Consider the following 56,616-nt stretch of genomic DNA (forward strand, 5'->3'; position numbering starts at 1 on the left):
TCTCCGACTTTGACGAGAACGGCAACATCATCACCGATGTCGGCGTTACGCTGAAGGTCAAGCAGATCTCCTGCTACGGCAACGATTCGTACGGCGGCATGTCGGGCCGTGATATCATGGCGCTGGCGGTCGGCCTGTACGAGAGCTGCGACTTCAACTACCTGAACGAGCGCGTTGCACAGTGCAACTATCTGGCAGAGGGCTTCTACAAGGCGGGCGTCAAGGGCGTTGTGCTGCCGGCCGGCGGCCATGCGGTGTACATCAACATGGATGAGTTCTTCGACGGCAAGCGCGGCCACGATACCTTCGCGGGCGAGGGCTTCTCGCTGGAGCTGATCCGCCGCTACGGCATCCGTGTATCCGAGCTGGGCGACTACTCCATGGAATACGACCTGAAGACCCCTGAGCAGCAGGCTGAGCTGGCGAACGTGGTCCGCTTTGCGATCGACCGCAGCCGTCTGACCCAGGAGCATCTGGATTATGTCATCGCGGCGGTCAAGGCGCTGTATGAGGATCGCGAGTCCATCCCGAACATGCGCATCGTCTGGGGCCACAAGCTGCCGATGCGTCACTTCCATGCCTTCCTCGAGCCCTACCCCAACGAAGAAAAGTAACCATATCCGTGTGAAAATCTGGGCGTAACCTGCGCCGCGTGGAAAGCGCGCAGGGCAAGAAAGAAGTACCGCCCGCGGATAACTGAATAGTTTCCGCGGGCGTACTGGTTCATGTTTGGCTCATGTCATAAAGGGGTGTAAAGAATGGAGAATAACGGCAAGCTGCAGAATCAGGACGGCTTTCGGTCCCAGTGGGGCTTTATCATGGCTGCTGTTGGTTCCTGCGTCGGTATGGCGAACGTATGGCGCTTCCCGATGCTGGTGTCCAAGTACGGCGGTTTAACGTTCCTGATCCCTTATTTCATATTTGCATTTATCATCTGCCAGTCCGGCATGATGGAAGAATTTTCGCTTGGCCGCTGGGCGAAAAGCGGCCCGTCCGGCGCGTTCGGTAAGGCTATGGAAAACGGCGGCAAGCCGAAATCAGTCGGCGAATGGCTGGGCGCAATCCCGATTATCGGCGCTTTCTGCCTGGCTACCGGCTACGCGGTCATTATGGGCTGGGTGTTCTACTGGACCAAAATGGCGATCACTGGCGAGCTCACCGCGATGGGGCAGGATATGAGCGCTATCGGCGGCGCGTTCGGCGCAGTTGCTCCGGAAGCAGACAGCCTTGGCGAAGCAATCAAGATGACCTTTGCTACCGGCGGCGCAAATAACCTGTGGATCATCGTCGGCGTAATCGTTTCTCTGCTGATTATGGTCATGGGCGTTGCGGGCGGCATCGAAAAATCCTGCAAGATCATGATTCCTGCGCTGTATGTGCTGTTTATCGCACTGGCAGTCCTGATGATCTTCACCCCGGGTACCTCGGAAGGCTACAAGTATATCTTCACGCTGAATCCGGAAGGGCTCAAGAATCCGGAAGTATGGGTTTACGCATTTGGACAGTGCTTCTTCTCGCTGTCTGTTGCAGGCTCCGGCTCGGTCGTATACGGCTCTTATCTGGGCGATAATGTCAAGATCCGCCAGTCCGCTATCATCTGCGCGATCATGGACACCTCCGCGGCGCTGCTGGCGATGTTCGTCATCATCCCCGCCATGGCTTCCGCTGGCGGCGACCTTGGCAAGGGTGGCCCCGGCCTGATGTTCGTCTCCGTGCTGCCTGTATTTAACAGCATGGGCGGCGTCGCAAGACTGATCGTTATCTTCTTCTATGTGGCGATCCTGTTCGCAGGCGTTTCGTCGGTCATCAACCTGCTCGAGGTGCCGATCAACTTCCTGCAGGATCAGTTCAAGCTGAAACGCTGGATTCCGACGGTGATTGTACATGCGGTTTCCCTGGCCATCGCGTTGATGATCCAGCCCTGGACCTCTCAGTGGATGGATATGGTTTCGATCTACATCCTCCCACTTGGCGCAGTAACCGCTGGCATCATGTTCTTCTGGATTATGAAGAAAGATACGGCGATCGCCGCAGCGCAGCTTGGCTCGGAAAAACCGGTCATGAAGTGGTTTATCCCGTTTGGTAAATATGTGTTCGTCCCACTGTGTGTCCTCTGCTTCGTTTTGGGCATTGCATGGGGCGGCATCGGCTGATCCCCCATCGGTTATCCCCCGATTTTCCCTTTCAAACAGCAGAGGCTCACAGCATGATTCGCTGTGAGCCTCTGCTGTATTATCTGCCGGAGCGCGGCATGTCCGGTATGCAAAAATATTGTATCTGTCCCGGCTTTTTCAGATAAGCACGCATATGCAAGGTACAATAGAAGCACTACTCTTGCAGACGGAGGGAAATCAGGATGAACCAATACCAAGTAACAGAAAAACAGATCGCGGGCTACAGCCGCTATCTGCGCGCGGAGGAGCGCGGCGCCGGCACGGTCGAAAAATACCTGCGGGATGTGCGCGCCTTTGTCCGCTGGCTGGACGGAAGGCCGGTCTCCCGTGAGCGCGCGGCCGGCTGGAAAGCCCACCTGCTGGATACCGGCTATGCACCCGTTACCATCAATTCCATGCTCGCCGCCCTCAACGGCCTGTTCCGTTTCCTCGGCTGGGACGAATGCCGCGTGAAGTTCCTCAAAGTCCAGCGGCGGCTCTTTCGCGATACGTCCCGCGAGCTGACGCGGGCAGAGTACGCCCGCCTGCTGGACGCCGCCCGCACCCAGGGCCGAGAACGTCTCGCCCTGCTCATGGAAGCCATCTGCGCCACCGGCATCCGCGTTTCCGAGGTACAGTATATCACCGTCGAGGCCGCGCGGCATGGCCGCGCGGAAATCTCCCTCAAGGGGAAGATACGCACCATCCTGCTGCCCGCTAAGCTGTGCCGCAAGCTGCTGCAATACGCCAGAAAGCAAAAAACCGTCTCCGGCGAGATCTTTCTCACGGGAAACGGCAACAGCCTGTCGCGCAGGCAGATATGGGCGGAATTGAAACGGCTGTGCAAATATGCGGGGGTGGAAGCGTCCAAGGTATTCCCGCACAACCTGCGGCACCTGTTTGCCACCACGTTTTACAAAGCCTGTAAGGACATCGCGCGGCTGGCAGATGTGCTGGGGCATTCCAGCATCGAGACTACACGCATCTATTTGCTGACCTCTGGCGCGGAGCACGCCCGCCAGCTTAACCGGCTCGGGCTGATATCATAGACAAAATCAACATTTCGCCATAGCGGATATGGGGAAAATCATGCTTTCGTTATATATTGCATAGAGATTATACCAGTATTCGCCATAAAATGCAAGGCAATTCCATGTTCTGGATACACCAAACCAGACCGCAGACAAGACGCTCTTTTGCGGTCCGGTTTTTTGCACCCAAACAGCCCGAACCGGTGCAGGAAAGCCTTGTTTTTTGCCTCCACATCCTCGCCGACTCGTCTATTTGAGCGAAATACTATTCGAAATGTTGATTCTGTTGACTGGAGGTGATGAAGCGATGCGGACGAAGAAAAAGGACTCCCTGCTGGAGTTTATGGCGGTTCAGGCAGGGTGTGCTTATCTGTCCGACCTGCCACGCATCAGCGGCCGGCAGCTGGCAAAAGCCCGGCAAGCGCTGGAACAGCTCCCGCCGGAAGCGGCCACGCTTCAGGAGTGGAACGATGCGTTGGACTATCTGATTCATGCGCCACCGGAAGAGACAGCCCAGGCTGCAAGGGAGCGGCTGCTCTCTGCGCTCGCCCGCCCGTAGGCTTTGGGATTTCAAATACGCGCCCCGCAGGGATAATCCCTGCGGGGCGTTCCTGTTTCCGCCGCAGCACAGGGAAAACGCGCTTTCTTCCCTATCCGGCTGCATTCTCCACAAGCATTATGCTGGTCGGGCTGCATAGTCCAAAAGCACTTTTGCGGCAATTTCTTTTGCTTTTGTGCTGGAATACATTCTTTCCAAAAGCAACTTTCGGCCCCGATCTGCCGATCATGCCCTTTTTATCCGTTTCATGAATAGTCTCCTATTCGGGTCGCTTTATTGCAGTCGCACGTCCGCTCATAGGCGTTGAGAACGCCGATCGCCGTTCCTCCCGTTTTTTATCCTTTGACAAACCATGCTTTCATGGTATCCAGCACCTTGACAAGCGCTTCCTCCGTAATCACATAAGGCACCATCGCATACATATAATTCAGGAAAGGCCGGCTGAACACGCCCCGCTCAAAGGCAAACTGCTGGTATCCCGCAATCGTCTGGGGATCATATACCTCAACACACACGCAGGCGCCCATAATGCGGATCTCCTTGATCCGCGGATCGGAAAAGCCGTTCATTTCCCTGCGTGTGATCGCCTCTATCCTGCGTATTTTGGACATATAATCCTGTTTTTCAAACAACTCAATGGATTTCAGCGCCACACTGCAGGCCAAAGCATTCCCCATAAAGGTCGGCCCGTGCATCAGGGCATGGGCGGGATCGTCGTCATAAAAGCCTTCATACACCCTGCGACTTGTGACCGTGACGGCATGGCCGATATATCCGCCGGTCAACGCTTTTCCAAGTACAAGGATATCCGGCAGAACCAGATCCGCAACAAAACGGTTTCCGGTACGGCCGAAGCCCGTAGCGACCTCATCAAAAATCAGGAGCACGCCATAGCGGTCGCAAAGCTCCCTGGCACGCTTCAGGAAGGATACGTCATACATCCGCATGCCGCCCGCCCCCTGCAGCAGCGGTTCGACAATAAAGCAGTTCAGGCGCTCATGGTACGCCGCAAACGCTTTTTCCAGCGCTTCGATTTCCGTCGGGATATGGATGACATTTTTGCTTTTCCCGTAGGCCTTCAAAACAAAATGATAATCCTCGTCGTCGCCTACCTCCATGGCCTTGAACGTATCCCCGTGATAGGCGTGTTCCAGCGCCAGCACCATGGTCCGCTGCGTTTCGTCCCGATTGACGTAATACTGCAGGGCGATTTTCAGCGCGACCTCCACGGCGACACTGCCGGAATCCGAAAAGAAGCAACAGTCCAGATCGCCTGGGAGCCATTCCTGCAGCTTGTCCGACAGCTTCTGCGCCGGTTCATGGGTCAGCCCCCCCAGCATGACGTGGGCAAATTTCCCCAACTGCTCTGTGATCGCCTGGTTAAGCTCCGGATGCTTATACCCATGGATAACGCTCCACCAGGAAGATACGGAGTCGATCAGCTTCCGGTTTTCTGTGCAAAGGTAAACCCCTTTCGCATCTACAATCTGATAGGGCGGCTTCATGGTTTTCATCTGTTGATATGGATACCAGATCATTTTATTCCCTTCCTGTTTTATTCATATAAGGATTCCAGCGTTTCCAGTGGGATATCCAAATCCGTGTCCCCGTTTTTTACGCAGGCCAGCACCTTCAACCCTGTCATGTATTCACACATTGATCGATTATCCTGGTGCATCACACGCTCCGGCTCGTAGTGGTTAAAGATGATCCCTTTTACCGGAAGTTGATGCGCTTTCATATATTCCGCGGTCAGCACCACGGCATTGATCGTACCCAGCCCCGCATCCGCCACTATCAGGCTGCTCAGCTTCCGCGCCCTGATGAAATCCTCCAGCAGCAGCTCCTGTCCGTCGAAGCGGAGCGGGCAGACGATGCCGCCAGACCCCTCTGCCGTAACATATTCATGACGGCCGCACACTTTATCAAAATCATGGAGCACCCGCTGCAGCTCCACCGGATTGCCCTCCATGCGGGCCGCCAGATGCGGAGAAACCGCCGTTGCATAGAGATAGGGACACATCTCGTTTATCGGCTGTGCAATACCGGAAACCGTCTTTACATGCAGGGCGTCGCCTGCAAGCAGACTGCCGTCCACCCCGCGGTCATTCCCGCTCATCGCCGCCTTGTAATAGGCGGCGTTCCTTTTATTTTCCCAAAGCTTTTTGACGATCAAGCCCGTTACATAGGTCTTACCGACATCGGTTCCTGTGCCTGTGATAAATATCTTTTTACTCATTGCAAAGGCCCACCTCGTATCCCAGACCTTTCAGCAGCTCCATATCGGTTTGCGTGGTAATGCCGGCAGTTGTCAGCATATCGCCGGAAATCGCCGCGTTAGCGCCGGAGGTAAAGCAGCTCCTGCCCTTATCCGGCAGCAGCCCCCTGCCGCCTGCCAGTCGGATCGAAGCGTCCGGCAGAATAAAACGGTATACCGCAACGATCCGCCGCATGTCCTCCACGGTCAATCGAGGGTTATTTTCCATCGGTGTGCCGGGAATGGGGTTAAGCATATTGACCGGAACGCTTTTGATCTGCAGTCCGCGCAGCTCCATCGCCATGTCGATCCGGTCTTCAGCCGTTTCTCCAAGCCCCATGATCCCGCCGCTGCATACCGAAAGCCCCGCCGCCTGTGCCGCGCGAATCGCCTGCACCTTGTCGTCAAAGGTATGCGTCGTGCAAATATGCGGGAAATTTCTGCGGGAGGTTTCCAGATTGTTATGTACTCTCGTTACGCCCGCCTCTTTCAGCTTGCGGAATTGCCCCTCGTCCAACAGGCCAAAGGATACGCAAACCGAAATGCCGACCGTCCTTTTTATTTCCTGCACAACCCCGCACATCTGCTCCACTTCCCCATCAGACAGCCGTTTGCCCGATGTGACGATGGAATAACGGAGCACCCCCTGTTCCTGATTGCGCTTTGCCTGCGCAACGATCTCCTCTTCCGGCAGTAAAGGGTACTGTGCAGCGCCGGTATGGTTATGCGCGGACTGCGCGCAAAACCTGCAATTTTCCGAGCAGCGCCCGCTCTTCCCGTTGATGATCGTGCAGATGTCAAACCGGTGGCCGCAAAAATGCCGCCGGATGGCATCCGCGCTTTCACACAGTTCGTCCAGTGGCTGCTGGTAAAGGCACATCGCTTCCGCCTTTGTGATCTGTTCGCCGCTTATGACCTTTTCCGTCAACTGTTGCAACGTTTTCATCATCTCATCACATCCGATTCATAATGGGGATCAACCGTTTTCCCAGGATGGCGCCGAGAATGCACAGCACAATATCACCCGGCACGGCCAGAATAAAACAGTACAGGAACAGGGGCCATAAACCAATAGGGCTGCCCAAATAGAAGTTGCTCATCAGATAATAATATACCATTCCGCATAAGTACACGATTCCAAGCCCGATAAAATTGGCGGCAAGCAGCCGCTTATATCCCGGATTGGCGGTTTTGTTTGCAATGCGTCCCGTGACATAGGATGCGATGGCAAACCCGATAATATAGCCAAAGCTCGGTTTCAGCACATAAGCCAAGCCGCCGCCTTCCGCAAATACCGGCAGCCCCACAAGCCCAAGCACAATATAAATGCAGACCGAAGCAGCCCCCCATTTTCCTCCCAGCAGAAGCCCTGCCAGCATGGTGAATAAAAGCTGCAACGTAAACGGCACCACCGGAATGGGAATCCGAATAAACGCCCCTACAACAATCAGCGCGGTAAACAAGCCGCAAAGAATCAAATTTTTCGTTTTTGCCGTTTTCATTCTTTCTCTCCTGTGTACGCTTCCGATATATCGCACATTCTTCCGCAAGCGTCTTTTTCCAGTGGATGCATTTCCTGCCTTTTTATCGAAAATCAGTATAACATACCCGCGCCCTACCGTCAACTCATTTTATTTATTAGGTTTACATCGAGTCGTATTACTGTCATCCCCTGCGTTATCCTTCTTGCTCCATTGGGTGAAAATCCGCTTTTTCCACAGACGGCAAAAAGGCACCCTGCTCCGGCTTCTTTGGAAAAGCCGGAGCAGGGTGCCTTTGACCACTGCGTTGTCTACCTGTAAAAAGGGAGGTCGCCTGCCTGCGTAATCCCCTTTTCTTGGATAATGCAGCCGTCCCGTCCGATGATTCTACTCACAGGTCCAGCCGCCATCAATTACCATCGCCTGCCCCGTCATATAGGAAGAGGCGTCTGAGGCCAGAAAAACGCAGGCCTCTGTCATATTTTCCACCTCTCCGAACCGGCGCATCGGCACTTTCTTCAGAATATGGGCGGAAATCTTTTCATTTTGAAGATCTTCCCGGTTCATCGGCGTAATCACATATCCCGGACATAGCGCGTTTACCGTAATATTATATTTGGCCCATTCCAGCGCAAGGGCTTTCGTCATCTGTATCACGCCGCCCTTTGCCACGCAGTAAGGCAACACCTGTTTGTCCCCTACCAGTCCCAGGATAGACGCAATATTTACGATCTTGCCATATCCCTGCCCGATCATCTTCCTGCCGAACGCCTGCGCGCAGAAGAACACACCTTTCAGGTCAACATTAAGCACCCTATCCCAGTCCTGTTCGGTAATATCCTCGGCTTTTTTCGTGATCGCCGTTCCCGCATTATTGATCAGGATATCGATTTTCCCAAACCGTTCCGCCGCTTTTTCCACCAGCGCTTCGATCTGCGCCAACTGTGTAACATCCGCCGCAACCGGCATCGTTTCAACCCCACAGCTTTCCGCAATCTCTTCCGCAGTTTTTTGGCATTCGTCCAAATGTCTGCTTACCACAACGACATTTGCACCATGCCCCGCCAAGGCAAAGGCGATTCCCCTGCCGATTCCTTTTGTCGCGCCTGTCACGACTGCTGTTTTTCCCTGCAGCACTGCCATGTGTTCTCCTTTCTTCAGTGGAAGCTTTCCAGCGAGCGGCTAAGCATATCCATATACCGTTCAAAAGTCAGATCTGCCATCCCTGTCCCGATGTAAATTCCCTCTGGGTCGAGCTGGCGGATCATCCGCACCTCCTGCTCTGTCGGCGGCTCGGTGACCTCGATCTTCTCCGCCAGCTTGAGCTCCCAGGATATTTCTTTCTGTATCTCTTCTATCGTAACGCCGGGATGAACCTGGGTCAACATGATCTCCTTTGTTTCCGGATGAAAGCGGAATATGCATTTGTCCGTGATAATCGCTTCCGGCCCGCCGCGCAGACCTGCTTTCGCCCTCGCATCCCCGCCGCTCAGGTAGCCGGGAGAGGTGATATAATCCACCCGTTCGAGAAAGCGCCTGCGCTGCAGCGGAATGGAAATAATCGTTTTCTGCGCGCAACTGGCGATATCGTTCGCACCGCCGCTACCCGGCAGACGGGAAACCGGCCTTGCATAGCTGCCATCACCAAAAATTGCAGTACTGTTCAAATTGCCATACCGGTCGACCTGCGCACCGCCCACCATTCCGATATCAATATAACCGCGCTGTTGATCTGAAAACAGACGCCACAGCGAAGTGGAACAGATACAATTTTCTATTCCCGCGTTATCGCCTATTCCCAGCATGATCCGTTTCGGGCTGGGGCCAATGCTGCCGGATTCCGTCGCGATCAGCGCGTTGGGCGCATGGGTCATACGGGCCAGCAGGGCGCTGAGGGTGGGGTTCCCGACCCCTGCGAAGATCAGGTCGCCGTCCGATATCTCTCGTGCGGACGCAACAATCATCAGTTCCGTCATGGTATACGTTGTATTATTCACCGTGCCGCCCCCTTAAAACGCCGTTTTATTGAAGCGCTGTTCTATCTGCGCAAGTCGGAACAGACGGTCATACCCTACCTTTTCCAGATAGCCGTTCCAGTCCTTTACGCTCCAGCACCACTCGTCCAGCCATTCCAGAAATCCTTCCCGCGTCCTGAACGCTTTCATCTGGTCACAATGGAACGGCAGGTCATATGCGTAGGCATACGGATAGTTCCACGGATGACATGCAAACGGAACCTCCACGACCGCATCCACAGCATATCCCGGTATGATTGTCTGATTTGGCGTCTGCCGGATGATGTCCGTATCGACCAGCTTTTCACAGGTTACAATGGTATATTTAGCCGCCCGTGCCGCGTTCTCCTCGTTGGCAGAAAAGCCAAACGTCTGCGCGTTACCGTGCTTATCCGCCCGTGAGCAGTGTACCAGCGCCACATCAGGCGTAGCAGCCGGCACCAGTGCGACCGTTTCCCCTGTGTATGGGTCCTGCATTTGACGGATATTAGGGTTATAGGTCATCAGGTCGGAACCTAAAAAGGATTTGGTTGGCAGGAACGGCAGGCCCATCGCTCCCGCCAATAGCCGCAGCCCGATGCCGTAATTGGAATACTCCTCCAGCTCCACTTCCTGCGGGATGCCCTTTTCCACCGCACGCCGGAAATTGTATCCGAGACCTGCCACCGCATATCCGCACCAGGCAATTTCCGCTTTTTTGACTAACCCTGCGCCGATCAGCATATCGCCGGTCTCACAGGGGCTGTCACCGATTAGGGTGAGCCCGCCGATTTTTTGGCGGATGATTTCATGGGTATGCGCAACACACTGTGCGCCGCCCATCCCGCTGAACACAATGCTGGAGCCCGGCTGGACATAGGTTGCGACCGCTTCCGAAAGACTCATCCGCTTATCGGTTTTTTTCTTGTTATCAGGACATGCCATTTTTTCACCTCCGCACTACTGCCCGAGCGGTATACCGGCCAAAACCTTCGCCAGCTCCTTCTTTTTCTCCAGGTTTGCCTGACGCGTCAGCATCACTCTCTGCGCCTGCGGCGAACCTGCGCCATGCATGCTTTCGACCAGTGCTGTTCCGCCGGTCATGTTTTCCAAAAGCCTTGCTGCGCGGATACGGTATTCAGTCGGGACGGACTCCATTCCCGCAAAGTATTTTTTAATGTATGGACCTACCGTTTCATCCTCCATATCGCGGTCGGAGGGCAGCGTAGCGATAAAGCCGCCCGCTATATCCTGAGCAAGCCTGTCAATCTCGTAAATATGCCTTGTCACATTCTGCTTTGTCACATTGGCCAGAAGCGGGTCTACAAAATACGCGCCGGACGGTGTCGGCTTACCTTCATATGAACAGGCCAGGGAGCTGCTGTACAGCGTTTCGGTCAGCAGAATCATCTCTGTCAGCTTATCCTTGATATGGCTTGCTTTCTGCAGGCCGTTATAGTCAGCCAGCAACGCCGCAGCGCCGGTGACAACATCGCTCACGCCGCCCTTGCAGCCGCCGTAGTTCTGGCGGTGGTAGCTCGCAAAGCGTTCTACCAACAGGCCCGCAAAATCGGTTTCCCCGTACAGGAATACCCGATCCCACGGAACGAACACATCTTCCAGGATGGTCAGCGCTTCTCCGCCGACGATCCCATAGCGCGCATTGCCTTGGTCAATCGCGCCTCCGGTCAGGCGGCGCTCATCATTTGTCTGGCGTCCGAAAATGTGCAGCACGCCCGGCGCATCCACCGGTATCGCGCAGGAGACCGCATACTCCTTATCGTCCTCCCCCATTGCTACCGTCGGCATGATCAGCATTTCATGGGAGTTGACGATACCCGTCATATGTGCCTTGGCGCCCCGAATGACGATCCCGTTTTCATCCTGCCGCACCACATGCACATATAGGTCCTTGTCCGCCTGCTTGCTCGGCGACAGGCTCCTGTTGCCTTTGGGGTCGGTCATGGAGCCCGCTACCATCAAATCCTCATGCTGCACTCTTTTGATAAATTCGCAGATACGTTCATGGTAGTTGGTTCCATACTTCTGGTCCACCTCGAATGTGACCGTATAGAGCGCATTCATCGCGTCATAGCCGACACAGCGCTGAAAACAGCTTCCCGTCATCTGCGCAATCGTCCGCAGCATCTTCACCTTTTGGACCAGATCGTCCGCACTTTGGTGGATGCTTGTAAAACGGTTGATTTTTTCCCCTGTCAGGTGGGAGGTCGTCGTCATCAACCCCTCATACTGCGGGGACCAGGCCAGGTCAAACGTCAGTTTGGCGGAACGGACATGTGGCTGAATCATCGGGTGATCCACCGGCTGCTCCAAAAGTTCTCCAAACAGATATACCTTTGTTTTCATTTGACGCAGGCTTTCAACATACTCTTTACCGGTACGCATTGGTAACCTCCTCTTTTTCAAAACGCGGCCGTTTCTTTACAAAAGCGCTTTCATTTCCTCATAGAGTCCCGCCGCGTCATAATGGTTGAGATGATACAGGTAATCAGGCTTCGCAATCGGCACAAAATGATCCGGACAGCCCAGGATCTTGAATTTGCAGGCAAGCCCCGCCTCCGCAATCACTGCGGCCGCCGCATAGCCCAATCCGCCGATCACCGTATGGTCCTGCGCACAAATTACCCTGCCGGTTTTTGCCGCGCTGCATACCGCGTCCCTATCGATCGGCTTGATCGTATGGAGATCGACAACGCGGATCGCCGCGCCGCATTCTTCCTTCAGGCGCTTTGCCGCCTCCACCGCGTAATACACGGTTATGCCGGAGCATAGGAACGCACCGTCCCCGCCTTCTACCGGAAACAGCGCTTTCCCGATCTCAACAGACTGCTCGCTGTCATAGAGCGGTGGCAGCGTTTCCAGCCCCAACCGCATATACATCGGGCCTTGCCGCAGCACAGAAGCCTCCAACAGCTTACCTGCCAGGAAGGGGTCGGATGGCTCCAGCACCGTCATGTTGCCGAAGCTGGTGGTAATCGCGCAGTCCTCCAGCGCACAATGGGTGCAGCCGCTCAGTCCGCCGGAATATCCCGCATAGCTACCCAGCACCTTTACCGGCAGGTTGGGATAGCACACATCGGTCCGCAGCTGTTCGCAGGCCCGCATAGTCGCAAACGGAGCAAAGGTGAACGCAAACGGCACCGCGCCTTCCTGCGCCAGCCCCGCCGCAAAGCTCAGCAGGTTTTGCTCCGCGATCCCCATATTATAGGAACGCTCCGGATATTTTTCCAGAAAGCCATCAACTTTGGTATTAGAATTGACATCAGCGGTCAGGACGACAATATCTTTGTACTTTTCGCCAAGCCGCTCCATACTAATTCCCGCCATATCGCGCGGGGATGCTTTCCGCTCCGCATTCTGCTGCGTCATACGGCTTCACCCCATTTCTTTTGGTAGGCGCTGTACAACTCGTCCTTCGCCTGCTTTAGCTGCTCGTCGCTTAAAACTCCGGTATGCCATTTTTTCTGGTTTTCCATAAAGCTTACGCCTTTGCCCTTTACCGTATTGCAGATCAGCACGGTAGGACGGCCTTTCGCCGTTTCCTGTACGGATGCGGCCGCATCCAGCAATTGCGCCATGTCGTTTCCGTCAGGCACCTCGATAACATTCCAGCCGAACGCGCGCCATTTGTCCGCAAACGGCTCCAAAGGCATTAATTCCTCCGTACAGCCGTCAAACGACATGCGGTTGCGGTCGACAAAGGCGATCAGGTTATCCAGCTTATATTTGGAGGACGACATCGCCGCTTCCCAAACCGAACCTTCCTCGCACTCGCCGTCTCCCAGCACGCAATAGACCCTGCTGTCCAGCCCTTTAACCTTCAGTTGCCGCGCCACACCTCCCGCCACGGGGAAGCCGTGTCCCAGCGAGCCGGTCGATACATCCACATAGGGGTTGTGCAGGTTGCAGGAATGCATGCCAAACCGTCCAAAATTCGTCGCATACTCCGCAAAGATATCCTCTACCGCATAACAGCCGATTGCCGCCTGGCTGAAGGACGTAACGGCTGCCGCATGTCCTTTGCTCAGCACAAAACGGTCCCGCTCCTCCCATTTGGGGTTTGCGGTATCGTACCGCATCAGGTGCTGCCAGATAAGCGTCATCAGATCACAGCACGACATATCCCCTCCGATGTGGATCTTTCCCTTATGGCAAAGCTCCAGCAGCCAGATTCTCGTCTGCAGCGCTGCTTTTTCCAAACGCTTCACCGTCGTTCTGTCCGCCATAACAACTACTCCTTTTTATATCCGCTGCACTTTACCACAATCTTCGGATAGATAGACTGTCTGTAAAGCTCAAATGCCTCCTCTGCCTGATCAAGGTTCATCACAGGCCCTATGATCTTGTCTGTCTGCAGCGAGGGGATCAGATCCATGACACGGGGATAGTTGTACACCGTTGTATAAACCGTATGCAGGCTGACCTCTTTCATGTACATTTCATACAGGTTTACCGGAAGCTCGTAATCCATCGGGTATACCGCAAAATAAACGACTTTCCCCTTGTTCGCAACCATGCGCATCATCGGCGGTGCCGCCACAGGGACGCCCGAGGCTTCGATCACTACATCATACCCACGGTTTTGCGTGATCTCCATTCCCCGTGCCACGATATCTTCACTGCTCGGATCGATCACATATTTCGCCCCCATCTCCATGGCCCGCTCGCGCTTGCTCGCAACCGGATCAATGGCGGTGAGCTTGGTTACGCCCTGCTTGGTCAGCATATCCAGCAGGATCGCGCCGATCCCGCCCACGCCCGAAATGCAGACTGAATCGCCAATCTTGATATCCGCGATATCAATACCGCGCATCGCGGAAGCACAAGGCTCCGCAATACAGTATTTCATCGCATCCTCCCCATCCGGGATCTTGAAAAGCATGCTGAATGGAAGCACCGCGAATTCGGTCATCATCGGACGCGCAAAGATTTTATTCTGGCAGAACACGTCATGATTCCGTTTGCACTCATCGCAATAGCCGCAGTTCCCAAGGCTCGCAACCGCCACTCGGTCTCCCACTTTCCAGCCTGCCGATTCCGGTCCTTCGCCAATTTCAATAATCGTGCCGGACGCCTCATGGCCCAGGCCGACAAACTTATCTTTCGGATACCGGTACAGATTCTGCGTAACAATATGGATATCCGTAGCGCACAGCGCGCAGTAATCGATCCTGATTTTCGCCGTCCCCGGCCGGATCTGCGGCTCCGGTATATCGACGAGCTTTGCTTTTCCATCAATCTTTGCTAAACATTTCATGCTTCATTCTCCCTCTATGGTTCAGAGAGGCAGCTTGCCTCTGTTCAATTACACTGGATCAGCACCTTGAAGAACTGATCGCCCGCAAACATCATATCGAATGCCTCCCCAATATCCTCCAGGGGATAGGTATGGGAAACCAATTTCTTCAGCTCCTTATCCAACGCGCCGCTCTTCAGCGTATCGATCGCGCCGATAAAATCATACTGCGTATGGCTGCGCACACCGTACATATCCAGTTCTTTCATAAACACCTGCGCCAGGTTCACCGGATGCGGCTTTGCAGCCATACCCACAACCACGACCGCCGCCCTGCTCTTCGCATATTCCGACATGGCAATCGCACCGGCCGCGCTGCCCGAAACCTCATACACCACGTCAAAGCCAAGCCCATCCGTCAGTTCATACAGCTTATCGCCGTAATCGTCCGCCAGAGGATCGAGAACCGTGAAGCCCATATCGGCCGCCATATTCCGCCGGTATTCGCTGATCTCGGCAATCACGATCGTGCGCGCACCGGCCAGACGCGCCACAAGCGCAATCAGAAGGCCGATCGGGCCGCCGCCGATAACCAGCGCGGTTTGGCTCACTTTCAGCCCGCTGCGCCTTACATCATGTACCGCCACCGCCAACGGCTCCGTCAATGCGGCAAGCTTGGGGTCGATACCGTTTATCGGATAAATCTTGTAGATCGGCACCTTGACATACTGTGCAAAGCCTCCGTCCGTATGGGCGCCGAGGAACTGCAGATCTTTGCACACATTATCGTTGCCCTGCGCGCATGCCTCGCAACTCCGGCAGGAAAACAGAGGATGTGCCACCACCTGATCCCCGACCTTGCAGTTGAGCGATACGCCGTTTAGTTCTACCAGTTCTCCCACGAACTCATGCCCTGCGACAAGGGGGTATTTTGCCGTTGCATGCTCCCCTTTGAATACATGAAGGTCAGTGCCGCATACGCCGCAGTACTTCACCTTGATCAGCGCCTCCCCTGGGTTCAGGGCCGGCAGGGGAAGCTCTTTGACTTTCATATGACCGATGGATTCCATCTGGGCTGCAATCATTTGCATTACATCTCCTTACGATTCATTAAACAGCGTTTTCCTGTTCCTCTGCTTCTTCCGATCCGCTTTGCTCTACGCCGCCCGCCTGCACTAACAGCGGGGAATCGATCACTTCATGGCAGCGGATGCTGTTCAGCATTTCCTGTAGCACATCCCTGTTCTTTTCAAAATAGCCCTGCTCCGCTGTCACTGTACCCATGATGATCTGTCCGCTTTGGCCGCAGTGATACACGATCTGCAGGATTTCAAGGGAAATCGGCTTACCGAAGGGCCGGAGCACATGGGTGCTTGCCTGCATCAGCGCATGCACCTTTCCTGCGGGATGGCCGTTGCACACAATATGTTCCCTGCTCAGAACACGGCAGCGCTTTTTCATCTTTTTCTGATACTGCCGCTCCACATTATCCAGGTATTTCTGCACAAAATCATCCTGTACGCTGGCCGTTTCCCAGGAAAGCGTAACTGTGACGTTTCCTACATTCCCCGGCCGCATATCGTCGAACCTTACCACACCATTTTCATCGGAAAACGTTTTTGTTGGTACGATCTGAACGCGCCATCCCTCAGGATAGTCGCAGCCCACGCCAAATGCCCGAAATCGGTAAGCCATTTTATTCCCTTCTTCCTCAGAATAATTTCAAGGTATAACCGTTTATTTATCCGCCTTGAGCGCGCCCGCAACCGCGCTGCCGGAAATCTCCATCACTTCGGTATTGCCCGCCATGATTTTCGCAACACGGGTGATATACTTTTCCACAACTTCTTCCGGAACCTTGGTACACAGGCTTACTACAATATACAGGATCGTATTGATCAGCAGGCCCCAGACCAGCGCCGAAAAGCCCAGCGGAGGCGTCATAACGAAGGTAAAGATCGCGGTTACAATCGTTCCCGCTACGGTGCCGATAATCGCGCCTTCCTTGGTGCCGCGCCTCCAGAACAAGCCGCCGATGCTGCAGGGCAGAATCATGGTGAAGAACGGGGACGACAGACGGTACGCGTAGTCGGTTATGAGTTCGGACTTATTCATCGTTACAACAATACATACGACCATCAGAATCACCAGCACAATGCGGCCGAACTTGACCGCCTGCTTGCTGTCCGCCGTTTTGCCGGCGCGGTCGTACGCAAAATGAATATACACGTCGCGGGAAGCAATCGCGCTTGCCGAAAGCAGCATGGAGTCCGCCGTGGATACTGCAAAAGCAAACAAGCATAGGATGGAAATGAAAGAGATGATCGGCGGGCAGTATTGAGATACCAGCGTCGGCAGCAGATTGTCAACGTCCGCAAAGTCAGGACCGAGTACAGCCGGCGCTATGATAGCGCCAATCACTACCAGGCCAAACATGATGATGACATAGCCGAGCGGCATTGCCCAGGACATGATGCGGAAATTCTTCGTTCCCTTTGCAATATAGCAGCGCATGAAAATATGCGGCCAGATAACCGTGCCTACCGCCGCGGTCAAGCCCTGGTTCAGCAGGCCTTTCCAGGTGTAATAGCCCTTGGGGCCGGGTACGGACAAAATCGGCGCCGTTTCCGGATTACTCGCGACGATGTTTGCCGCTTCGACCAAGCCGCCCTCGGGGAAAAAGTGGTTGACCAGAAATGCCAGCACAAGATACACCGCGCAAAGGCCCAGGATCGTATGGAAAGTATCCAGCCAGGCGACAGATTTCATGCCGCCGCCGATAATATGGAGCGAAACACAGACCGTTCCCAACAGCACCGCCGGCAGATACGGCATCAGGCCGCCGGTCGCGATCTCGATGCCGCTGCCGATCGTCATCAGCTGAACCGCCACATACGGTATAATGAAGATAATCAGCAGCACGCCGACAAACAGACCAAACCCTTCCGAGTAATAGCGGGCGCGCAGATAATCGGACGGCGTCAGGAACCCATATTCCTTACCCAAAATCCATAGGCGGTAACCTATTACACAGAACAGCAGCGCGGTAATCGCACAGCCGCCCGAAACCAAATAACCGATGCCGTTGGAATAGCTTTGCGCCGGATAGCCATAATACGAAAGGCCGCTGTATGCCGAAATCAGCGTCGTACAAACCAGCATGAATGAATTGACACCGCGGTCCGCATTGAAGAAGCTCTCCGCAGATTTCGACGTACTCCGAAAGTTGGACATGCCGTGGCCGACCATAAATATCGCGTATGCAATAATGCCTACACAAATCCAAGCATAAGCGCTCATTCTGCCGTTCCTCCTTTATTTATCCTTATATTTCTCATCTACCATCTTTTGCGTGTCAAAAAACTTGTAAAAGTAAATTCCCCATACGATGCCGCACACAATCATGGAGCCTATGAAAAATGCGAATTGTCCGGGTAGCCATCCAAAGCACAGACCCGAGGGAATAAACCCGATAAAAAGGAAATTGATAGCGAACATCACAATGTTGAAGATCCAAAAAACAATTTTTATCGTTTTGCCCATTTTTCTTCCCCTTTCTTGTTTATTGCTTTTGATTATGATTTTTGGGGCTTTCTGCCGTCCTCCTTCCCGCCCTATTTTATATCTTATTTTTTCTTTTATGTTTGATATTATAGGTTATAACCTATAATAAGTCAATCTATATTATTCAATTTTCATATAATCTGCATTTTATATATATCAATATTTTATATTCTATATAAATTATATATTAATATTGTTTTATTATATAAGTTTTAACCTCGTTTTTAGTGACATTTTCCATACTCCCTCACTTCTCCATGTGATTTCCATTATCTGTTTTCCACAATTTGCTTGCTAACTGTTGGTAAAACAGCTATAATAGAAATAATTATAAGGAATAGAGGCGCTTTATGGCTGCAGACAATGTACGAGCAAAAATCCTGTCGGAATTTAACCGTCAGATGTATATATATGGTTACGAAAAAACAACCCTTAAAAATATTTGCCGGGAATTATCCATCTCCACTGGACATCTGTATCATTATTTCAAGCGTAAAGAGGATTTATATGAGGCACTGCAGTTGGATTTTTTCGCCAAGCTGCAGCATATCCTCAAAGATCATTTGAAGGCGATGCAGCCCAGCGAGCTGTTAATGCTCCTGCTGGTCAAGTACTATTACTATTGGATTTTCATTGACCAGCCGCCGCTCTACCGTGTTATGCTGGAAATGCAGCATCATACCGCCACTCTTATGTTCAGCATCGAGAGCCGGGCAAAGCAAATGCAGCGTGCCATGCAACTCGAGCAGATCGCATGCAGCTTTGCCACCGCCGTTATCGCGGAACAGACCTTTCTGCTGCAAACCTACTCCATATGCTATCTGCGTGAGGAAAACGTTTTGAAGGACTGCACATTTGATTCGATTTTCTGGAACGCTTTCAAAACCTGGTGCTTTAATATCGGCTTGTCCGACAATCAGGCACATGTGTATCAGGAAAGCCTTTCCGATGTTGTCTCTATTCTTGATAAGCAGGCAATTTACGATAAGATTTACGAAATGGACAGCTATGATTACGAATTTTCCTTAAACTACAACCAGCACTGAATATGCCGCGCAGGGCCGCACCAACGCGCATTATCAACAAAAAAACAGCCGAACGGCCGACCGTAAAACGGTCGGCCGTTCGGCTGTTCAGAAAAACTTTTTCGTCTGTTCACTTCTTTTCTACTCCGAGCGCCTGATAAATATCCTGCCCCATCGCTTTGTAATATTGGTTCAGCTTTTCCAGGTCATACTGCTCCGAATCGGCAGCCAGCCATCCGGTCAGGCCGGACAGAAGCGCTTCCCGCACCTCTTCATCGGCGGCGGTAAAATGCTTCTCCAAAAACGCCTGTACCGGCTGGATATCGGTCGACTGGTTGAGCAGCTCCAGATATTCCCGCTCGATCTGCGCGTTTTCATATGCCTTGCGCGAGTCGTAGCTTGCGGGCGCGTTGTTGCTCCACCGCTTTTCAACGATCAGGCTGTCCGCATTGCCCTGGCTGCCAAGGAAGCGTTCCGCCTCCGCCTGCGTGTCAAATTGCCGCAGTTCCACAAACGGCTTGCCCTGCTCGTCCAGCAGCACGCGCGCCGTTTCGTCATATCCGCTCTGCAGCTGCTCGAGCGCTCCGGTATCCTTTGCCGAAAGCGTACGCACCGAATAGATATCTCTGCCCTCAAATTCGCCGGGCGCGAGCTTCACCACAATCCGCCCCGGATTTTCATATTCCTCCACTCCGACGGCGGTATCCAGATCAAATTCGATCTGCAGCGACGCTGCCTGTCCCGTCTGCCAGAGGTGGACCGCTTTGATGTAGTCGCTTTTTTCGCGGAAGTCCTCCACCTCTCTTTTTACATCCTCCGCCTTGGTATCCGGCAGCGTAATCGTTACCGTTTCCGGAAAATGCGCAAGCACTGCTTCATAACGAGCGGCCTGCTCTCCGTCGAAGGTCAGCGTAAGCTGTTCGTTTGCCCCGTTCTTTTCCAGCGCAACCGAAGCCCTGCTGTTCTGCGACGCCTGACCGCCTTTAACCGACGTCTCGTTCCACTGGAACGCATGTACCAGCGTTCCCAGCACAGCAACATCCTCCAGCTTTGCCGCGAACGCGGGAGACGCGTTGATACTGCCGACAAAAATAGCGAAAGCGGCGGCGGCGCTGCCAACAGTCCTTACAATATATTTTTTCTGGTTCATTTTCTTTTTTCCTTTCCGGATTCCGGACAGAATCGCCCCATCCAGCAGTTCAGGAGGAACGTCCGCCTGTGGAAAGGCACCGTCAAATTGTCTGTCTTTCATAGGGCTCCATCCTTTCCTTAAGTCGTTTCAAACCTTGATAATAACTATATTTGATCGAATTTTCATTCTTCCCTGTCAGTTCCGCGATTTCGCGGAAGGTCAGACCGTCGTTGAATTTCAGAAGCAGTATTTCTCTCTGCTGCTGTTCCAGCCGCTCCAGCTCCATCCGCAGCGCGATGATATCCGCTACAGGCTCCGGCTCCGAGGCGGTTTCGGATATATCCTCGAGCGATACATGGTTTTTCCGCTTCCGCAGCAGGGACAGCGCCGTGTTGGACAGGATACGGTAAAACCACGGATAGAACGCACCAACATCCTCCAGCCGGTGCAGATGCGTATATGCCTTGCACACACTCTCCGAGACGACGTCGAGCGCATCCTCTCGGTTTCTGGTATAGCTGTAGGCCACGCGGTAAAACGAGTCTTTCCGCGCATCAATCAACTCCATGAATTTTTCTTCGTCGACATTTGATTTCTTTTTCAGCAGCTGCATATCCTGTGTCCTCCTTTCATATAGTTAGACGCCGGTCAGGCACCGTTCGTTGAAAGGAAATGCAAATTTTTTTCAAAAGGTCGGCTCCCGTCCGGAAAGCGCGCCCGCCTCCGGCATAGGGTAATCACACAAAAACGCTGCCGGAATCCGGCAGCGTTTTTTTCAACCAGCTCCGCGCGTCTTTCGTCAGGACGCACTCCCCGTCTTACGCACAGCATTGTCCTGAAAGCGGAAATACTGCGGGTGATGGCGGGACTGGGTATATTCAAACATGACGCCATCGCCGTTATAGGTTTGGCTGCTGACAACCGCCAGACAGTTGCAGTCCCCCAAATCCAGATACTCCTGGTCAAGCGGCGTCGCCTTTTCCACCGTTACCACCCGTTTGCTGTTGACAATTGAAACATGCAGCTCCTGTTCCAGATAACGGTAAATCGATCCGGAAGCAATCTCCTGTGTCAGGTCCCGTGCCACGTCCTGCCGGAAGTAGCTGTGGTTCAGGATCAACGGCCGCCCGTTCAGATAGTGCAGGCGCTGGACATAATACAGTTTTGTCCCCTCCGAAAAGCCGGTCTTTTCCGCCAGCGCCGGATTGGCCTCCACCTCGGAAAAGCGCAGCACCCCGCTCGTTCCTTTCCAGTGGTTGCGCGCGGCCGACTCGGCAAAGGTTTCGATCGTACCGAGGGTAAATGTGGCCTGCCGCGCAGGCTCAAAAATATTGCGCACACCTTTTCCCTGCATGGTCTGCACATAACCGGCCCGCACCAGCTCACCGACCGCACGGCGCAGCGTATTGCGCGAGCAGCCCAGCTCGGCGATCAGCGTGTGCTCGGATGGCAGCAGTTCCTGCGGCGGATACTGGCCGGATTCGATCTTCTCTTTAAGGAACTGATAAAGCTGTTCATATTTTGCCTTTGGCATGAGGACACCTCTTCGCTATGCGCTTTTATCCATCCCGCTTTCTGCGCGGCCGCACCATGACGGAAATGGGTATATTCTGGATGGCACCCATTATATCACACTGCCGCCGTGGCGAAAAGGCCTGTTCAAACAAGTTTTACAAATTCTTTTCCTCTTATATTTTCCCAATCAAAGGCTCAAGGCAAAATAAACAAAAGGATTCCTGTTTTTTTGTTTAACAATATCCTTGCTTTCACGCGTCAAACGCGGTATCCTATCTTCAGAAGGCAACTTGTTCAAACAAGTTTGTGCAAATACTGGATGCAGGAGGAAGATCCATGGCAAAATACCAGGAAGATGTCAAGGCTTTGCTGGAACTGATCGGCGGCAAGGCCAATATCCAAGCAGTATCGCACTGTATGACCCGTATGCGTTTCGTGTTGGTCGACCCCAAAAAGGCCGACGAAAAAGGGATTGAGGGCATTCCCTCCGTCAAGGGAACCTTTACGCAGGCCGGTCAGTACCAGGTCATCATCGGCAACGACGTGGCAAACTTCTATCAGGAATTTACCAAGTATGCCGGCATTGAGGGCGTGAGTAAGGACGCGGTCAAGAGCGCGGCCAAAACCAACCAGAACCCCCTGCAGCGCATTATGGGCGCGCTGGGCGAGATTTTCGCTCCGATCATCCCTGCGCTCATCTGCGGCGGCCTTGTGCTCGGCTTCCGCAACATCATCGGCGAGGTCGATTTGCTGAACGGCCGCACCCAGTCGCTGGCCGACGTCTCCCAGTTCTGGGCGGGCATGTACAGCTTCCTGTGGCTGATCGGCGAGGCGATCTTCCACTTCCTTCCGGTCGGTATCACCTGGTCGATCACCAAGAAGATGGGTACCACCCAGATTCTCGGTATTGTTCTGGGTCTGACGCTGATCTCCCCACAGCTGTTAAATGGTTTTTCGGTCGCAACCACCGCTGCGGCGGATATTCCGGTCTGGGATTTCGGCTTTGCCCAGGTGCAGATGATCGGTTACCAGGGTCAGGTCATCGCGGCGATCCTTGCCGGCTTTGTACTGGTATACTTAGAGAAGCTCTTTAAAAAGATTTGTCCGGAAGTCATCAGCATGGTGGTCGTGCCGGTATGCGCGCTCGTTCCGGCTGTGCTGATTGCCCATACGGTTGTCGGCCCCATCGGCTGGCAGATCGGCGACTTTATCGCGAATATCGTCAACATGGGCCTGAACTCTCATGTGAAGCTCCTGTTCGCCGCCCTGTTCGGCCTGCTTTACGCGCCGATCGTCATGACCGGCCTGCACCACATGACCAACGCGATCGACTCGCAGCTGGTCAACACCTACCACGGCACCAACCTCTGGCCCATGATCGCGCTGTCCAATATCGCGCAGGGCTCGGCGGTGCTGGCCATGTCCATGCTGCAGAAGCGCAACGAACGCGCGCAGCAGGTCAACATTCCGGCGTGTATCTCCTGCTATATGGGCGTTACCGAGCCGGCGCTGTTCGGCGTTAACATGAAATACGGCTTCCCGCTCGTCTGCGGCATGATCGGCTCGGCCTGTGCGGCCATGATCTCGATCGGCACGGGCGTTATGGCCACCTCGATCGGCTGCGGCGGTCTGCCGGGCATCCTGTCCATCTATCCGGAATACTGGACCAACTTCCTGCTTGCCATGGCGGCGGCGATCGTTATTCCGTTTGTCCTGACCTTTGCCATTGGCAGCCGCAAGCTGTCCCGCGAGGACCGCGTTATGGAACCCGCCGCGGCAGCCGCAGAAACGGCTCCTGCACCGGCGGCTGTGGAAGCGCCCGCCGCCCCGGCCGAGGAAAAAGCTGAAGCAGCCCCGGCAAAGATTGTCCTGAAGGCCATCTGCGACGGGCGCACCCTGCCGCTCAGCGAGGTGCCGGACGAGGTATTCTCACAGGGCGTCATGGGCGAAGGCATGGCTTTCGAACCGTCGGGCGATACGATTTATGCGCCGGCTGACGCGGAGGTATCGGTCGTTATGGAGGACAGCCGCCACGCATGCGGCCTCGCCCTTGCCGACGGCACCGAGCTGCTCATTCATATCGGCATCGATACCGTGGATATGAACGGCGACGGTTTCACCCTGTTCGTCCACGAAGGGGACCATGTCAAAGCGGGCGACAGGCTGATCGCTTTTTCGCCCGATAAAATCGCGGCGGCAGGGCATCCTAAGACGACGGTATTTATCGTTACCGAACCGGCCGGCCATGCCAGCATGGAGTTCTGCACCGATATCGACGTAACGCACGGAGAGACGGTTTCCGCCGTGCTGCAATAACCCAGGGAGGATACGCATTATGTTTGATTTTCACAAAAGCGTTGTTTATCAGTGCTATTTCAAGTCGTTTTACGACTCCAACGGCGACGGTGTAGGCGACCTGGGCGGCGTGACAGCCAAGCTGGACTATTTGCAGAAGCTGGGCGTGGACTATATCTGGCTTAACCCGTTTTTCCCCTCGCCGCAGCGGGATAACGGTTATGATGTGGCGGATTACTGCGCCGTCGATCCCCGCTTCGGCACCATGGAGGATTTTGAAATGCTCTCCCGCGAGGCCGCCAAGCGCGGGATCCGGCTGATGCTCGACATGGTGTTCAACCATACCTCGACCGAGCATGAATGGTTCCGGAAAGCGCTTTCCGGCGATCCGGATTACGAGGATTATTACATCTGGCGCGAAGGCGGTCCCGACGGCACGCCGCCAAACAACTGGGAAAGCAAATTCGGCGGCAACGCCTGGCAGTATGTTCCGGAAAAGGGCAAATGGTACCTGCACCTGTTTGATCCCACGCAGGCGGACCTCAACTGGGAAAACCCGCGCGTGCGCCGCGAACTGCAGGACGTTGTGCGGTTCTGGATGGGCAAAGGCGTCAAGGGCTTCCGCTTTGATGTGGTCAACCTGATCAGCAAGCGTTCGTATGAGTCAGACGACCTGGGCGATGGACGCCGTTTCTACACGGACGGTCCGCGCGTCCATGAATTCCTGCACGAGCTGAACCAGGCCACCTTCGGCACCGATGCGGAGATCATTACCGTCGGCGAGATGTCGAGCACTTCCATGCAGAACTGCTACCAATACGCGGGGGCGGATACCGGCGAGTTGAGCATGGTGTTCTCGTTCCATCACCTCAAGGTGGACTTTGTGGGCAATGAAAAATGGGTGCTTGTGCCATTTGATTTCCAAAAGCTCAAGGATATCCTGTTTTCGTGGCAGACCGGCATGAGCGAGCACAACGCCTGGAACGCGGTTTTCTGGTGCAACCACGACCAGCCGCGCGTGGTATCCCGCTTTGGCGACGAGGGTGAATACTGGAAACCATCGGCCAAGATGCTGGGTACGGTCATCCACTGTCTGCGCGGTACGCCCTATATCTATCAGGGCGAGGAGATCGGCATGACCAACCCGGGCTTTACCTCGCTTGACCAATACCGCGACGTGGAAAGCATCAACCATTTCCACATCCTGCGCGACCGTGGGCTGCATGAGGACAGCGCCTATGATATCCTCCGCGTACACTCGCGCGACAACAGCCGCACGCCGATGCAATGGGATGGCAGCGAAACCGGCGGCTTCTCCGCTGCCGTGCCGTGGATTGAAATGAATCCCAACCATACGGCGATCAATGCCGCCAGCCAGATAGACGACCCCGATTCCGTATTCGCCCACTACCAGAAGCTGATCGCGCTCCGGAAGCAGTATGATGTGATCGCCAACGGCGACTTTGCGCCGCTTGACAGCGGACATCCGTCCGTACTCGCCTATACCCGCCGCACTGCCGGCGAAACGCTGGTCGTGGTCAACAACTTTTACCGCAGGGAAACCGAGTGGGACTGTCCGGTCGACCTGACCGGCTTCCGCTGCCTGCTTTCCAACTATGAAGACGCAGCGGTACAGAAGCGTCTGCACCTGCGGCCGTACGAGTCCCTGGTGCTCTACCGCGCGGAATAAGCCACGCCGGACAAGCCTTTCCCTGTCAGCAAATATTTTCCACAAAAAAGGCCGCGGCAGACACAAAAAAGTGGTCTGCCGCGGCCTTTTTACATGGTTTCCTCCGAAAGCAGATAGGCGGCGGTCTTTTCCAGCATGCTCGATCCCTGATCGATACGAATATCCGGAATGGCGCGCCACAACCGGTCTACACGGGCCGTCCCCGCTCCGGTATCCGTATAAACAACCACCTGCTCCATCCCTACCCTTGTATTTTCAAACCGCAAATGAACGGCGTACCGCCTGCTATTGATCTTCATCGGCCGTGTGTATTGAAACCGGTCAAATTCGTTCGCATCCGTCCAGTGGTACAGCTCGCTCTCTGCTAGTTCGCGCACTGTGCCGTGCTCGCCCAAGCGGACCGCCGTACTGTTCAGCACCAGTCCTGCGCGGACCGAGGTGAGCTGATTGGCGCCGGCAAGCGGCATCTCACCGGTATCGAGCGCATACAGGACGACCGTTTCCCCTGTTATGAGCTGTACCTCCTGCGCAGCCGGCAGTTCTCTTCTCCCCGTTTCCGCGTTCTCCACCTGTTCCCTCTGCGCAAATATCGCTGCTTTCATGTATGGCGCCTCCCCATTTCTTACATTTGCCGTTTATGCGGGAAATGCCCTGTCAGCATGGCTTCCCCGCCCCGAACCGCGGATTATCATTGTATCACCCTCTCTGCGCATTTCCTGTCCGATCGCGCCGGCAGGAGATATTTTTTGATGCGGCAAGACAACGCCGTATCGGCTGCAGGCCGGACGAGTATCGTCTGCGCCCCTCTCCCTATATCAAATCAAAAAAGCCCGCGAAACCGTTAACGGTTTCGCGGGCTTTATGACGCAAAGGCACTGTTATTTTTCTGTGCCGCTCCACACCCATTCTCTCACTTCGGGCATATCGATGCCGTACTGGGTAATATACTGCTTGTGTTCGATCAGGCGGTTCTCCATCTTCTGCCAGAGGTGCGTCCCCCGATTGCCCAGCTGCGGCAGGCGCATCAGCACGTCCTGCACCAGATGGAACCGGTCGATATCATTCTGCACCCGCATATCAAACGGCGTCGTGATCGTCCCTTCCTCCTTGTAGCCGCGCACATGCAGGTGGCGGTTGTGCCGCCGGTAGGTCAGCTCATGCACCAGCGTCGGATAACCGTGGAACGCAAAGATGATCGGCTTGTCCTTCGTGAACAGCATATCGTATTCGTTGTCCGTCAACCCGTGCGGATGCTCGGTCGAAGGCTGCAGCTTCATCAGGTCCACCACGTTGATCACGCGCACCTTCAGCTCCGGCAGCTCCGCGCGCAGGATGGACACCGCCGCCAGCGTTTCCAGCGTCGGCGTTTCACCGCAGCACGCCATCACCACATCCGGCTCGCAGTCCTGGTCGTTCGATGCCCAGTCCCAGATGCCGATCCCCTTCGTGCAGTGCTGCACTGCCTGCTCCATGGTCAGCCATTGCGGACGCGGATGCTTGCTCGCCACAATCACGTTCACATAATTCCGGCTCCGGATGCAGTGGTCAAAGCAGCTGAGCAGGCAGTTCGCATCCGGCGGCAGGTACAGCCGCACCACGTCCGCTTTTTTGTTCGCGATATGGTCGAGGAAGCCCGGGTCCTGATGTGTAAAGCCGTTATGGTCCTGCTGCCACACGTTGGACGCCAAAATCAGGTTGAGCGACGCGATCTTCTGCCTCCACGGAAGCTGATTGCACACCTTCAGCCATTTCGCGTGCTGCGCCGCCATCGAATCTATGATCCGGATGAACGCCTCATAGCTCGCAAAGAAGCCGTGGCGGCCGGTCAGCAGGTAGCCCTCCAGCCAGCCCTCGCACAGATGCTCGGACAGCATCCCGTCCATCACACGCCCATCCGCGGACAGGAATTCGTCTGTTGCCTTCCATTCCGCATTCCAGCTCCGTCCGGTCTCCTCAAACACATGGGACAGGCGGTTGGACATGGTCTCGTCCGGTCCGAACGCACGGAAGTTCCGGCTTTCCCGATTCAGGCGGAACACATCGCGGATGTACGCGCCCAGCTCGATCATATCCTGCCCTTCCACCGCGCCCGGCGCAGGCACCGGAACGGCATAATTCCGGAAGTCCGGCAGGCGCAGGTCGCGCAGCAGCAGTCCGCCGTTCGCATGCGGGTTTGCGCCGATCCGGCGGTCCCCACGCGGCACAAGCTCCCGCAGCTCCGGCAGCAGCCGACCGTTTTCGTCGAACAGCTCCTCCGGATGGTAACTGTGCAGCCAATCGCTCAGGATCTGCAGATGCTCCGGCCGGTCCATCATCACCGGCACCTGATGCGCACGGAAGCTCCCTTCGATCTGCTTCCCGTCCACCTCGCGCGGCCCTGTCCACCCCTTCGGCGTGCGCAGCACGATCATCGGCCAGACCGGACGCGCGGTGTCTCCGCTCTCTCGCGCATGCTTCTGTATCCCCTTGATCTCCCCGATCACCTGGTCCAGCGTCTCCGCCATCTTCCGGTGCATCTCCATCGGCTCGTCTCCCTCGACGAAATACGGTTTCCACCCGCAGCCCTCAAAATACTTCCGCAGCTCGTCATGGCTGATGCGCGAAAACACCGTCGGGTTGGAGATCTTATACCCGTTCAGGTGCAGGATCGGCAGCACCGCGCCGTCCGTGACCGGATTCAGGAACTTGTTCGACTGCCACGAGGCGGCCAGCGGGCCGGTTTCCGCTTCCCCGTCTCCCACGGTCACCGCCGCGATCAGCTCCGGATTATCCAGCACCGCCCCGAACGCATGCGCGATGGAATACCCCAGCTCGCCGCCCTCATGGATCGAGCCGGGCGTTTCCGGCGCCACATGGCTGGCGACGCCGCCGGGGAACGAAAACTGCTTGAACAGGCGCTTCATACCCTCTGCGTCCTCGCTCACGTTCGGATAGACCTCGCTGTAGGTCCCTTCCAGATAGGTGTTTGCGACAAAGAAGTTCCCGCCATGCCCTGGGCCGGACAGCAGGATCATATCCAGGTCATACTGCTTGATCACGCGGTTGAGGTGTACATAGACAAAATTCTGCCCCGGCACCGTCCCCCAATGGCCGACGATCTTTTTCTTCACCTGCTCCATGGTCAGCGGCTCGCGCAGCAGCGGGTTATCCAGCAGGTACAGTTGCCCCACGGACAGATAATTCGCCGCACGCCAATACGCGTCCATCTTTTTCAGCAGTTCTTCTGTCTGTTCTTCCTTTTCACCCCTGCTCTGGATATCGTTCTCTTGCATTTTTTGGCTCCTTTCCTTTTTTCCTCTGTGCAAATCCATATGGTGTGACATCATACTATCCTGTTTTACCGGAGCAGCGCATAGCGCATGTCGCTTTTTCTCGTCTCGCCTTTCCGCTCCTCACTCATGTATGGTACTATGAAAAAGGGGAAGATTCAGTCATTTTACTATCAAAAATCACAACAATACTCCCACTATATCGGGAATATTGTAATAGTTTTATCGAATCCCCAAAATAGTGCTGCCCAATCTTGACAGGGCGCATATTTTACGTTACAATAAGTCTAATATTAGACAATCAAATATTTGCAAAAGAGGAAGTCATGGAACGAACTGAAGTAAATGCTTATGTCAATCAATATTGCAAGCTGCGGGATGTGCAGTTTGCGGCCTATGAGTTATATGCCAGGCGGCACAACCTGACTGCAAAGGAGCTGTTTGTGCTGGACATCCTGTGGTTTGCGCCGGAAGGCTGCCTGCAGGCCGACATCTGCGAGCGGCTGTCCGCAACCAAGCAGACCATCAGCGCCATCATCAAGAAGTTTTTGAAAAAGGGCTACGTCACGCTGACCGAGTCGGAAACCGACCGCCGCAATAAGATTATCCGCTTCACCGAGGCGGGCAGGGAGTATACCAGGGCAATTATACCGCCGGCGGCACAGGCGGAAAACGACGCCATGGCGGAGCTGCCGGACGCGGATATCGCTGAGATGGTGCGCATCACCACACAGTTTTCCCATGCGATGAAAGCAAAATTCGACGCGCTTGAAAGGGGGATGCAGACATGATTATCAATACAGGCGGACGGACAGACAGCGTCCAATACTACTCCGAATGGCTGCTCAACCGCTTTGCGGAGGGCTATGTGCTCGCCCGCAACCCGCTGTTCCCAAATAAAGTCAACCACTATGAGCTGACGCCGGACAAGGTGGACTGCGTGGTGTTCTGCTCGAAGGACTACCGGCCCATCCTGCCGCGGCTGCATGAAATCACCGACCGGTTCGCTACCTATTTCCACTATACGATCACGGCCTACGGCAAGGACGTCGAGCCGGGCGTGCCTTCCATTGAACAAAGCATGGACACGCTGCTCGAGCTTTCCGAGCAGGTGGGCAAGCAGCGCGTCGCGTGGCGCTACGACCCGGTCCTCCTAACCCGAGACTACACCATCGAGCGCCACTTGGAAACCTTTGAGCGCATGGCGGCTGTGCTGACCCCCTATGTGGACCGCTGCATTTTCAGCTTTGTGGAAATGTACAAAAAGCTGGAGACCAACATGCCCGAGCTTATCCCGCTCTCTGTGCAGGACATGGACGCGCTGGCGCAGGGCCTGGGCGCGATTGCGGCGAAATACGGCCTGCATCTTCAGACCTGCGGCACAAACGGCGACTATACCCGATACGGCATCCACGCCTCCGGCTGCATGACGCTGGACATCCTGGGGCGGGCCAATGGCATCGTATTCAAAGACCGCAAGCACAAGGGCATGCGGCAGGGCTGCCACTGCATCGAGAGCCGGGATATCGGCGCATACGACACCTGTCTCAACGGCTGCAAATACTGCTACGCCAACAAAAACGCGCACAAGGCGGTGGAGAATTTCAAGCGCCATGACCCCGCCTCGCCGCTGCTGTTGGGGCATGTCGGGCCGGAGGACACTATCATCCAGGGTGTGCAGAAGCCCTTCCGGAAAGGAGAAAAGCATGGCTGAACCTGTGATACAGACCGTGCAGGTGCGCAGCATCCTGTCCAAATCCAACCTGCCGGTGTGCGAGTACTCGGTCAACCCCTATGTGGGCTGTACCCACGGCTGCCGGTACTGCTACGCGTCCTTTATGAAGCGGTTCACCGGACATACCGAGCCCTGGGGGACGTTCCTGGACGTCAAGCAATGGCCACCGGTCACGAACCCGGGCAGGTACGCGGGCAAGGAGCTGTTTATCGGTTCGGTCACCGACCCCTATCTGCCGCAGGAAGAGCGGTACGAGCGCACCCGAGCGCTGCTTTTACAGCTCCAGGGCAGCGGCGCTAAAATCAGCATTGCCACCAAAAGCGATCTGGTGCTGCGCGACCTGGACCTCATCAAAACCTTTCCGGACGCCCGCGTCTCCTGGTCCATCAACACCCTGGACGAGGGCTTCCGGCAGGATATGGACAGCGCGGTCTCCATCGAACGGCGGCTGGCCGCGATGCAAGCCTTCCATCGCGCCGGGGTGCGCACCACCTGCTTTATCTCGCCCATTTTTCCAGGCATCACCGATGTACCGGCCATCGTCCGGCGGGCCAAGGGACAGTGCAACCTCATCTGGCTGGAAAACCTCAACCTGCGGGGCAGCTACAAGGCGGTAATATTGGACTATATCCGAGAAAAGCACCCGCACCTGCTGCCGCTGTATCAGGAAATTTATGTCCGAGGCGACCGCAGCTATTGGCGCATGCTGGACCAAGAGCTCAAGGCCGACGCCGCTACGCTCGGGCTGGACTATGTGACCAACGACGACAGCATGCAGCGGCCGTTCGACGCGCCGCCGGTTGTCGTCAACTATTTCTATCACGAGCAGATCAAACGCTCTGCCAGAAAGGACGGGAATCGCCATGCCGGAACTGCCGGAGGTTGAAACCATCAAGCGGGTCATCGGGCCGCAGATACAAGGGCTAACGATCGAGCGCGTCCAGGTACGACGGCCGGAGGTGGTCGCACACCCCGACGCGGACGCATTCTGCCAGGGACTGGCCGGGCAGACGGTATCCGGCGTGGAGCGCCGGGGGAAGTTCCTGCGTTTCCGTCTGGCGAACGGTAGCTGTGCGGTCCTCCACCTGCGGATGACCGGCTGCCTGCTGCTGGCTCCGGCCGAAATGCCGGAAGAGAAGCACACCCATCTGGTCTTGGAGCTCGGCGGCGGTAGGGAGCTGCGCTTTTCGGATACGCGCCGCTTCGGGCGCTTCTGGCTGCTCCAAGACGGGGAAGCCGATACTTACACCGGCATCGCAAAGCTGGGTAAGGAGCCGTTCGACGCGGACTTCTCCGCAGACTACCTGCGCGCCCGCCTGGGGAAGCGGAAAAAGACCGTCAAGGAATGCCTGATGGACCAGACGGTCGTCGCCGGCATCGGCAATATCTATGCGGACGAAATCCTATTCGCGGCGCGCATTGCGCCCATGCGCACCACGAGCAGCCTGACCGGCGGGGAATGGGCGCGGCTGGCGGCCGCCATTCCGGAACGGCTCGCCTATTTTATCGAAAAAAACGCGATTACGCCCGAGGAATACCTGAAAACCAAAGGGCAGGACTACCGCAACACACCGTTTTTGCAGGTCTACGGACAGGAGGGCGAGCCCTGCCCCATCTGCGGGACGCCGCTGCGCCGCGCCGTGCTCGGCGGGCGAAGCAGCACCTATTGTCCGGCCTGTCAGCATTAGCACAATGGAGGAACAGCAAGATGGATACAATCGATTCTCTTTTTCAGCAAATCGTTAAGGATAACGCGGAAAGGCCCGCGGTCATAGAGAACAACCGCACCCTGACTTTTGGGGAACTGTCCGAGCTGGCGGACCGAATCGCAGGCACCTTTCCGGCGGAGGTGCGCAGCGTCGGCATCGTGATGGAGCATCGCGCGGAGATGATCGCGGCCATACTGGCCGTGCTCAAATGCGGCGCAAGATACGTTCCGGCCGAGCCGTCTTTTCCCACCGGCCGGATCCGGTATATGATGCAGGAGGCGGCGGTCGATTTCATCCTGACCGAGCGCGAATGCGCGGACAAGCTGGACGGCTTTGCGCTGCGGCTGACCGACTGTGAAATCTGCGGGATGGAACAGGCGGACGAAATCAAGACCGCCGGGCCGGCACCGGACGCGCCAGCCTATGTGCTGTATACCTCGGGTACCACCGGACGGCCCAAGGGCGTTTGCGTGACCAACCGCAACGTGTGCCACTACGTCCGGGCGTTTGAACACGAGTTTCATGCGCGCCCGGGGGATGTGATGCTGCAATATTCGGTGTGCTCGTTCGATATTTTTGTGGAAGAGGTCTTTGCCAGCCTGTTGAACGGGGCGGCGATCGCCATCCCGTCCGAGGAGGACAGGGCGGATATTCGCGCGCTGATGCGGTTCGTGGACCGGCACGGGGTCACCATGCTCAGCGGTTTCCCCTACCTGCTCGCGGAGATGAACCACCTGCCCGCGATACCGGCGTCGCTCCGCCTGCTCATCAGCGGCGGGGACGTGCTGCGCGGCGTGTATGTGGACCGCCTGCTCGGGCAGGCCGATGTGTACAATACCTACGGCCCGTCCGAAACCACGGTGTGCGCGTCCTACTACCGCTGCAACGGCGGCACGGTGCTGGAGGACGGGACCTATCCCATCGGTAAGGCGGTGCGGGGAAGCCAAATCCGCATCCTGGACGCGGACGGAAACGAGGCGCCGGACGGCGAGACCGGGGAAATCTGCATCTACGGCGGCGGCGTGTCCCTGGGCTACATCGGCGACCATGCGGAGGAGAACCGAGCCTTTGTGCGCACGGCGGCGGACGGCGCGATGTACCGGAGCGGCGACCTCGGCTACCTCCTGCCGGACGGGAACATCGCTTTCCTGCACCGCAAGGACTCGCAGGTCATGATTTACGGCAAGCGGGTCGAGGTGTCCGAGGTCGAGTCCCGCCTGTACCAGTGCCGGAGCGTGCAGCAGGCGGTCGTCCGCGCCTTTACGGACGAAGACGGGCTTTCCTACATGATAGCCTATGTGGTCCCTGCGGAGCAGGATATCAAGGTATCGGCGGTAAAGCAGGAACTGGCGGAGAACCTGACCGCTTTTATGATCCCCGAGTTCTTTGTGAAAATGCCTTTCATTCCCCTCAACGCCAACGGCAAGCCGGATACGGCAAAATTACCCGTTGTGATGAAAGCAGGAACGTTCTGATGACAGTCGAAATACGGGAAGCTGCACTCGAAGATCTGGAAACACTGATGGAATGGCGGATGCGGGTGCTGCATGAGGTGTTCTCCCTCCCCTCTCACCAGCCTGCAGAAGCACTGGAACGGGAAAACCGCCGGTACTATCAGGATGCGCTCCCCACCGGAGCGCATATCGCCTGTTTTGCCCGCCTTGGGGATGCGATCGTCGGCTGCGGCGGGATCTGTTTTTACAACGAAATGCCCTCTCCGGATAATCCCACTGGGGCATGCGCTTATTTGATGAACATTTACACCTGCCCGCGCTTGCGCGGACAGGGTATCGGTAAAGCAATCGTCCTGTGGCTGATCCGCCAAGCAAAGCAGCGCCATATTACGAAAATCTATTTGGAATCTTCCAAGCCGGGCAAAGCGTTATACCAGGCGCTTGGCTTTACCGCTATGCCGGATATGATGCAGCTGCCAAGCGCGCCTTGCAGCGAAAAGGACGAATAGAAAGCGGGGAGAATATGTTATGTTAAACGCACAATCCCTGTATCAAATGCTGCTGGACGCATACGGCAGGCCCCGCTGGTGGTCGGACGATCCGTTTACCGTTATGTTCCAATCGGTATTGGTGCAGAACACAACATGGAACAGCGTAGAAAAGACCTGTGCAGCGATCGCGGACAAGTTAACGCCGGAATCTATTGAAGCGCTGTCTCCGGAGGAACTGGAGCAATGCATCCGCCCCTGCGGTTTCTACCGGTCAAAATCCAGAACCATACGCGCCCTGATTGCATGGTTCCGCGCCTATCAATTTGACCGTCAGGCTGTTCAGAGGATTCCTTTGCCGAAGCTGCGCGGGGAATTGCTTGCCCTTTCGGGCATTGGCGCGGAAACGGCGGATGTGATTTTGGTATACGCCTTTTACAGGCCATCTTTTATTATTGATGCCTATACCCGCCGTCTCCTTTTGCGGCTGGGATATGCGCTTCCCGACGATCCCGCCAGGAAAGACTTTTTTGAATCCGGTTTGCCGAACGACGCCCACATTTATGGCTGGTATCACTGGCTGATTTTGGAGCACTGTATTTCTGTTTGCAAAAAAAGACCGCAATGCCATATTTGCGCCCTTAAAACGGCCTGCCGGCAAATCATATGACCTGAGCGCAATTCAGGGAAGGCAGAATTCCCAGAGGGCTGTCCGTCTCCCCCTTCCGCCTTATTTGATTACAGCCCTCCGTACCTGGCAGCGCTTGCCGGTCACGCATTTGAGCAGGAGATACAGGAGATATATAATGCAAAAAGCACTCCAAATGGAGTGCTTTTTCACAACTGGTGGGAGGTGGTGGATTCGAACCACCGAAGTCATAGACGACAGATTTACAGTCTGTTCCCTTTGGCCACTCGGGAAACCTCCCATATTCGATTGCATGCCGCCTTAAAAAGGTGGAGCTGGTGGACGGACTTGAACCCCCGACCTGCTGATTACAAATCAGCTGCTCTACCAACTGAGCTACACCAGCGTTTTCGCAGGTTTTGTCTGTCTCGGCGACGTTATTTATATTATCACAATCCACCGCCATCTGTCAACAGTTTTTTTCATTTTTCTTATTTTATACTCACATTTTTTCCAAGCGCTTCAATTGAATCCGATACCTGCTGCAAAATCGTCAGGAAAGCCCCCGCCTGCTCCGGATAGCGTTTGCTGATCTCATTGGGCGACATCGGAAAACGATGCAGTTCCTCTGCCGAAAGGCCGAAGCCCGCCGTCCCCTGCGCTGCCGTGCGGATGCGCAGCTCATGCTGCTTCAGGCGCGCATCGCACAGGTACTCAAACTGCTCCCGCGACGCGCGGAACACAGCCTCTACGCCCGCCGGATCGGCCATATAGATATATCGGTATGCCTTATAAACGGCAACCGACAGGTACGCTTCCACTTCGCGCGGGAGCTGCATGCTTCCGGTCTGACCGGCCAGATCGAGCAGCAGCGCCGCCGCTTCCACGACGCGGTTCTTTTCCTGTTCCGCATCCTCCCTGCCATCCATCCTGCCGACAGGCACGGCCGAACCGTCTCTTGCCATCGAGCGTCCCAACAGGTAATCACAGGATACGCCATAGTAATCCGCCGCGCGCACCACAAAGGACAGCCCCGGTTCGCGCAGGCCATTTTCATAATGGCTGAGCAACGCCTGCGATACCCCCAGGTCGGCGGCAGCAGTACGCTGGCTTATTTTCTTTTCCCGCCGCAAAAGCGCGAGCGTGCGAGAGAAATCACTGGCCATATCTCTGTTACCCCATCATAAAACTATTGTTATTATACTCGCTGTATTAGCGTTTGTAAAGCACCGAAAAAACCTTTTTCGTCCTTTTCAGGTTTCATTTTGTCCTGTTTTTATCATTTTCACGTTATTTTGTTGCACTCTCGCACAGTGATAACTACATCTTGTATGCCGCTGTTTTTTCGCATCCCTTAACAATTCTTTTTTATTTTCGTAATGGAATCCACCGCCGCTTTGCTTGACGGCATCCCCCGCGGTCTATTATAATAAAAGTAATCCGACAATTCTTCCATGGTGCGGCTGCCTGCGCATTGCCGCACCATGTCCATGCAAAGGAGCCTTGCTTATGAAAACTGAAATCGAAAGAATCCTGAAACTGCGGCAGGAAGCAAACGGCCTGAACAAGCTGATGCATATGCGCGTCATCACCCTTGATGAGGACGGAGGCGCGACGGTGGAGCTTGACCTGACCGACGAGCTGCTCAATCCGCTCGGCATGGCGCACGGCGGCACGATTTTCACGCTCTGCGACATTGCCGCGGGCTCAGCTGCCGCTTCGCACGGCATCGTCGCCGTTACGCTGGACAGCAATATCCATTATTACCGGCCCGGGCATGCGGGTACAACGCTTACCGCGGTCGCCTATGAGCGCAAGCGCGGCAGCAAGACGGCCGTCTATATGGTAGAGGTGCATGACGAGGCGCGGCGCCATATCGCGGACGCCGTTTTCACCATGTTCTATACTGGGGAAACGCTGGGAGACAAGACAAGTTGAACGGTGTCTCCCCCGCTCTTGTTCCCCCGCTGCTCGGCTGGTACGACCAGGGACACCGCGACCTGCCGTGGCGCACGCTGCCCACGCCTTACCGTGTATGGATCAGCGAAATCATGCTTCAGCAGACGCGCGTCGAGGCTGTGCGCGGATACTTTGACCGCTGGATGGACGCACTGCCGGACATCCGCGCGCTGGCGGAAGCGGAGGAATCCGTTTACATGAAGCTGTGGGAGGGGCTCGGCTACTACAGTCGGGTGCGCAACCTGCACCGCGCCGCTGTCGTGCTCTGCCAGGAATACGGCGGCCAGCTGCCCGCGGATTATGACAAGCTGCTTTCGCTTCCCGGCATCGGCGAATACACGGCCGGCGCGATCGCGTCGATCGCCTATGGCATTCCCGTTCCCGCGGTGGATGGAAACGTGCTGCGCGTTGCCGCGCGGCTGGATAACGATTTCACGCCGATCACGGACGCCAAATATAAAAAGCAGACGCGCGAACGCTTTGCCGCATGGATGCCCGCGGACCGGCCGGGCGATCTCAATCAGGCGCTGATGGAACTTGGCGCAACCGTGTGCCTGCCCAACGGTACGCCGCGCTGCGGGGACTGCCCACTGCAGCACCTGTGCCTGGGGTATCACCACGGAAATGCGTCCTCCCTGCCGCTGCGTGCCGCTAAAAAGGCGCGGCGCATTGAAAACCGCACCGTACTGCTCGTGCGCTGCGGCACGCTCGTCGGCCTGCGGCAGCGCCCCTCCGCCGGCCTGCTCGCCGGCCTGTGGGAGCTTCCCTCGCTCGACGGGCATCTTTCGCCCGAGGAAACACGGCGCGCGCTTGCCGGACTCGGCTGGCAGCTCCGCCGGATGCTTTCCCTCCGTCCCGCCAGGCATATTTTCACCCATGTGGAGTGGCATATGAACGGCTATTACATCGAGCTGGATAATCAGCCGGAAGCGCTTACCTTTGTCAGCCCTCCGGCGCTGCGCGCCGCATACGCGCTGCCCAGCGCGTTCCGCGCCTTTCTCAACGTGATCGAGGAGGAACTATGAAAACCCAGACCGTTGTCCACAATTTCCCGCCGCTGTACGACAGTGAATCCCGCGTGTTGCTGCTCGGCTCAATGCCCAGCCCCAAATCTCGTGAGCTCGGTTTCTTTTACGGCCATCCGCAAAACCGCTTTTGGCGCGTGCTTTCCGCTGTATTGGGCGAGCAGCCTCCGCAGACCATCGAAGAAAAACGCGCCATGTGCCTGCGCCACCATATCGCGCTGTGGGATACCATCGCCCGATGCGATATCGCCGGCGCGTCGGATACCAGCATCAAAAACGCCGTGCCGAACGACATCGGCCGCCTGCTGCGGGAAAGCAAGATAGAGCGTATTTTCGCCACCGGCGGCAAATCTGCGGAGCTGTACCGCAAGCTTATCGAACCGCAGACCCATGTGCCGATCACACAGCTCCCCTCCACCAGTCCGGCCAACGCCACATGGTCGTTGGAGCGCCTGATTGAGGCATACCGCGTCATTTTATAGAAAGAAGGCGTATTGCAAACGAAAAAGGATCTGTTCTCAGCAAAAGCGCTGAAAAAGCTCATCTGGCCGCTGATTTTGGAGCAAATCCTGTCCATCACCATCGGCCTGGCCGACACCATCATGGTATCCTCGGTTGGGGAAGCCGCTGTTTCCGGTGTTTCCCTGGTCGATATGCTCAACGTGCTGATTATCAATATCTTTGCCGCCCTGGCAACAGGCGGCGCGGTCGTAGTGGCGCAGCTGCTCGGCTCCAAGGAGCGCGAACGCGCGTGCGACGCGGCCAAGCAGCTTTATTTCGTCGTCACGCTGATCTCGATCGGCATCGCCGCGATCGTCATGCTCCTGCGCGAGCCGCTGCTCCGCCTGCTGTTCGGTTCGATCGAGCCGGACGTTATGCAAAGCGCGCTGACCTATCTGACCATCAGCATATTCTCCTATCCGGTCCTGGCGATCTACAATGCCGGCGCGGCGCTGTTCCGCGCGCAGGGCAATTCCAACGTTTCCATGATGATCGCGGGACTGATTAATATTGTCAATATAGTTGGCAATGCAACAATGATCTACGGCTTTCACACAGGCGTCGCGGGCGCGGCGCTCGCCTCGATGTTCGCGCGCATTGTCGCGGCGGTGGTGATCACCATCCTGCTGTTCAATCCCGCGCACACCGTGTCCCTGCGGCGCGGCACGACATTCCGGCCGGATAACCGGCTGATCCGCCGCATCCTGCAGATCGGCATCCCCAACGGCCTGGAAAACAGCCTGTTCCAGCTGGGGCGCGTGCTGGTTGTCAGCATTATTGCGCTGTTCGGAACAACGCAGATCGCCGCAAACGCGGTCGCAAACAACCTGGATTCGATCGGCATCATTCCTGGCCAGGCGATCAACCTCGCTATGATCACGGTCGTCGGCCAATGCATCGGCGCGGGAGACGCGGAACAGGCGCGCCGCATGGCGAAAAAGCTGGTCAAGATTACATATCTCATTTTGGGCAGCACCTGCCTGCTGTGCATGCTGTTCAGCCCGCTCGTCCTGCGGATCTACAGCCTCTCTCCCGAAGCGCTTTCCCTCGCGCGCATCCTGGTGCTCATCCATAACGGCTCCGCCATCCTGTTCTGGCCGATCTCCTTTACCCTGACCAACGCGCTGCGCGCGGCCAACGACGTGCGCTATCCCATGGTCTGCGCGATCGCCTCCATGATGCTGCTGCGTCTGGGCGGCGGCTACATCCTTGCCGTGCAGTTCGGCCTCGGCGCGATCGGCATCTGGATCGCCATGGTCGCGGACTGGATCTGCCGCGCGATCTGCTTTACAACGCGTTTCCGCGGCACCAAATGGCTGACCTTCGCCCCCGGCCTTCGGCAGGCGGCGCAGAGCGACAGCCTATAAACAGAAAAACACCCCGAACCCTTTCCGGTTCGGGGTGTGCTTTTTATCTTGTCGTATCCGCTTTGACCGCACACGCATCGCCTGCCGTACCCGGCAGCGCCATGTAAATCTTCAGGATCATTTTCATGCCGAAGTAAAGCAACACGACCTCCAGCGGCAGCACCAGCAGGTTTTTGGGGATACGGAGCGCGAGCAGGACATTCATCGCTTCGCCGCCTGTCATGGAAAGCCAGAGGGAGTTCAGGCCGATATTACAGAACAGGTTGATGCATGCCTTGGCTCCGATCGCGCGGCCGACTGTCAGCCGGCGGGGATACAGCCACAGCCCCCAGAACAGACCGCCCATGATCGCGGTAACGGTAAAGCCCGGGAAATATGCGCCCATCGTCAGGTTGCCGGCAAAATAACCCAGCACATCGGTACCTATGCCCGCCATCATAGCGACCACTGGGCCGAACAGCATGCCGATCGCCGCGTTGCACAGGAAGCCGAAGCCGATGCGCAGGTTCGGCGGCAGCTTGATGGTCAGTCCGAGCAGATCCAGCGTGATGTTGACCGCGATCAACAGCGCGGTAAGCGCCAGACAGCGCGTACTTTTCAGCTCTCGGAGCGACTGGACGAAAATATTCTGCTTTTTTTGCATAGAAAAAGACACCTCCTGTAAAAAATTCATCTGTTGCCACAGCGATTTAGGAGATGCCTAAACAGTTGCAGCAGCGGGATGCGGCCACAATACCGCAGGGGGATTTTCGTCCCTTTCGTCCGCTGAACAACTCCCCGTCTCAGCGGCACTTAACGCATTGTGACCTACTCTGCTTTTTCCTGTTCTATTGTATCACGCTTTTACGTCTTGTCAATACCAAGCGTCCGCCGGATCGTGCGGCAGACCCCGTCGTCATCGTTAGAGGGGCAGATATGCTTTGCCGCGGACCGAAGGGCTTCGTGTCCGTTCGCCATGGCGTAGGACTCCCCGACCGCCTGCAGCAGCTCCAGATCATTGAGGTAGTCTCCGAACGCCATGCACTCGTCCGGCGCGATGCCCAAGCGGCCGCAGATTGTCCGGACCGCAAGCCCCTTGTTCATCCCCGGGCGCATCAGGTCGATCCAATCCGCGCCGGAAAGCGCGACCTGGCTGGTCTGCGCAAACGGCCGGAACGCCGGCATCAGCACCCGTTCCGCGCTGCGCGAGCAGAACAACGCGACCTTGCACACGGGCTGGCTGCGCGCGACCGCGAGCAGATCGTCCGTATAGTGCCGGCGCGCATAGTAATACGACATATTTTCCAGAAACACGGTATCCGTCCGGTTCTCATAATAGCCGCCCTCCCGACAGGCCAGGATCGCGTGGGTTTTGGGAATCGATCGGGCCGCCTCCACCGCGCGGACGACCTCGTCCGGCGGCATGGCCTCGAACGAGAGGATCTCCGCCCCGTCGCAGACCATCGCGCCGTTTTCACTGATATACAGCAGCTCGTCCGCGATCGGCGCGAATAGCTCGCGCAGGTTGTAATACTGCCGTCCCGACGCCGGAGCAAACCGGACGCCGCGCCCGCGCAGCTCCCCGATCAGGGGGAACAGGTCGGGCGAAAGCTTCCGCTCGCTTGTCAGCAGCGTTCCGTCCAGGTCTGCGGCAATCAGTTTGATGGACATGACAGGCCTCCTCCTCTTTCTCCATACAGACAGATTTCCTTTCCAGTATAACACAGGGGCCGCGCTTTGAACAGCGCAGCCCCCTATTTTCCGTCCTTATATCAACAGGCTGCCGATCTGGTAAACCGCCAACGCGGCCAAATACGCCAGCCCCGTCTGGAACGCGGCGGCGCCGAACGCCCAGCGCCAGCCGCCCATCTCGCGCTTGATCGTAGCAAAAGCGGACATGCAGGGCATATACAGCAGCGTAAATACCAGGAACGAGTAGCCCGTAAGCGGGGTGAACACCGAACCGAGCAGACCGGACAGTACCGCGCTGTCCCCGCCCGCGCCGTACAGCACACTCATTGTGGAAACTACCGCCTCCTTGGCGACCAGGCCGGTCAGCAGCGCCACCGATTCCTGCCAGTTTCCAAAACCCAGCGGGCCAAACACCGGCGCGATCGCCGTGCCGAACACGCCGAGGATGCTTTCCCCCGCGTCCTGCGCGACCGCAAGCGCCGGCGTAAAGTTCTGCAGCAGCCAGATGACCACGCTCATCAAAAAGATGACCGTGCCGGCGCGGGTGATGAAATCTTTCGCCTTCTGCCACATGTTGAGCACCGTACCCTTAAAGCTCGGCATGCGGTAGGTCGGCAGTTCCAGCACAAAGCCCGAGGATACGCCCTTGAACACCGTTTTTTTGAGAATGAAGCCCGCGGCAATCCCCATCAGGATACCCAGCACATACAGGCTGATTACGACCAGCCCCTGATTCTCCCCAAACAGCGCACCCGCGACCAGCGCATAAACCGGCAGCTTGGCGCCGCACGACATAAACGGGGTGAGCATGATGGTCATGCGGCGGTCGTCGTCGTTTTCCATCGTGCGCGCCGCCATGACCGCGGGCGTGGTGCAGCCAAAGCCCATCAGCATGGGTACGAACGACTTGCCGGACAGCCCGATGCGCCGCAGCAGCGTATCCATGATGAACGCCACGCGCGCCAGATAGCCGGTGTCCTCCAGAACGGAGAGGAAGAAAAACAGAATCACGATCTGCGGCAAAAAGCTCAGCACGCCGCCCACGCCGCCGATCACACCGTCGCACACCAGCCCGATCATCCACGGCGCGGCCTGCACTGTTGTAAGCAGTTCGCGTATGGCAGGCGAGAGCACTCCCTGAATCAGGTATTCCATCCCGTCGCCCAGCCAGGACCCGAACGGGCCGAACGTACACCAGAACATCAGGAACATGAAAAACGCGAAAATCGGCAGCGCCCAGACACGGTGCAGCACAATGCGGTCGATGCGCTCGGTCACGGTCGCCTTATGTACCGCCGGCCGCCGGTAGCTGGCGCGCACCAGCTCCTCTATATAGTCGTACAGCGCGTCCGCCAGCACCATTTCCTTATCCGTCTGGTTGGCGTGGCTCTGCATGCCGGCCGCGATCGTGTTCAGTTCCTCCCGTATCTTCTGCGGCATGCCGCGGCGGTCCATCTGCTCCCACATCGCCTTATCGCCCTCGAGCAGCTTGGCCGCGTAAAACGGCAGGCTGCACGCGCGCAGCGGCAGCGGACGCAGCAGGCCGGACGCGCGCCGGATTGCTGCCCCCACGCCATGCAGATAGGCCGGCTGCTGTGCCGGCGCGCGCATCCCGTGCGCCAGCGCGTCCAAAAGATCATGCATATTCTCGCCCTTTTTGGCCGATATCGGCACGACCGGCACGCCCAGCCGCGCGCTCATCTCCTCGCAGTCGATCTCGATGCCCTGCGCGCGCACGTCGTCCATAAAGCCGAGGGCGACCACCATCGGCAGCCCCAGCGCGACAAGCTGCAGCGTCAGATACAGGTTGCGCTCGATATTGGCCGCATCCACAATATTGAGGATGCCGTCCAGCTCGTCCGACAGCACGAACTCGCGCGCGATGATTTCCTCCTGCGTATAGGGCGAAAGCGAATAGATGCCCGGCAGGTCCACGATGTCGATGCCCGCCCCATCGTGGCAGATATGGCCGGTCTTGCGGTCGACTGTCACGCCGGGCCAGTTCCCGACATGCTGGTTCGAGCCGGTCAGTCGGTTGAACAGCGTCGTCTTGCCGCTGTTCGGATTGCCGATAATCGCAATGGTTTTTTTATCCCCGTTCATCCGCCCGCCTCCAGCACAATCTTTTTCGCTTCTTCGCGCCGAAGCGACAGGCTGTATCCCCGCAGGCGCACGGCGACCGGATCGCCAAAGGGCGCGATCCGCTCCATAGTCACGACCACGCCTTTCGTGATGCCCATATCGAGAAAATGGCGCTTGAGCGCGCCATCCGCCGTGATGTAGTCCACCACGCCGCTCTCGCCGGTTTTCAAATGGTTAAGTGTCTTCATTTTATCCCCCTGCTGCGGCCAAGTCTTCGGCTGCATACCTTATTATTATAAAATGTCCGTTTCCGCTTGTCAATGCGGCAGAAGGGCTTCCGCCCAACAGCGGAAGCCCTTCCCTTTGCTTTTCAGTTGTCCGGTACGCCGCGTTCATAGTCAAAGCCCGCCCAGCAGAAGCAGGTCGGAAGCCGTGGCCAACACGATCACCGCCAGCCAGCACGCAAGCGGATACGCCCACTCGGCGCGCCCCTGCCGCGCCGGCGCAAGGCGCGGACACGCGCACAGCAGCAGCTTTGCCAAAGCAAATCCGGCCGCCGCGCCCAACGTGTTCAGGATCAGGTCGTCCACCGAGGTCACGCCGCCCGCAACAAGCTGAATCAGCTCAATGCTGAGCGATACGCCGAAGCCGAACAGAATCGTGCGCCTCGCGCGCCCAAAATACCGCCAGAACAGCGGCAGCAGGAACCCCAGCGGCGCAAGCAGCGCCGCGTTGCCTGCGATGTTGGCGAACACCCCCAGGCCGGGCGAAGCAGGATCGTTCAGCACCGCTGCGATATCGGCAAACGGGATCAGCTCGAACCGCGGCTCCGGCAGGCTGCCCGCCAGCAGCTGGTACAGCGACGGCCCTGTTACCAGACCGACACACAGCAGGTACAGCAGGAGTACCGCAGCGCCGCAGAAATCCCGCCGTCTCATCCGACCGACGGCATGATCTCAGCCGTTGCCGCCGCGTCGATGACTGCCGCGGCTTCATCCGCCGCCCCGTCGGGCCGGTACTTTTCGATCACGTCCGTGGGCAGCGTGCCGAGCAGGTAGCGCAGCTCTGTCGTGCGATCGCCGTCTTTTAACGTTGCATATACATTGACCGTATCGGCGCTTTCCATCAGAGGCGCTCCGCTGCCGAGATAAAACACACTGTTGTATATATTCATTGCGTCGGCATAAACCGCATCTTCCAGCAGCTTCTCAATATCCCCGGCATCGGTCACGGTCACGTTGCGCCAGGCCGTGCCTTCTTCATCCCTCTGCACCACATAGCCGATTTCTACCATGCTGATCTGATCCGCGGTCAGCGCCTGCGGCTGCGGCTCATAGCCGGTCAGCTGCTTGATGAGCGCCAGCGTTCTGGTATCCGCCTCGCACACATAAATTTTGCTCCAGCTTGCGGACCAACTGCCGTCCCGCCTGTTTTCGTACGCCAGTTCCAGACGGAACACCGGCATACTGCTTTCCTGCCGCGCCAGCTCTTCTTCGCGCAGCGTTTCCAGTATCTGACTGATCTTCTCCGGCTCGTCATACAGGTTGCCCAGATAGGCGCCGGCGTTATCCGTAAACATAAGCACCGCGACCTCGTCCTCAGTCATATCATCGAGGCAGAACAGATCCCATTTTTTCTGTTTGTACTCCGCGGAGGTTTGGAGCTGCACCAGCAGCGCCTCTACCTCCTCGGTCTGCGGCAGCCTGTAGTAACGCGCCGCCATGCGCCCGCCGTTGAGGCGGAACTTGAGTGTAATGCCGAAAGAGTCGTCAAACGGACCGAACTGCGCCTGCAGCTCGCCCTCCGGCGCGGCGTCGTCCGCCGCCGTCATGGCAACGCCGATCTCCGCCAGCCGGCGCACCGCCGCGATATTCTCCGGCTCGCTCAGCATCTCCCTGCTGCTGTATGCGGCAACGTCCACCGCCTCCAGCTCGCCCTCGTCCGGCAGCCAGGCGTCATAGCCGGTCACATCCGCTTTCATCAGCAGCATCCCCCCGACCAGAACGACCAGCATCACCGCAAGGTGCAGCGGTTTGGCAAAGATCGCGCGGAAATCAAAGGCATAGATGATCTCAACGATCCAATGGAACAGCACCGCGCCGATCACCAGGCCGGGCCAGAACCAGAAATCGCCCGCAATCAGATTGAACAGCGCGCCGAACGCAACGCCCATAATCAGGCAGATATATACCTTAACGGGCAGCTTTGACCGGTCGAACGCAAGCGCCGTACCCGCCCGCTCGCTGCGGCGGTGTCGGAACAGGAATGCCGCCAGCGCGGTCACTACCGCCGCAGCGGCCAGATACCCCGCCAGCAGGCCGGCCGCCGAGCCGGTCTGCCCGAGTGTGGCAACGCCGCCGTACCGGATACCGTCCACCGTGAAGTACTCCATCACCGGGCAAAGCCGTAACGCCGCTATCGTACCATCCAGTTCGCCTGCCGACGCATAAGTCTCATAAAATTTGCCGAGCAGCGCGATCTGCAGCATGCGCACCAGCAGGGGCGAAAAGTAAACCCAGGCGAGCAGCAGCAGGGTCACGACCGTATTTCCGCAGACGATCGTTGTCAGCACGGCCAGCGCATAAATGAGCAGGAAGAAAATCAGGTTGCACAGCACCGTGCCGCCGATCGCCCCCCAATCGGCCGCTTCGCCAAAGCCCATCGCATAAACGCAGGCCAGCGTGATGGCGAGCATGACAAAATAGGTGGAAAGCGTACACAGCGCGCCGGTCAGGAAGTTGTTGGCGAACAGGCGTGTGCGCGAAAGCGGGAGCGAGTGGTAAAAATCCACCTTCTGCCGGTTGTGCAGGTAGGCGAACAGCGCGACGCCGCACACGACCGCCATGATGACAAAGGTTGCCTTGACAAAAGGATTGTAGCCGAGCAGCTCGGCCACCAGGTCGAGCGCGCCCTGCCAGGCGTCCTCCATATGCTGCGGGAAATTTTTCAAATTATCCGCTTTCTGCTCCAGCGCCCGCTGCATCGACATCAGCACGGGCAGCAGCAGGGACAGGAAAAAGCCCACGCCGGAAAGGACGAGCGCCCACAGGCTGCGGCGCATGCTGTCCCCCAGCAAGCCCTTAGAAGAGAAGCTTTTTGACGTCATAACCGGCCACCTCCGTTTCATTGATGAATATTTCTTCCAGCGTCAGCGGAAGCATTTCGCAGAAGCTGGGGTTCATGGCGTTGATCCGCGCCAGCAGCTCCTCGCGGCTGCCGCGCGCGGTCAGCGTATACAGAGAGCCGCGCTGCTCCAGGCGCAGCAGGTCAAACTCCTGCCATGCGTTTTCCGGAAGCGTGCCGGTAAAAATACACTGCAGCTTGAACATGCCGAGCTTCATCTCATCCAGGTCGCGCGAGAACAGGATGCCGCCGCGGTGCAATAGGCCGACATGGTCGCAGATATCCTCCAGTTCGCGCAGGTTGTGGGAGGCGATAACCGGCGTCATGCCGCGGCTTTCCACATCCTCCGCAAACAGGCTTTTGACCGTCTGCCGCACGACCGGATCCAGCCCGTCGAACGTTTCGTCGCAGAACAGGTAATCCGTTCCCGCGCAGATGCCGCAGATCACGGAAACCTGCTTTTTCATACCCTTGGAGAACGTGCGTATCTTGCGGTTCTCATCCAGGCCGAAGCCGTCCATCAGCTTGTGATAGCGCGCCTCGTCAAAATAGCGGTAAAAGCGCTTGTAATAGTTCTTCATCTCCGCAGGCGTGCTGTTCGGGAAAAAGAACTGTTCGTCGGAAATAAAGAAAAACCGTTCCTTGAGCGCTACATTTTCAAAAATATCCGCCCCATCGATGCGTACCGCACCCTCGTCCGGCGACAGGATGCCCGCCAGCATGCGCAGGAACGTCGATTTGCCCGCGCCGTTCGAACCGATCAGCCCATACACCGAGCCGTCCCGCACCTCTGCGCATACATGGTCGACCGCCGTGATGCTTCCAAAGCGTTTGGTCGCGTTTTCAGCCGTAATCATGCCCTATCCACTCCTTTCTTCTGCAGCCAGCCGCGCAGCCGGTCCTCGTCCGCGCCAAGCGTGCGCGCCTGCGCCGCCAGCGCGCCGATCTGCGCGCCGATCTCTTCCAGGCGCCGCTCGCGCAGCACCGTCATGTTATCCGAAATAAAATTCCCCCGTCCCTTGGCCGCGTAGATCACGCCGCGCCGCTCCAACTCTCCATACGCGCGCTGAATCGTGTTCGGGTTGATCGAAAGCTCCATCGCAAGCTGGCGTACGCTGGGGATCTGCGTATCCGCAGGCAGCGCCCCGCGCAGCGCAAGCTCCTCAATACCGTCCACCACCTGTTCATAGATGGGCCGCGGGTCCCGATAATCGATTTTTATCACATTGCGCGCCTCCTTTCCAGTCGTGTTCCATATGTTCTATCTGTATTATTCGTTCTAATACACTTGAAGTATAGCAAATCTTTTTCTCCCTGTCAATCGCTTTTTTGCGCGATGTATGCTATACTGGTTGCAAACACTGTTCAGGAGGCCGCACATGGTACATTTGGGAAACGACTGGGATACGCTGCTCACCGGCGAATTCCAGCAGGAATATTATAAGAAAATACGCTACTGGCTCAAGAAAGAATATGCCGAGCAGACGGTTTACCCCCCTATGGAGGATATTTTTAACGCCCTGCGCTACACGCCCTATCACGAGGTAAAGGCCGTTATTCTGGGGCAGGACCCTTACCACGGCCCCGGGCAGGCGCACGGCCTCTGTTTTTCCGTCCAGCCGGGCATACAGCCGCCGCCGAGCCTGCTGAACATTTTTCAGGAGCTGCAGAGCGATCTCGGCATCACGCCTCCGGCGGGCGGCACGCTGACCAAATGGGCCGAGCGCGGCGTGCTGCTGCTCAACACCACCCTGACCGTACGGCGCGGACAGGCCAACAGCCATAAGAACATCGGCTGGACAACCTTTACCGATCACGTCATCCAGAAGCTCAACGAGCATGAACGGCCGGTTGTGTTCCTGCTCTGGGGCGGCAACGCGCGCAGCAAAAAGAGCCTGATTACCGCGCCGCAGCATCTGGTGCTCGAATGCGCGCACCCGTCGCCGCTGTCGGCGTTTAACGGTTTTTTTGGCTGCCGGCATTTTTCCAAATGCAATGCCTTCCTGGAAAGGAACGGCGTCGAGCCGATCGACTGGGATCTGAACCACGATTGACAGGGCAAAAAAAGAGCCTGCTCCGCCGAGCAGGCTCTTTTTTCACCCCTTACCGATGCAGGGAGGAAGCAAACAGGCCGCGCATCACCGCCATCAGTCCCTGCGCCATCAAAACAACCGCTACCACTGCGGATATCGCGATTGCAGCAATATCCGGCTTGAAAAAGGTCGCCAGGCCGAAAACCAGTATGACCAGACCGATCGCCAGCGGCGCGCCCCAGAACAACATGCCCGCCCGGCGATAGATCGCCGCGCCGACGCATTTGATCACGCCGGACAGAATTGCCCATCCGGCCAACGCATAGGGCAGCAGCTCCGCCGCCAACCAGCTGTTGCACACGAACAGGAGGCCGAGCAGCAGATCGATGATCCCGTCCGCCAAAAACCATCCCGAAGCGATATACGCCCGATGCCGCGCCAGATACACCACCAGGTCGGACACGCCCGACACCAGCATGGCCGCCCCCAGCAGCCACGCGATCGAAACCAGCGTCGCGTCCGGATGGATCAGGAAATACAGCCCCATAATCACCAGAAACATGCCCACCAGAAACCAGATACCGCGTCCAAACCAATCTTTCATTGCAGCCCCTCCTCAGTCATTCATTCCTGTGTCTTTTCCAGCATCCCCATAAATTCCTCTCCTGTGATGGTTTCCTTTTCCAGCAGGAAATGCGCCAGCCGGTGTAGCGACTCCATATTTTCCTGCAAAATGCCGATCGCTTTCTCATGCGCCGCCTTAACGGTCGCCACGACCTCCTGATCGATCTGCGCCGCAGTTTCCGCCGAGCAGGCCAGCGAAGCGTCGCCCGACAAATACTGGTTCGTCACGGTTTCTAACGCAACCATATCGAATTTGCGGCTCATGCCGTACCGGGCGATCATCGCGCGCGTCAGTTTGGTCGCCTGCTCGATATCATTGGAGGCGCCTGTCGTAACCGAACCGAAGACCAGCTCCTCGGCCGAACGGCCGCCGGTAAGTGTCGTCACCTTGTTCAGCAGCTCCTCCCTGCTCATCAGATAATGCTCGCCCTCGTCCACCTGCATGGTATAACCCAGCGCGCCCGAGGTGCGCGGCACGATCGTGATTTTGGTAACCGGCGCCGAATTGCTCTGCTTGGCCGCGACCAGCGCGTGACCGATCTCGTGGTATGCAACGATCTCTTTTTCCTTGGGGCTGAGCACCGCGTTTTTGCGCTGTGCGCCCGCGATAACCGTCTCCACGCTTTCCTCCAGGTCGGACTGCTCGACCGCGTTCCGTCCCAGCCGGACCGCCCGCAGCGCCGCCTCGTTGATGATGTTTGCCAGATCCGCGCCGGACGCGCCCGAGGTTGCCCGCGCGATCGCATTGAAATCGATATGACCGGACATATGCACGTCCTTGGCGTGGACCTTCAAAATCGCAATACGTCCCTGCAGGTCGGGCAGTTCGACAGGGATGCGGCGGTCGAAGCGGCCCGGGCGCAGCAGCGCGGGGTCGAGCGATTCCGGCCGGTTGGTCGCGGCCAGGATCACAACGCCCTTGGTCCCGTCAAAACCGTCCATTTCGGTCAAAAGCTGGTTGAGCGTCTGCTCGCGCTCGTCGTTGCCGCCAAAGCCCGCGCCATCGCGCTTTTTGCCGATGGTATCGATCTCGTCAATGAATACGATGCAGGGCGCCTTCTCGCCCGCCTGCTTGAACAGGTCGCGCACCTTGGCCGCGCCCATGCCGACAAACATCTCCACAAACTCCGAGCCGGAGATTGAGAAGAACGGCACATGCGCCTCGCCCGCGACCGCCTTGGCCAGCAGCGTTTTGCCGGTACCCGGCGGGCCGACGAGCAGCGCGCCCTTGGGCAGCTTGGCGCCGATCGACGCATACTTTCCCGGGTTGTGGAGGAAGTCTACAATCTCCCGCAGGGCCTCCTTCGCCTCGTCCTGTCCGGCGACGTCCGCAAAGGTCTTGCCGGTTTCGGTTTCGGCATAGATCTTGGCGTTGGATTTGCCGAAGCTCATGGCGTTCCCGCCCATACTCTTCATCATTTTTTTGCTGAGCCACTGGCCGACCACCAGGATAATGACGATCGGGATCGCATAGCCAAGCAGCAGGCTCAGCAGCGGCGAGGCCTGTGTCGGGATCTCGGAAGCAAACTTTACGCTGTCCACATCCAGCAGGCGCTCGACCAAATCCTGATCCGGAAAGATGCCGGTCTTATAGACCGCAACCTTTCCGTCCTCGTTTTTACCCTCAAATACGATCTGCTCCTCCTGCTTGTCGTAGGCGACCGTTTCCACCCGTCCCTCGTCCACCATGGACAGGAATTCATCATAGCCGACTTCGGTCACCTGCCGCTGCGCCAGCATTGGGAACAGCAGCCAATTGAGCAGCATAAGCACGACCAATGTGACCGCATAATAAAAAATAAGCGGTTTTTTCGGCGTTTTGGAACCATTTGCAGGTCCAACCATATCATTTCACCTTTCTTTCCCGTTGTTCCAGCAGCGCGTCCAGATTGCGCTGCATCTTGTCCATAATCCGATGCACGGTCAGCAATTCCTCATCCGAGATGCCCTGCCGCAGCTGCCGCGCAACCTCCCGACAGCTTTTCTGCAGCTGCGCCGCCGCTGCGACACCCTCCCCGCACAGGCGGAGATGCACGACGCGGCGGTCGCTTGCATCCCGCTCGCAGGCAAGGAAGCCGCGCCGGTGCAGCCCATCCACGCTGCGCGCGACCAACGCCTTGGAAATGCCGCGGGACTGCGCGATATCGGTTGCAGTATCCTGCTCCGGCGCATGGCTACACAGGAACAGCAGCACCGCGGTTTCGTTCGGCGAGAGCTGGTATCCGGCGGCCGCATCCTGAAAACAGCTTCGGTACAGCTTTTCCAGTTTGACCGTGTCCTTCAAAAAATCGTCTTCCCAGTGGATCATTCCGCGTCCTCCTTTCTGAATGCTTCCGTTATTTTTATGGTACTTCAATTTGTTAACAGTGTCAACCATTTATTTGTGAACAATTTGCAAAATCAAAACGGCCGCTCCCACAGCACAGGGAGCGGCCGTTCCGCACACTGAAAAGCCTTATTTCATGCTGCCCAGCGTACCCCAGTTGGCAAATTCCCCATAGGAGAGGTAAATGCCATCCTGCGGCAGGCCGGTCGTCTGCTGCACCGCGGTGAACGCGGCCTCGGTAAAGGCTTTCTTGTTTTCAAACTCGGTAGAGCCATAGCAGCGCACATCCAGGAACGCCAGCTCCCGTTTTTCCCCTGCAAAATACATGCTGTGTCCATCCGAAATATCAACCATCAGCTTTGCCTCGGTCTTGCCTGGGATCACGCTGATTTTGCGGCCCAGTTCGCTTTTGAGCGCGTCTTTTTGCTCTTCGGAAAGGATTTTGGACGTAGAAATACCAATATAAGGCATAATAAGCACCCCGTTTTCAACTGTTTCTTTTATTATAGCATCCTGCCGCCCCGGTGACAAGCAAACAAATTTATAAACGCTTTGTTAATTTTGCTCAAATTCTATGCACACACGGCCTGTTTTGTGGTATGATATTGGCAGTAAATCTACCCGCCGAACGGATGTGTGCTATATGAATATCAAGTGTACCCAAAATATTTATAAAAGCGCGAACGGTGTGTCCAATGTCACATACTATATCCTGACGCCGGAACAGTCCGAGCTGCGCGGCATCGTGCAGTTGTCCCACGGCATGTGCGAATATTTTTCGCGTTATACCGCTTTTGCAAAATATCTGTGCGGTCTCGGCTTTATCGTCTGCGGGAACGACCATATCGGCCACGGCGCTTCGGTCTCCCGCGATGCCGACCTCGGCTTTTTTTCCGCGCGGGACGGCTGGAAGTACCTTGTTGAAGACGTCAAGCAGCTCACCGACCTGATGCAGCGCCGCTACCCGAACCTGCCCTACTTTATCCTGGGGCATTCCATGGGTTCTTTGATCGTCCGCCTGTACCTGACCGAGTACGGCGACCGTTTATCCGGCTGTATCCTGACCGGCACGGCCGGCCCGCAGCCGGCGGCGATCAGCGCCGCGCACCTTGCCGACTCGATCGCGCGCAGCCGCGGCGTGACCTACCGCAGCGGCTTCCTATCCACCATCACGTTTCGGGGCTATAACCGCCGGATTAAAAACCCGCACTCGATCTTCGACTGGATCAGCCGTGACAGGGATGTGGTTTCCCTTTACCAGTCGGATGAAAAATGCAATTTTATCTTCACCGCGACCGGCTTCCGCGACCTGTACACCCTGGTCATCAAGGCCAACGCGAACAGCACGTTCCGCCGGACGCCAAACACGCTTCCGCTCCTGTTCCTGTCCGGAGATAAGGACCCTGTCGGAAAATACGGAGAGGGTGTGCGGCGGGTCGTCAACCTGTACCGCGGCGCGGGGCTGAAAAACATCGAGGTGATTTTTTACAAGGACGCGCGGCACGATATCTTCAACGAGCTTGACCGGCTGCAGGCGTTCGGCGATATCTCCCGCTGGCTGGAGGCGCAGCTCAGCGCGCAGGCTGAAGCGAGGGACGAACAGGCCGTCAACTGACAAAGCAAAACACCGGCAAAAAGCCGGTGTTTTTTTGTTACAGCAGGAGGAGTTCAGACGGATGCGCCAGCCGCATATCAGCCTGTAACGCATCCGGCGTTTCGCTGCCCCACAGCGCCAGGGCGCTTTTCACCCCCGCCGCCGCGGCACACTGCATATCGTAGGCACTGTCCCCAATGTAAACGGCCTGCTCCGCCGAACCGCCCAGGCGGCGGATGCATTCCACCAGCCCGTCCGGCGCGGGCTTCGGATGCTCGACATCGTCCGCGCAGACGATCGCGTCAAAATAGTGGTTCAGCCCCAAAGGGGTAAACCCGTACCCCAACTGCAGCCTGGTGCGCGAGGTCACGATCCCGCACCGCTTCCCCGCGGCGTGCAGCGCCTCGAGCAAGGGGATGATCCCCTCGTAAACCTCCACCTCATGCAGACGGTCGCGCGACAACGTCTCCCAGCGCGCCATGACCGGCTCTATCCTTTCCGGCGGGATAGCCAGCTTTTCCAGGGACTTTCGTCCCGGCATGCCGAACGAAAAGCGCAGCTCCTCCAACGAGTAATGGTATCCGAACTCCCGCAGCGCCTGTTGAAAGGATTGCTGGTCCACCGCCGCCGTATCGATCAGTGTCCCGTCAATATCAAAAACAAAACAGTTCATAGGCGTTCCTCCACCAATCCGAGCGCAAGCGCGCACAGTCCGGCCTCATAATCCTGCGTGAATTCCCGCGAAAGCTCGATTACCGGCAGCGCCTGCGGCGGCAGCGTCTGCGCACAGGCGTTGCGGATACGCTCCACCTTGCCGAAAATCAGCGGGTCGTCGTACAGCACCACGCGGTCCGGATTGAGCAGCGCGGCATACGCCCGAATCACCTGCATATAGTACGCCACCATATCCGCTCCCGCGAAATGGCTTTTGGCATATTCCAAATTGTTTTTGATCGGCAGATAATGCAGCTCCCCGGCAAATCCATTCGCGCCATGAAACGCCTTTCCGCCGATCGCGGCGCCTGCGCCGATGCCCGACCGCCCCAGATAAACGCACACCAATGCTTTGGGAGCCTGCTTTCTCCGGCAGCAGCAGCCGACCGACACCAGATACATATCCCGTTCGACCGCCACGGGCAGGCCGAAGCTATGTTCCAGATGCGCCTGCAAGCTCACGCCCCGCAGCTCCGGATGACTGACCGAACCGGCCGCCACGCCATTCTGCAGCGGGCCGTCATAGCCCATTGCAGCAGCCGCAAGCTGCGGGTAACGCGCTTTCACACGCATCGCCAGCGTGTCTATATCGTGCAGGATACCGTTTGTGCTTTCGGTTTCCTCCTGCTCCAGACGTGTTCCATTCAAATCGCACACAAACCAGCTGAGCCGCCGCCCCTCCAGCCGCAGGCACAGGAACAGGCGGTATGCCGGATCCAGCGCATACTGCTTCGCGCACCGCCCGCCGGTGGAGGCCGCCGTTCCGGTTTCCTTCGCCTCTCCCGCTTCCACCAGGTCGTCTACGATGCGGCTGACTGTAGGAAAGCTGAGGCCGGTCCGGCGCGCCAGTTCGTTCTTGCTGTGCTCGCCGCCCCCGCGCATGGCTTCGCGGATCAACGTCATATTGACCTGCTTGAGACGTCCGGCGTCCGCCATCCAATCCTCTCCTTTTTATCTCACTTTTTAATACTATTTTAATTTCTATTTTGAGTATACTCCGATCCGTCCTTTTTGTCAACAAAAAAAATACGGGCGGAGTAAAATCCGCCCGCATATTCCGGCCCCGCCGGATTATTTCGTCCAGGCCGCTTTGGCCGCCCCCTCCGCAAAGACCTGATGGAAGCCCTTGACGTTTGCCGCGATATCGCCGCCGAACACGGCCGAGCCGGCAACGATCACATCCGCGCCCGCTGCCACGATATCCGCGGTATTGTTTAACTTCGCGCCGCCGTCGATCTCCAGCTCACAGGAATAGCCGTGCTTCTGGATTTCCGCGCGCACCGCACGGATCTTGTCCATGCATTCCGGAATGAAGCCCTGGCCGCCGAAGCCCGGCTCCACCGTCATAATCAGCACCATATCGCAGTATGGCAGCAGCGGGAACAACACGTCCGCCGGCGTACCCGGCTTGATCGTGCAGGAAGCCTTGACGCCCGCCGCCTTGATTTTTTTGAGCTGCTCCCGCGTATCCCCGTTGGATTCGTAATGTACGGTGATGATATCCGAACCGGCCTTGATAAAATCATCCAGATACCGGTCCGGATCGCTGATCATCAGATGTACGTCGAGCACCTTGTCGGTGGCCTTGCGCAGCGCCTTGACTACAGGCGCGCCGATCGTGATGTTTGGAACAAAATGCCCGTCCATGACATCGACATGCACATATTCCGCGCCCGCGTCGGTGGCAATTTTGATATCGCGTGCAAGATTTGCGAAATCAGCGGACAAAATAGACGGTGAGAGCTTGATTTCCATTGGTTTTTCCTCCTGTAACCGCGCGGGAAGGCGCGGCATAATTTGATACCAGGCGCGGCCGCGCCTCCCCTTTTCAGCGCTGCGGCCCGTCTTTTTGAATACGGGAGCGGCGGGATTCCGCCGCTCCCCCTTTGATTTTATTATACCGCATCCGGCCGGTTTTACAAGACCTGATACGCACGAGTTTCAAAGAAAACCGAAAAGCAAATTCACCGCTATTGGACTGGTTGGGATTTGTCCGCGCAGCAAGGATATACAGAGAAAACCCTGAATTCCTCCGGAATTTGTCGCCCTCACCGATTGATTTATACGGGTAAAACAGGTAAAATAGATAGTATCTTGTTAAGAATAAAAAGAGAGGACACGATACCATGAGCGTCAATCGTTGTTATTCCGAAAAAAAGCCCGGCTTCGACGTTGAGGCGCGCAGCCTGTTCGCCAGCCTGCGCGACCTGCTGGAGATCAAAGGGCTGACCCACGTCCGTTATCTCTGCCGCTACGATACCGAGGGCCTCGCCCCCGAAGCCTATGAAAAAGCCAAGGGCATCGTCTTTTCCGAGCCGATGGCGGACGTGTGCTACGACGAGGACTTCCCCCGTCCGGCGG

General features: G+C 56.8%; 56 protein-coding genes, 2 tRNA genes and 1 riboswitch (1 of these 59 only partly in view). Of the genes, 21 read left to right on the plus strand and 37 right to left on the minus strand.

The window, feature by feature from the left end:
• The 4 genes from ACYQ3S_RS02175 to ACYQ3S_RS02190 form a co-directional block, all read left to right on the plus strand.
• The coding region (locus tag ACYQ3S_RS02175; protein ID WP_459687115.1) for a beta-eliminating lyase-related protein at nt 1-614 on the plus strand (614 nt) is incomplete at its 5' end.
• A gap of 144 nt (nt 615-758) precedes the next feature.
• The gene (locus tag ACYQ3S_RS02180; RefSeq protein WP_459687116.1) at nt 759-2,153 is read left to right on the plus strand and encodes a sodium-dependent transporter; all 1,395 of its coding nucleotides are present in this window, start codon (nt 759-761) and stop codon (nt 2,151-2,153) included.
• A 203-nt stretch (nt 2,154-2,356) separates the two neighbouring features.
• Entirely contained in the window at nt 2,357-3,202 is an 846-nt protein-coding gene (locus ACYQ3S_RS02185; protein ID WP_459687117.1) for a tyrosine-type recombinase/integrase, read from the plus strand.
• A gap of 289 nt (nt 3,203-3,491) precedes the next feature.
• Nucleotides 3,492-3,743 (plus strand): hypothetical protein, encoded by a 252-nt coding sequence (locus ACYQ3S_RS02190; protein ID WP_459687118.1) that lies wholly within the window; start codon nt 3,492-3,494, stop codon nt 3,741-3,743.
• A 335-nt stretch (nt 3,744-4,078) separates the two neighbouring features.
• On the opposite strand, the gene bioA is transcribed toward ACYQ3S_RS02190, so the two are convergent.
• The 14 genes from bioA to ACYQ3S_RS02260 all read right to left on the minus strand — a co-directional run bounded on the left by bioA (nt 4,079) and on the right by ACYQ3S_RS02260 (nt 18,032).
• Entirely contained in the window at nt 4,079-5,281 is a 1,203-nt protein-coding gene (bioA, locus tag ACYQ3S_RS02195) for an adenosylmethionine--8-amino-7-oxononanoate transaminase (protein ID WP_459687119.1), read from the minus strand.
• A gap of 17 nt (nt 5,282-5,298) precedes the next feature.
• A complete protein-coding gene (bioD, locus tag ACYQ3S_RS02200; protein WP_459687120.1) occupies nt 5,299-5,982 on the minus strand; it encodes a dethiobiotin synthase in 684 nt (227 codons plus the stop codon).
• Nucleotides 5,975-6,946, minus strand: a complete 972-nt coding sequence (gene bioB, locus ACYQ3S_RS02205) for a biotin synthase BioB (RefSeq protein ID WP_459687287.1) — start codon at nt 6,944-6,946, stop codon at nt 5,975-5,977. Before bioB ends, bioD begins: the two co-directional genes overlap by 8 nt.
• A 7-nt stretch (nt 6,947-6,953) precedes the next feature.
• Nucleotides 6,954-7,502, minus strand: coding sequence for a biotin transporter BioY (locus tag ACYQ3S_RS02210; protein ID WP_459687121.1), 549 nt, complete (start codon nt 7,500-7,502; stop codon nt 6,954-6,956).
• Nucleotides 7,503-7,868: 366 nt separating this feature from the next.
• Nucleotides 7,869-8,624 carry an SDR family NAD(P)-dependent oxidoreductase gene (locus ACYQ3S_RS02215; protein ID WP_459687122.1) on the minus strand — a complete coding sequence of 252 codons (756 nt, stop codon included), beginning with the start codon at nt 8,622-8,624 and terminating at the stop codon, nt 7,869-7,871.
• A 14-nt stretch (nt 8,625-8,638) separates the two neighbouring features.
• On the minus strand, nt 8,639-9,478 hold the full coding sequence (locus ACYQ3S_RS02220) for a CoA-transferase subunit beta (RefSeq protein WP_459687123.1): 840 nt from the start codon (nt 9,476-9,478) through the stop codon (nt 8,639-8,641).
• Between the two features lie 12 nt (nt 9,479-9,490).
• A complete protein-coding gene (locus ACYQ3S_RS02225) occupies nt 9,491-10,420 on the minus strand; it encodes a CoA transferase subunit A (RefSeq protein ID WP_459687124.1) in 930 nt (309 codons plus the stop codon).
• Nucleotides 10,421-10,435: 15 nt separating this feature from the next.
• Nucleotides 10,436-11,881, minus strand: coding sequence for a 4-hydroxyphenylacetate 3-hydroxylase family protein (locus ACYQ3S_RS02230; RefSeq protein WP_459687125.1), 1,446 nt, complete (start codon nt 11,879-11,881; stop codon nt 10,436-10,438).
• 36 nt (nt 11,882-11,917) lie between these two features.
• Nucleotides 11,918-12,865, minus strand: coding sequence for a transketolase family protein (locus ACYQ3S_RS02235; protein ID WP_459687126.1), 948 nt, complete (start codon nt 12,863-12,865; stop codon nt 11,918-11,920).
• Nucleotides 12,862-13,722: a transketolase gene (locus tag ACYQ3S_RS02240; protein ID WP_459687127.1), complete on the minus strand. Its 861-nt coding sequence runs from the start codon at nt 13,720-13,722 to the stop codon at nt 12,862-12,864. The genes ACYQ3S_RS02235 and ACYQ3S_RS02240 overlap by 4 nt, the downstream gene beginning before the upstream one ends.
• A 5-nt stretch (nt 13,723-13,727) precedes the next feature.
• A complete protein-coding gene (locus ACYQ3S_RS02245) occupies nt 13,728-14,753 on the minus strand; it encodes a zinc-dependent alcohol dehydrogenase (RefSeq protein ID WP_459687128.1) in 1,026 nt (341 codons plus the stop codon).
• A gap of 44 nt (nt 14,754-14,797) precedes the next feature.
• Nucleotides 14,798-15,817, minus strand: a complete 1,020-nt coding sequence (locus ACYQ3S_RS02250) for a zinc-dependent alcohol dehydrogenase (RefSeq protein ID WP_459687129.1) — start codon at nt 15,815-15,817, stop codon at nt 14,798-14,800.
• A gap of 25 nt (nt 15,818-15,842) precedes the next feature.
• Nucleotides 15,843-16,427, minus strand: a complete 585-nt coding sequence (locus tag ACYQ3S_RS02255) for a hypothetical protein (protein ID WP_459687130.1) — start codon at nt 16,425-16,427, stop codon at nt 15,843-15,845.
• Nucleotides 16,428-16,469: 42 nt separating this feature from the next.
• Nucleotides 16,470-18,032, minus strand: a complete 1,563-nt coding sequence (locus ACYQ3S_RS02260) for a sodium:solute symporter family protein (RefSeq protein WP_459687131.1) — start codon at nt 18,030-18,032, stop codon at nt 16,470-16,472.
• A 614-nt stretch (nt 18,033-18,646) separates the two neighbouring features.
• On the opposite strand from ACYQ3S_RS02260, the gene ACYQ3S_RS02265 reads away from it, so the two are divergent.
• Complete coding sequence (locus ACYQ3S_RS02265) at nt 18,647-19,342, plus strand: TetR/AcrR family transcriptional regulator (protein ID WP_459687132.1); 696 nt, start codon at nt 18,647-18,649, stop codon at nt 19,340-19,342.
• Nucleotides 19,343-19,451: 109 nt separating this feature from the next.
• Here ACYQ3S_RS02265 and ACYQ3S_RS02270 read toward each other — a convergent pair whose 3' ends face one another.
• From ACYQ3S_RS02270 to ACYQ3S_RS02280, 3 genes are all read right to left on the minus strand, one after another.
• Entirely contained in the window at nt 19,452-20,573 is a 1,122-nt protein-coding gene (locus tag ACYQ3S_RS02270) for a DUF4179 domain-containing protein (protein ID WP_459687133.1), read from the minus strand.
• Nucleotides 20,554-21,066 (minus strand): RNA polymerase sigma factor, encoded by a 513-nt coding sequence (locus ACYQ3S_RS02275; protein WP_459687134.1) that lies wholly within the window; start codon nt 21,064-21,066, stop codon nt 20,554-20,556. Before ACYQ3S_RS02275 ends, ACYQ3S_RS02270 begins: the two co-directional genes overlap by 20 nt.
• A gap of 186 nt (nt 21,067-21,252) precedes the next feature.
• Nucleotides 21,253-21,987, minus strand: coding sequence for a GntR family transcriptional regulator (locus ACYQ3S_RS02280; RefSeq protein WP_459687136.1), 735 nt, complete (start codon nt 21,985-21,987; stop codon nt 21,253-21,255).
• A gap of 317 nt (nt 21,988-22,304) precedes the next feature.
• Between ACYQ3S_RS02280 and treP the strand changes: the two genes are divergently transcribed.
• Nucleotides 22,305-24,284, plus strand: a complete 1,980-nt coding sequence (gene treP, locus ACYQ3S_RS02285; RefSeq protein ID WP_459687137.1) for a PTS system trehalose-specific EIIBC component — start codon at nt 22,305-22,307, stop codon at nt 24,282-24,284.
• Nucleotides 24,285-24,303: 19 nt separating this feature from the next.
• Nucleotides 24,304-25,953: an alpha,alpha-phosphotrehalase gene (treC, locus tag ACYQ3S_RS02290; RefSeq protein WP_459687138.1), complete on the plus strand. Its 1,650-nt coding sequence runs from the start codon at nt 24,304-24,306 to the stop codon at nt 25,951-25,953.
• 89 nt (nt 25,954-26,042) lie between these two features.
• On the opposite strand, the gene ACYQ3S_RS02295 is transcribed toward treC, so the two are convergent.
• Nucleotides 26,043-26,555, minus strand: a complete 513-nt coding sequence (locus ACYQ3S_RS02295) for a hypothetical protein (RefSeq protein WP_459687139.1) — start codon at nt 26,553-26,555, stop codon at nt 26,043-26,045.
• A 276-nt stretch (nt 26,556-26,831) separates the two neighbouring features.
• The gene (locus tag ACYQ3S_RS02300) at nt 26,832-29,225 is read right to left on the minus strand and encodes a phosphoketolase family protein (RefSeq protein WP_459687140.1); all 2,394 of its coding nucleotides are present in this window, start codon (nt 29,223-29,225) and stop codon (nt 26,832-26,834) included.
• Between the two features lie 323 nt (nt 29,226-29,548).
• Here ACYQ3S_RS02300 and ACYQ3S_RS02305 point away from each other — a divergent pair, with 323 nt between their 5' ends.
• The 7 genes from ACYQ3S_RS02305 to ACYQ3S_RS02335 all read left to right on the plus strand — a co-directional run bounded on the left by ACYQ3S_RS02305 (nt 29,549) and on the right by ACYQ3S_RS02335 (nt 35,278).
• On the plus strand, nt 29,549-30,013 hold the full coding sequence (locus ACYQ3S_RS02305; RefSeq protein WP_459687141.1) for a MarR family winged helix-turn-helix transcriptional regulator: 465 nt from the start codon (nt 29,549-29,551) through the stop codon (nt 30,011-30,013).
• Nucleotides 30,010-30,936: a DUF1848 domain-containing protein gene (locus ACYQ3S_RS02310; RefSeq protein WP_459687142.1), complete on the plus strand. Its 927-nt coding sequence runs from the start codon at nt 30,010-30,012 to the stop codon at nt 30,934-30,936. The genes ACYQ3S_RS02305 and ACYQ3S_RS02310 overlap by 4 nt, the downstream gene beginning before the upstream one ends.
• Entirely contained in the window at nt 30,929-31,843 is a 915-nt protein-coding gene (locus ACYQ3S_RS02315) for a radical SAM mobile pair protein B (protein WP_459687143.1), read from the plus strand. Before ACYQ3S_RS02310 ends, ACYQ3S_RS02315 begins: the two co-directional genes overlap by 8 nt.
• Nucleotides 31,821-32,645: a bifunctional DNA-formamidopyrimidine glycosylase/DNA-(apurinic or apyrimidinic site) lyase gene (mutM, locus tag ACYQ3S_RS02320; RefSeq protein ID WP_459687144.1), complete on the plus strand. Its 825-nt coding sequence runs from the start codon at nt 31,821-31,823 to the stop codon at nt 32,643-32,645. The genes ACYQ3S_RS02315 and mutM overlap by 23 nt, the downstream gene beginning before the upstream one ends.
• Before the next feature lie 20 nt (nt 32,646-32,665).
• Nucleotides 32,666-34,141, plus strand: a complete 1,476-nt coding sequence (locus tag ACYQ3S_RS02325) for an amino acid adenylation domain-containing protein (RefSeq protein ID WP_459687145.1) — start codon at nt 32,666-32,668, stop codon at nt 34,139-34,141.
• Nucleotides 34,141-34,629 (plus strand): GNAT family N-acetyltransferase, encoded by a 489-nt coding sequence (locus ACYQ3S_RS02330; RefSeq protein WP_459687146.1) that lies wholly within the window; start codon nt 34,141-34,143, stop codon nt 34,627-34,629. The genes ACYQ3S_RS02325 and ACYQ3S_RS02330 overlap by 1 nt, the downstream gene beginning before the upstream one ends.
• Before the next feature lie 103 nt (nt 34,630-34,732).
• Nucleotides 34,733-35,278 (plus strand): endonuclease, encoded by a 546-nt coding sequence (locus ACYQ3S_RS02335; protein ID WP_459687147.1) that lies wholly within the window; start codon nt 34,733-34,735, stop codon nt 35,276-35,278.
• A gap of 174 nt (nt 35,279-35,452) precedes the next feature.
• On the opposite strand, the gene ACYQ3S_RS02340 is transcribed toward ACYQ3S_RS02335, so the two are convergent.
• The 3 genes from ACYQ3S_RS02340 to ACYQ3S_RS02350 all read right to left on the minus strand — a co-directional run bounded on the left by ACYQ3S_RS02340 (nt 35,453) and on the right by ACYQ3S_RS02350 (nt 36,402).
• Nucleotides 35,453-35,537: transfer RNA gene (locus ACYQ3S_RS02340), tRNA-Tyr, on the minus strand.
• 29 nt (nt 35,538-35,566) lie between these two features.
• A tRNA-Thr gene (locus tag ACYQ3S_RS02345) sits at nt 35,567-35,642 on the minus strand.
• A gap of 85 nt (nt 35,643-35,727) precedes the next feature.
• A complete protein-coding gene (locus ACYQ3S_RS02350; RefSeq protein WP_459687148.1) occupies nt 35,728-36,402 on the minus strand; it encodes a helix-turn-helix domain-containing protein in 675 nt (224 codons plus the stop codon).
• Nucleotides 36,403-36,745: 343 nt separating this feature from the next.
• On the opposite strand from ACYQ3S_RS02350, the gene ACYQ3S_RS02355 reads away from it, so the two are divergent.
• The 4 genes from ACYQ3S_RS02355 to ACYQ3S_RS02370 are packed head-to-tail and all read left to right on the plus strand — an operon-like array spanning nt 36,746 to nt 40,088.
• Nucleotides 36,746-37,174, plus strand: coding sequence for a PaaI family thioesterase (locus ACYQ3S_RS02355; RefSeq protein WP_054326277.1), 429 nt, complete (start codon nt 36,746-36,748; stop codon nt 37,172-37,174).
• Nucleotides 37,171-38,220 (plus strand): A/G-specific adenine glycosylase, encoded by a 1,050-nt coding sequence (locus ACYQ3S_RS02360; protein ID WP_459687149.1) that lies wholly within the window; start codon nt 37,171-37,173, stop codon nt 38,218-38,220. The genes ACYQ3S_RS02355 and ACYQ3S_RS02360 overlap by 4 nt, the downstream gene beginning before the upstream one ends.
• Nucleotides 38,217-38,702 (plus strand): DNA-deoxyinosine glycosylase, encoded by a 486-nt coding sequence (locus ACYQ3S_RS02365; RefSeq protein ID WP_459687150.1) that lies wholly within the window; start codon nt 38,217-38,219, stop codon nt 38,700-38,702. Before ACYQ3S_RS02360 ends, ACYQ3S_RS02365 begins: the two co-directional genes overlap by 4 nt.
• A gap of 12 nt (nt 38,703-38,714) precedes the next feature.
• A complete protein-coding gene (locus ACYQ3S_RS02370; RefSeq protein ID WP_459687151.1) occupies nt 38,715-40,088 on the plus strand; it encodes an MATE family efflux transporter in 1,374 nt (457 codons plus the stop codon).
• 43 nt (nt 40,089-40,131) lie between these two features.
• Here the strand turns inward: ACYQ3S_RS02370 and ACYQ3S_RS02375 are convergent, their stop codons facing one another.
• The 8 genes from ACYQ3S_RS02375 to ACYQ3S_RS02410 all read right to left on the minus strand — a co-directional run bounded on the left by ACYQ3S_RS02375 (nt 40,132) and on the right by ACYQ3S_RS02410 (nt 48,189).
• Nucleotides 40,132-40,731: a folate family ECF transporter S component gene (locus ACYQ3S_RS02375; protein WP_459687152.1), complete on the minus strand. Its 600-nt coding sequence runs from the start codon at nt 40,729-40,731 to the stop codon at nt 40,132-40,134.
• A gap of 69 nt (nt 40,732-40,800) precedes the next feature.
• A riboswitch (THF riboswitch) is annotated at nt 40,801-40,905 on the minus strand.
• A 26-nt stretch (nt 40,906-40,931) separates the two neighbouring features.
• Nucleotides 40,932-41,738: a Cof-type HAD-IIB family hydrolase gene (locus tag ACYQ3S_RS02380; RefSeq protein WP_459687153.1), complete on the minus strand. Its 807-nt coding sequence runs from the start codon at nt 41,736-41,738 to the stop codon at nt 40,932-40,934.
• Between the two features lie 96 nt (nt 41,739-41,834).
• On the minus strand, nt 41,835-43,862 hold the full coding sequence (gene feoB / locus ACYQ3S_RS02385; RefSeq protein WP_459687154.1) for a ferrous iron transport protein B: 2,028 nt from the start codon (nt 43,860-43,862) through the stop codon (nt 41,835-41,837).
• Nucleotides 43,859-44,089 carry a FeoA family protein gene (locus ACYQ3S_RS02390; RefSeq protein ID WP_199855173.1) on the minus strand — a complete coding sequence of 77 codons (231 nt, stop codon included), beginning with the start codon at nt 44,087-44,089 and terminating at the stop codon, nt 43,859-43,861. Before ACYQ3S_RS02390 ends, feoB begins: the two co-directional genes overlap by 4 nt.
• A gap of 150 nt (nt 44,090-44,239) precedes the next feature.
• Entirely contained in the window at nt 44,240-44,779 is a 540-nt protein-coding gene (locus tag ACYQ3S_RS02395) for a VanZ family protein (RefSeq protein WP_459687155.1), read from the minus strand.
• On the minus strand, nt 44,776-46,947 hold the full coding sequence (locus ACYQ3S_RS02400; protein ID WP_459687156.1) for a hypothetical protein: 2,172 nt from the start codon (nt 46,945-46,947) through the stop codon (nt 44,776-44,778). Before ACYQ3S_RS02400 ends, ACYQ3S_RS02395 begins: the two co-directional genes overlap by 4 nt.
• Complete coding sequence (locus tag ACYQ3S_RS02405; RefSeq protein WP_107630597.1) at nt 46,922-47,821, minus strand: ABC transporter ATP-binding protein; 900 nt, start codon at nt 47,819-47,821, stop codon at nt 46,922-46,924. Before ACYQ3S_RS02405 ends, ACYQ3S_RS02400 begins: the two co-directional genes overlap by 26 nt.
• Nucleotides 47,818-48,189, minus strand: coding sequence for a GntR family transcriptional regulator (locus tag ACYQ3S_RS02410; protein ID WP_107630598.1), 372 nt, complete (start codon nt 48,187-48,189; stop codon nt 47,818-47,820). Before ACYQ3S_RS02410 ends, ACYQ3S_RS02405 begins: the two co-directional genes overlap by 4 nt.
• A gap of 154 nt (nt 48,190-48,343) precedes the next feature.
• Between ACYQ3S_RS02410 and ung the strand changes: the two genes are divergently transcribed.
• Entirely contained in the window at nt 48,344-49,018 is a 675-nt protein-coding gene (gene ung, locus ACYQ3S_RS02415; RefSeq protein ID WP_459687157.1) for a uracil-DNA glycosylase, read from the plus strand.
• 49 nt (nt 49,019-49,067) lie between these two features.
• Here ung and ACYQ3S_RS02420 read toward each other — a convergent pair whose 3' ends face one another.
• From ACYQ3S_RS02420 to ACYQ3S_RS02435, 4 genes are all read right to left on the minus strand, one after another.
• Nucleotides 49,068-49,601, minus strand: a complete 534-nt coding sequence (locus ACYQ3S_RS02420; protein ID WP_459687158.1) for a DUF308 domain-containing protein — start codon at nt 49,599-49,601, stop codon at nt 49,068-49,070.
• Nucleotides 49,602-49,621: 20 nt separating this feature from the next.
• Nucleotides 49,622-51,466, minus strand: a complete 1,845-nt coding sequence (ftsH, locus tag ACYQ3S_RS02425; RefSeq protein WP_459687159.1) for an ATP-dependent zinc metalloprotease FtsH — start codon at nt 51,464-51,466, stop codon at nt 49,622-49,624.
• A gap of 1 nt (nt 51,467) precedes the next feature.
• Nucleotides 51,468-51,929 carry a MarR family winged helix-turn-helix transcriptional regulator gene (locus ACYQ3S_RS02430; RefSeq protein WP_459687160.1) on the minus strand — a complete coding sequence of 154 codons (462 nt, stop codon included), beginning with the start codon at nt 51,927-51,929 and terminating at the stop codon, nt 51,468-51,470.
• Between the two features lie 147 nt (nt 51,930-52,076).
• Nucleotides 52,077-52,418 (minus strand): phenylpyruvate tautomerase MIF-related protein, encoded by a 342-nt coding sequence (locus tag ACYQ3S_RS02435; RefSeq protein ID WP_459687161.1) that lies wholly within the window; start codon nt 52,416-52,418, stop codon nt 52,077-52,079.
• Nucleotides 52,419-52,590: 172 nt separating this feature from the next.
• Between ACYQ3S_RS02435 and ACYQ3S_RS02440 the strand changes: the two genes are divergently transcribed.
• The gene (locus ACYQ3S_RS02440; RefSeq protein ID WP_459687162.1) at nt 52,591-53,562 is read left to right on the plus strand and encodes an alpha/beta fold hydrolase; all 972 of its coding nucleotides are present in this window, start codon (nt 52,591-52,593) and stop codon (nt 53,560-53,562) included.
• A gap of 37 nt (nt 53,563-53,599) precedes the next feature.
• Here ACYQ3S_RS02440 and ACYQ3S_RS02445 read toward each other — a convergent pair whose 3' ends face one another.
• From ACYQ3S_RS02445 to rpe, 3 genes are all read right to left on the minus strand, one after another.
• Nucleotides 53,600-54,214, minus strand: coding sequence for an HAD family hydrolase (locus ACYQ3S_RS02445; protein ID WP_459687163.1), 615 nt, complete (start codon nt 54,212-54,214; stop codon nt 53,600-53,602).
• Nucleotides 54,211-55,191, minus strand: a complete 981-nt coding sequence (locus ACYQ3S_RS02450) for an ROK family protein (RefSeq protein WP_459687164.1) — start codon at nt 55,189-55,191, stop codon at nt 54,211-54,213. The genes ACYQ3S_RS02445 and ACYQ3S_RS02450 overlap by 4 nt, the downstream gene beginning before the upstream one ends.
• Nucleotides 55,192-55,326: 135 nt before the next feature.
• A complete protein-coding gene (gene rpe / locus ACYQ3S_RS02455) occupies nt 55,327-56,010 on the minus strand; it encodes a ribulose-phosphate 3-epimerase (RefSeq protein ID WP_459687165.1) in 684 nt (227 codons plus the stop codon).
• A gap of 371 nt (nt 56,011-56,381) precedes the next feature.
• Here rpe and ACYQ3S_RS02460 point away from each other — a divergent pair, with 371 nt between their 5' ends.
• Nucleotides 56,382-56,616, plus strand: partial view of a phosphoribosylformylglycinamidine synthase gene (locus tag ACYQ3S_RS02460; protein WP_459687166.1) — the 5' end (the start) only. The gene runs 3,497 nt beyond the window's last position; 235 of the gene's 3,732 nt are visible here — the first part of the coding sequence; it begins with the start codon at nt 56,382-56,384; its stop codon lies off the right edge, out of view.

The sequence above is a fragment of the Agathobaculum sp. TL06 genome (genome assembly GCF_054658635.1).

Coding starts and splice junctions, on each gene's coding strand:
- ACYQ3S_RS02180 (WP_459687116.1), top strand. CDS start 759: ATGGAGAATAACGGCAAGCTGCAGAATCAGGACGGCTTTCGGTCCCAG.
- ACYQ3S_RS02185 (WP_459687117.1), top strand. CDS start 2,357: ATGAACCAATACCAAGTAACAGAAAAACAGATCGCGGGCTACAGCCGC.
- ACYQ3S_RS02190 (WP_459687118.1), top strand. CDS start 3,492: ATGCGGACGAAGAAAAAGGACTCCCTGCTGGAGTTTATGGCGGTTCAG.
- bioA (WP_459687119.1), bottom strand. CDS start 5,281: ATGATCTGGTATCCATATCAACAGATGAAAACCATGAAGCCGCCCTAT.
- bioD (WP_459687120.1), bottom strand. CDS start 5,982: ATGAGTAAAAAGATATTTATCACAGGCACAGGAACCGATGTCGGTAAG.
- bioB (WP_459687287.1), bottom strand. CDS start 6,946: ATGAAAACGTTGCAACAGTTGACGGAAAAGGTCATAAGCGGCGAACAG.
- ACYQ3S_RS02210 (WP_459687121.1), bottom strand. CDS start 7,502: ATGAAAACGGCAAAAACGAAAAATTTGATTCTTTGCGGCTTGTTTACC.
- ACYQ3S_RS02215 (WP_459687122.1), bottom strand. CDS start 8,624: ATGGCAGTGCTGCAGGGAAAAACAGCAGTCGTGACAGGCGCGACAAAA.
- ACYQ3S_RS02225 (WP_459687124.1), bottom strand. CDS start 10,420: ATGGCATGTCCTGATAACAAGAAAAAAACCGATAAGCGGATGAGTCTT.
- ACYQ3S_RS02230 (WP_459687125.1), bottom strand. CDS start 11,881: ATGCGTACCGGTAAAGAGTATGTTGAAAGCCTGCGTCAAATGAAAACA.
- ACYQ3S_RS02235 (WP_459687126.1), bottom strand. CDS start 12,865: ATGACGCAGCAGAATGCGGAGCGGAAAGCATCCCCGCGCGATATGGCG.
- ACYQ3S_RS02240 (WP_459687127.1), bottom strand. CDS start 13,722: ATGGCGGACAGAACGACGGTGAAGCGTTTGGAAAAAGCAGCGCTGCAG.
- ACYQ3S_RS02245 (WP_459687128.1), bottom strand. CDS start 14,753: ATGAAATGTTTAGCAAAGATTGATGGAAAAGCAAAGCTCGTCGATATA.
- ACYQ3S_RS02250 (WP_459687129.1), bottom strand. CDS start 15,817: ATGATTGCAGCCCAGATGGAATCCATCGGTCATATGAAAGTCAAAGAG.
- ACYQ3S_RS02255 (WP_459687130.1), bottom strand. CDS start 16,427: ATGGCTTACCGATTTCGGGCATTTGGCGTGGGCTGCGACTATCCTGAG.
- ACYQ3S_RS02260 (WP_459687131.1), bottom strand. CDS start 18,032: ATGAGCGCTTATGCTTGGATTTGTGTAGGCATTATTGCATACGCGATA.
- ACYQ3S_RS02265 (WP_459687132.1), top strand. CDS start 18,647: ATGGCTGCAGACAATGTACGAGCAAAAATCCTGTCGGAATTTAACCGT.
- ACYQ3S_RS02270 (WP_459687133.1), bottom strand. CDS start 20,573: ATGAAAGACAGACAATTTGACGGTGCCTTTCCACAGGCGGACGTTCCT.
- ACYQ3S_RS02275 (WP_459687134.1), bottom strand. CDS start 21,066: ATGCAGCTGCTGAAAAAGAAATCAAATGTCGACGAAGAAAAATTCATG.
- ACYQ3S_RS02280 (WP_459687136.1), bottom strand. CDS start 21,987: ATGCCAAAGGCAAAATATGAACAGCTTTATCAGTTCCTTAAAGAGAAG.
- treP (WP_459687137.1), top strand. CDS start 22,305: ATGGCAAAATACCAGGAAGATGTCAAGGCTTTGCTGGAACTGATCGGC.
- treC (WP_459687138.1), top strand. CDS start 24,304: ATGTTTGATTTTCACAAAAGCGTTGTTTATCAGTGCTATTTCAAGTCG.
- ACYQ3S_RS02295 (WP_459687139.1), bottom strand. CDS start 26,555: ATGAAAGCAGCGATATTTGCGCAGAGGGAACAGGTGGAGAACGCGGAA.
- ACYQ3S_RS02300 (WP_459687140.1), bottom strand. CDS start 29,225: ATGCAAGAGAACGATATCCAGAGCAGGGGTGAAAAGGAAGAACAGACA.
- ACYQ3S_RS02305 (WP_459687141.1), top strand. CDS start 29,549: ATGGAACGAACTGAAGTAAATGCTTATGTCAATCAATATTGCAAGCTG.
- ACYQ3S_RS02310 (WP_459687142.1), top strand. CDS start 30,010: ATGATTATCAATACAGGCGGACGGACAGACAGCGTCCAATACTACTCC.
- ACYQ3S_RS02315 (WP_459687143.1), top strand. CDS start 30,929: ATGGCTGAACCTGTGATACAGACCGTGCAGGTGCGCAGCATCCTGTCC.
- mutM (WP_459687144.1), top strand. CDS start 31,821: ATGCCGGAACTGCCGGAGGTTGAAACCATCAAGCGGGTCATCGGGCCG.
- ACYQ3S_RS02325 (WP_459687145.1), top strand. CDS start 32,666: ATGGATACAATCGATTCTCTTTTTCAGCAAATCGTTAAGGATAACGCG.
- ACYQ3S_RS02330 (WP_459687146.1), top strand. CDS start 34,141: ATGACAGTCGAAATACGGGAAGCTGCACTCGAAGATCTGGAAACACTG.
- ACYQ3S_RS02335 (WP_459687147.1), top strand. CDS start 34,733: ATGTTCCAATCGGTATTGGTGCAGAACACAACATGGAACAGCGTAGAA.
- ACYQ3S_RS02350 (WP_459687148.1), bottom strand. CDS start 36,402: ATGGCCAGTGATTTCTCTCGCACGCTCGCGCTTTTGCGGCGGGAAAAG.
- ACYQ3S_RS02355 (WP_054326277.1), top strand. CDS start 36,746: ATGAAAACTGAAATCGAAAGAATCCTGAAACTGCGGCAGGAAGCAAAC.
- ACYQ3S_RS02365 (WP_459687150.1), top strand. CDS start 38,217: ATGAAAACCCAGACCGTTGTCCACAATTTCCCGCCGCTGTACGACAGT.
- ACYQ3S_RS02375 (WP_459687152.1), bottom strand. CDS start 40,731: ATGCAAAAAAAGCAGAATATTTTCGTCCAGTCGCTCCGAGAGCTGAAA.
- ACYQ3S_RS02380 (WP_459687153.1), bottom strand. CDS start 41,738: ATGTCCATCAAACTGATTGCCGCAGACCTGGACGGAACGCTGCTGACA.
- feoB (WP_459687154.1), bottom strand. CDS start 43,862: ATGAACGGGGATAAAAAAACCATTGCGATTATCGGCAATCCGAACAGC.
- ACYQ3S_RS02390 (WP_199855173.1), bottom strand. CDS start 44,089: ATGAAGACACTTAACCATTTGAAAACCGGCGAGAGCGGCGTGGTGGAC.
- ACYQ3S_RS02395 (WP_459687155.1), bottom strand. CDS start 44,779: ATGAGACGGCGGGATTTCTGCGGCGCTGCGGTACTCCTGCTGTACCTG.
- ACYQ3S_RS02400 (WP_459687156.1), bottom strand. CDS start 46,947: ATGACGTCAAAAAGCTTCTCTTCTAAGGGCTTGCTGGGGGACAGCATG.
- ACYQ3S_RS02405 (WP_107630597.1), bottom strand. CDS start 47,821: ATGATTACGGCTGAAAACGCGACCAAACGCTTTGGAAGCATCACGGCG.
- ung (WP_459687157.1), top strand. CDS start 48,344: ATGGTACATTTGGGAAACGACTGGGATACGCTGCTCACCGGCGAATTC.
- ACYQ3S_RS02420 (WP_459687158.1), bottom strand. CDS start 49,601: ATGAAAGATTGGTTTGGACGCGGTATCTGGTTTCTGGTGGGCATGTTT.
- ftsH (WP_459687159.1), bottom strand. CDS start 51,466: ATGGTTGGACCTGCAAATGGTTCCAAAACGCCGAAAAAACCGCTTATT.
- ACYQ3S_RS02430 (WP_459687160.1), bottom strand. CDS start 51,929: ATGATCCACTGGGAAGACGATTTTTTGAAGGACACGGTCAAACTGGAA.
- ACYQ3S_RS02435 (WP_459687161.1), bottom strand. CDS start 52,418: ATGCCTTATATTGGTATTTCTACGTCCAAAATCCTTTCCGAAGAGCAA.
- ACYQ3S_RS02440 (WP_459687162.1), top strand. CDS start 52,591: ATGAATATCAAGTGTACCCAAAATATTTATAAAAGCGCGAACGGTGTG.
- ACYQ3S_RS02445 (WP_459687163.1), bottom strand. CDS start 54,214: ATGAACTGTTTTGTTTTTGATATTGACGGGACACTGATCGATACGGCG.
- ACYQ3S_RS02450 (WP_459687164.1), bottom strand. CDS start 55,191: ATGGCGGACGCCGGACGTCTCAAGCAGGTCAATATGACGTTGATCCGC.
- rpe (WP_459687165.1), bottom strand. CDS start 56,010: ATGGAAATCAAGCTCTCACCGTCTATTTTGTCCGCTGATTTCGCAAAT.